The following is a 56,601-nucleotide window of genomic DNA, read 5'->3' as shown; positions in this document are numbered from 1 at the left end:
GGGGCAGCATGAAGAGGACGGTGATGACGCCGACCCAGGTCACCGCCACGATCCCGATCGGCCGGGACCAGCGGCCCAGGTGCCAGGGGCCGCGGTCGAAGGCGTCGCCCTTGCGCACCCGCAGCAGGGTGGGGATGACGTAGGCGATGTAGAGGCCGATCACCGCGATCGAGGTCACGGCGGCGTACGCGGTCTCGTTGATGAGGTACGGCAGACCGAGGACCAGGGCGCCGAGCGCGGCCAGCCACACCGCCGCGACCGGGGTGCGGGTGCGCGGGCCGACCGTGTGCCAGAGGTGCGAGAAGGGCAGCGCGCCGTCGCGGGAGAAGGCGTAGATCATGCGGCTGTTGGCGGTCACCGAGGCCATGCCGCAGAACAGTTGCGCGCCGATCACCACGAGCAGCAGCAGCTTGCCCGCCGTCGCGCCGAGCGCGTCGAGCAGGATCTGCGCGGGCGGCGCGCCGGTCGGGGAGGCCAGCTCCTTGCCGTAGTCCTGGATGGCGTAGGTGAAGCCGAGCAGCAGCACGAGACCGGCGATCCAGGAGGTCCAGATGGAACGGACGATGCCCTTGGGCCCGGCCGTGGAGGCGTCGTGGGTCTCCTCGGTCATGTGGGCGGAGGCGTCGTAGCCGGTGAAGGTGTACTGCGCCATCAGCAGGCCGAGCAGGACGACGTACGTCCCGCTGCCCCAGCCGGTGTTGTTCACGAAGTGGGTGAGGACGAAGGACGTGGAGCGGTGGTGGTCCGGTACGAAGGCCAGCGCGGCCACGATGACGGCGACCCCGAGGACGTGCCACCACACGCTGACGCTGTTGAGGAAGGCGACGATGCGCACGCCGAAGGTGTTCAGCAGGCCGTGCAGGACCAGGATCGCGGCGAAGAGCAGGACCGTGCGGCCGGGGGTGACCTCGAAGCCGAACTGGAGGTTCAGATAGGCGCCCAGGAAGGAGGCGGCGCCGAAGTCGACCCCGGCCGTCACCGCCACCTGGCCCAGCACGTTGAACCAGCCCGTGAACCAGGCCCACGCGGCGGCCGAGCGCGGCGGCGCCAGCCGGTGGGCCCAGAAGTAGAGGCCGGCGGAGGTCGGGTACGCCGAGCAGATCTCGGCCATCGACAGGCCGACGACCAGCGTCATCAGGCCCACGCCCACCCAGCCCCAGGTGATCACGGCGGGGCCGCCGGTGTTCATCCCGAAGAGGTAGAGCGTCAGGCAGCCGGACAGCACGGAGATGATCGTGAAGGAGACCGCGTAGTTGGCGAACGCCGACATGCGGCGGGCGAGGACCTGCGTGTAGCCGAGCTGGGCCAGCCGCTCCTCGTCCGACAGCCCGCCCTCCCTGTTCTCCCTGGTCACTCTGGCGTCATCTGTCATGCCCCCAGCAATTCCCTGGGCGGAGCCGTGACATGCGCCGCCCGGTGACGGAAAAGGGCCCGCACGACGGATGTCGTACGGGCCCTCCTGGTCACCGGGCGGTCACCTCACCGGGTGAGGTCACCCGGTGACCTCACCGGATGTCAGCCGTTGCGCTTCCAGCGCGGCTTGTCCTCGCGGCGGCCGAAGGAGCCGCCGCCGCGGTGGTCGTCACGGCGGCCGTAGGGGCGCTCGTGGCCGCCGGTGCGGAAGCCGGGACGGTCGCCGCCCTGGCGGTCGCGGTTGAACGGACGGTCGCTGCCGCGGTGCCCGCCGCGCTCGTCGCGCCGCGCCGGACGGTCGTCGCGGCGGAAACCGCCCCGGTCGTCACGGCGCTCGAAGGAACGGGGAGCGCGGTCACGGTTGTCGCGGTCCCGGTCGCGGTTGAAGCCGCCCCGGTCGTCGCGGCGCTCGAAGGAACGGCCACCGCGGTCACGGTCCCGGTCGAAGGAACGCTCGCCCCGGTCGTCCCGGCGGAAGCCGCCGCGGTCCCGGTTGTCGCGCTCCCGGTCGAAGCCACGGCCACCGCGGTCGTCACGGCGGTCGAAGGAACGGGGAGCGCGGTCACGGTCACGGTCCCGGTTGAAGCCGCCCCGGTCGTCACGGCGCTCGAAGGAACGGCCACCGCGATCACGGTCCCGGTCACGGTCGAAAGAACGCTCGCGGTCGAAGGAACGGTCCCGGTCGAACGAACGCCCGCCCCGGTCGTCCCGCCGCTCCCGGCGCTCGTACGACGACGAAGCCGCCGGACGCTCCTCGCGGCCGAACCGCTCGGACCGCTCGGTGCGCTCGGTCCGCTCGACGCGCTCGGTACGGTCCGCGCGGTCGACGTCCTGCGCCGCCGGCTGCTCCGGCACCGACACCTCGGCCGCCTGCTCGACGACCGCCTGCGCCTCGGTCACCGCGGCCTCCGGGTCCTCGCCGCGCTCGCGGGCGGCCCGGGCGACCAGCCGGTCGGACTCCTCGCGCAGCTCGCTCGCGCGCCGCTGCGCACGCTCCAGCTGCTTGGTCAGGTGGGCGACCTCGCGCTCGGCCTGCTCGGCCGCGTTGCCCGCGGACTCGGCCTGCACCTCGGTCATCGACCGGGCGCCGGTGATCTCGGCGACCTCCGGGTCGAAGGCCGCGCCGCCCTGGATGATGTGGCGCGAGGCGTCGACGCCCGCGTCCTCCATGAGGCGGAAGATCTGGCGGCGCTGGTGCGGCAGGGACAGGGAGACCACGGTGCCGGTGCGGCCCGCGCGGGCCGTGCGCCCCGCGCGGTGCAGGTAGTCCTTGTGGTCGCCGGCCGGGTCGACGTTCAGCACGAGGTCGATGCCGTCGACGTGGATGCCGCGCGCGGCGACGTCGGTGGCGACCAGGACGTTGACGTACCCGTCCTTGAAGTCGGCCAGGGTGCGGGTGCGGGCGCCCTGGGTCATGCCGCCGTGCAGCGCGTCCGCCTTCGCACCGGCGTCGCGCAGCTGCTCGGCCACGCGGTCGGCGCCGAGCTGGGTGCGCACGAAGATGATGGTGCGGCCCTTGCGGGAGGCGATGGCCGAGGTGACCGGCGCCTTGTCCTTGGGCTTCACGATGAGGATGTGGTGCGACATGGTCGTCACCGCGCCCTGCGCCGCGTCGACCTCGTGGCTCACCGGGTCGGTGAGGTAGCGGTCGACGAGGGTCTTGATCTCGTTCTCCATGGTGGCGGAGAAGAGCATCCGCTGGCCGCCCGCGGGGACCTGGTCGAGCAGCTCGGTGACCTCGGGCAGGAAGCCCAGGTCGGACATCTGGTCGGCCTCGTCGAGGACGGCGATCTTCACGTCCTCCAGCGAGCAGGCGCCGCGGTTGATGATGTCGCGCAGCCGGCCCGGGGTGGCGACGAGGATGTCGACGCCCTTCTCCAGGGCGTAGATCTGGTTGCCCATGGAGGTACCGCCGCAGACGACCTTCATCTTCAGGCCGACGACGTCGCCGTAGGGCTGGAGCGCGTCGGCGACCTGCATCGCCAGCTCGCGGGTCGGGGTGAGGATGACGGCGCGCGGCTTGTGCTTCTGGGTGCGGCCGCCGGCCAGGGTGGCCAGGGTCGGCAGGCCGAAGGAGAGGGTCTTGCCGGAGCCGGTGCGGCCCCGGCCCAGGATGTCCTTGCCGGCCAGGGCGTCCGGGATGGTCGCGGCCTGGATCGGGAAGGGGGTGGTCACGCCGTTCTGCGCGAGCTTGCGCACGACGCCCTCGGGCAGGCCGAGGTCGGCGAAGGTCAGCTCGGGGGCCTCGGGAGCCTCGGGGGTCTCGGGAGCCTGCGAGGTCTCGCCCTGCTGGGCGGTCTCGTGGCCTTCGAGGGTGTCCTCGGTGCTCTCGGGCACGACGACGTGATCAGTACTGGCAATGGACATGCGAATGCGAAACCTTCCGGAGTCTCGTCGGCACGCGCCCGTCAACTCCGTGTTTCGCACCACGACCGCCTCGATGCGGTCCGCCACGGCAAGGGAGAGTACGCGCCACACGGCGCGCTCTTCGGGGGCGCCGGGCAAATGGGATCAAACGATCTACCACCATACGCACCCTCCACCCCCGAAGGCAAACCGGCACCGTATCCGCAGGTCAGGCGCCCACACCAGCACGCCACTTCTCCAGCCGGTCCGACTCCGGCGCCGGCTGCTCCCAGCGCGCGGCCCGGCCCAGCTGCTCCATCTGCGTCAGCTGCGGTCCCGTCCCGTCGTGCGCCGAGGACGACGGCTCGGCCTGCGTCGGGTCCGGCGAGGCCGGGGCGGGGGGCGTGGTCACCGGCGGCGGATCGACCGGGGCGGTGGTGCGCGGCGGCACCGGCACGGCCTCCGTCGGCGTCGGCTCGCCCGCCTTCGGCGGTGTCCCCCGCTTCCCCGGCGTACCCGAGGAGCCGCTCGGCGCGGGGGACGAGGCCCCCGGCGCGGACGGCGATCCGGCGCCGCCGTCCTTGCCGCCGCGCCCGTGCTTGCCGTCGCCCGGGAGCCCGGCCCGCCCCGCCGCGCCCCCGGACACCACCGGGCCGCCGCCTGAGCCGTGGCCGCCGTCCGGCCCGGCGGAGTGCGCGGGCCGGCCGCCGCCGTCGTCGGCGGCCTCCCCCACGCTCATGCAGCCCGTGGCGGCCGTGAGGGCGGCGGCCGCGGCGACGAGACGGACGGATACGTACAAGGGGCGCACGGGAGCCACCTCCGGGAGGACGACGTCGCCGTGCCCAACTCCCCGCGCCCGCAAGAGGACACGCCGAGGACCCGGGCGGCACCCGGATCGTCAGCCGTAGCCCAGGGCGTGCAGCCGGGTGTCATCGATCCCGAAGTGGTGGGCGATCTCGTGCACCACGGTGACCTCCGTCTCCGCGACCACGTCCTCGCGCGTCTCGCACATCCGCAGCGTCGGCCCGCGGTAGACCGTGATCCGGTCGGGCAGCACCCCCGCGTACCACTCCCCGCGCTCCGTCAGCGGGGTGCCCTCGTACAGCCCGAGCAGCCCGGGGTCACCGGCGGGCGGCTCGTCCTCGACGAACACCGCGACGTTGTCCATCAGCCGCGTCAGCTCCGGCGGGATCCGGTCGAGGGCCTCGGCGACCAGTTCCTCGAACTCCTCGCGCGTCATCTCCAGCACAGCCCCATTGTCCGGCACCGGCCCCCCGGAGGCTCCCGCCGTGCGCGCGGCACCCCGCCGCGCCCCCGGGCGGAAACGGTTTTGGCGATACCCCCCGCCATCCCATATGCTTCTCACGTCCCCGACGCGCTGAGAAGCGCCCAGGCGGGCCGATAGCCCTCATCGTCTAGCGGCCTAGGACGCCGCCCTTTCAAGGCGGTAGCACGGGTTCGAATCCCGTTGGGGGCACGCAGTACGGTGTGCGACACTTACGTTCGTCGGTTCGCACAGCGCGCCACAAGGTCCTGTGGAGCAGTTTGGAGTGCTCGCCACCCTGTCAAGGTGGAGGCCGCGGGTTCAAATCCCGTCAGGACCGCTGAGGTTTCACGTGAAACCTCGTGGCTGGGTAGCTCAGTTGGTACGAGCGATCGCCTGAAAAGCGATAGGTCGCCGGTTCGACCCCGGCCCCAGCCACCACCGCCCTCACCAGGGCCCGCACCCCCTCCGGAAGCTTCCGGAGGGGGTGTTCTCGTCTCAGCCACCGGCAAATCATTCGCGCCGGATTTCACCGAGGTGAGATCCTGGATCGCGTATGTCTACGCACCCCGCCCCCGCCCTGGGCGCCCTCGCCTCCCGTCTGGCCGAGCTGTCGCTGCGCGACGCGCACCGGCTCGGACGCAGGCTCGAAGGCGCGCGCAAGATCCGTAAGCCGGAGGCCCGGGCCGCCGTCCTCGCCGAGATCGAGGCGGAGGCCGACCGGGCCGCGGAGCGCATGGCCGCCCGGCGCTCCCGTGTGCCCGCCATCGGCTACCCCGAGCAGCTGCCGGTCAGCCAGAAGAAGGACGAGATCGCGGCGGCCATCCGCGATCACCAGGTCGTCATCGTGGCCGGCGAGACCGGCTCCGGGAAGACCACGCAGATCCCCAAGATCTGCATGGAGCTGGGCCGGGGCGTGCGCGGCATGATCGGGCACACCCAGCCCCGCCGGATCGCGGCCCGCACGGTCGCCGAGCGGATCGCCGAGGAGCTGGACACCCCGCTCGGCGAGGCCGTCGGCTGGAAGGTGCGGTTCACCGACCAGGTCGACCCGGAGGCCACCTTCGTCAAGCTGATGACGGACGGCATCCTGCTCGCCGAGATCCAGACCGACCGCGAGCTGCGCGCCTACGACACGATCATCATCGACGAGGCCCACGAGCGGTCCCTGAACATCGACTTCCTGCTCGGCTACCTGGCGCAGCTGCTGCCCAAGCGGCCCGACCTCAAGGTCGTCATCACCTCGGCCACCATCGACCCCGAGCGCTTCTCCCGGCACTTCGGCGACGCCCCGATCGTCGAGGTCAGCGGGCGGACGTACCCCGTGGAGGTGCGCTACCGGCCGCTCCTGGAGGAGGACTCCGAGGACGCCGACCGGGACCAGATCACCGCGATCACCGACGCCGTCGAGGAACTGATGGGCGAGGGCTCCGGGGACATCCTGGTCTTCCTCTCCGGGGAGCGGGAGATCCGCGACACCGCGGACGCGCTCACCAAGAAGCAGTACCCCCGCGCCGGAGGCGCTGATGGGCAGAGCACAGAAGTGCTGCCGCTGTACGCGCGGCTCTCGCACGCCGAGCAGCACCGGGTCTTCCAGCCGCACACCGGCCGCCGGATCGTGCTGGCCACCAACGTCGCCGAGACGTCTCTGACCGTCCCCGGCATCAAGTACGTCATCGACCCCGGCTTCGCCCGGATCTCCCGCTACAGCCACCGCACCAAGGTGCAGCGGCTGCCCATCGAGCCGGTCTCGCAGGCCAGCGCCAACCAGCGCAAGGGCCGCTGCGGCCGTACCTCCGACGGTGTCTGTATCCGGCTCTACAGCGAGGACGACTTCCTGGCCCGGCCGGAGTTCACGGACGCGGAGATCCTGCGTACCAACCTGGCCTCCGTCATCCTCCAGATGACCGCGGCCGGCCTCGGGGACATCGAGAAGTTCCCGTTCATCGACCCGCCGGACCACCGCAACATCCGCGACGGCGTGCAACTGCTCCAGGAGCTGGGCGCGCTCGACCCCGAGCAGAAGGACCCGCGCAAGCGGCTCACCGAGACCGGCCGCAAGCTCGCCCAGCTGCCCGTGGACCCCCGGCTGGCCCGGATGGTCCTGGAGGCGGACCAGAACGGCTGCGCGCGCGAGGTCATGGTGATCGCGGCGGCGCTGTCCATCCAGGACCCCCGCGAGCGGCCCGCCGACAAGCAGACCCAGGCCGACCAGCAGCACGCCCGGTTCCGGGACGAGAGCAGCGACTTCCTCGCCTTCCTCAACCTCTGGCGCTATCTGCGCGAGCAGCAGAAGGAGCGGGGCTCCTCGTCGTTCCGGCGCATGTGCAAGCAAGAGTTCCTGAACTTCCTGCGCATCCGCGAATGGCAGGACATCTACTCCCAGCTGCGCACGGTCGCCAAGCAGATGGGCATCCGCATCGACGACGGGGATGCCCCCGGCGACCGCGTCCACATCTCCCTGCTCGCCGGCCTGCTCTCGCACATCGGCATGAAGGACGTGAAGGAGTCCAAGGACTCCGGCCAGCAGCAGGGCCGCAGGGACGGCGGCGGCCGGGGCGAGTACCTGGGCGCCCGCAACGCCAAGTTCGCGATCTTCCCCGGCTCGGCGCTGTTCAAGAAGCCGCCGCGGTTCGTGATGTCGGCGGAGCTGGTGGAGACGAGCCGGCTGTGGGCGCGGGTCAACGCGAAGATCGAGCCCGAGTGGGTCGAACCGCTGGCCGGCCATCTGCTCAAGCGCACCTACAGCGAACCGCACTGGGAGAAGGACCAGGCCGCGGTGATGGCGTACGAGAAGGTCACGCTGTACGGCGTGCCGATCGTGGCCCAGCGCAAGGTGAACTACGGGCGGGTCGACCCGGAGGTCAGCCGGGAGCTTTTCATCCGCAACGCGCTGGTCGAGGGCGACTGGCGCACGCACCACAAGTTCTTCGCCGACAACCGCCGGCTGCTCAGCGAGGTGGAGGAGCTGGAGCACCGGGCGCGGCGCCGGGACATCGTGGTCGACGACGAGACGCTGTACGACTTCTACGACCAGCGGGTGCCCGAGCACGTCGTCTCCGGCGCGCACTTCGACTCCTGGTGGAAGCGGAAGCGCACCGAGCAGCCCGACTTCCTGGACTTCGAGCGGGAGATGCTCATCCGGGAGTCGGCGGAGGCGGTCACCAAGGCCGACTACCCGGACTCCTGGCGGCAGGGCAACCTGAAATTCCGGGTGACGTACCAGTTCGAGCCGGGCGCGGACGCGGACGGCGTGACCGTGCACATCCCGCTCCAGGTGCTCAACCAGGTCACCGACGAGGGCTTCGACTGGCAGATCCCGGGACTGCGCGCGGAGGTCGTCACCGAGCTGATCCGCTCGCTGCCCAAGCCGATCCGGCGCCACTACGTGCCCGCGCCGAACTACGCCAAGGCGTTCCTGGACCGGGCGGTCCCGCTCCAGGAGCCGCTGGCCACGACCATGGCGCGCGAGCTGAAACGCATGGTCGGCGTGCCCTTCGAGGCCGAGGACTTCGACTGGTCCCGGGTCCCCGACCATCTGAAGATCACCTTCCGGATCGTCGACGAGCGGCGCCGCAAGCTCGCCGAGGACAAGGACCTCGAAGCCCTCAAGCTGAAGCTCCGGCCGAAGGCGCGCCAGGCCCTGTCCCAGGCCGCAGCGGCGACCGCCGAGCGCAGCGGCGGCGAGTCGCTGGAGCGCACCGGGCTGACCGACTGGACGATCGGCTCGCTCAGCCGGGTCTTCGAGACCCGCCGGGCCGGCCAGCCGGTCAAGGCCTACCCGGCGCTCGTCGACGACGGCCCGGCGGCGGACACGGTCTCGGTACGGCTCTTCGACAGCGAGGCCGAGCAGGCCGAGGCGATGTGGCGGGGCACCCGGCGGCTGATCCTGCGCAACATCCCGGTCAGCCCGGCCAAGTTCGCCTCCGAGAAGCTGACGAACCAGCAGAAGCTGGGGCTGTCCGCCAATCCGCACGGCTCGATCCAGGCGCTCTTCGACGACTGCGCCATGGCGGCGGCGGACCGGCTGATCGCGGACTTCGGCGGCCCGGCCTGGGACGAGGAGTCGTACCGGAAGCTGTACGACAAGGTGCGCGCCGAGATCGTGGACCTGACCGTGCGGACGGTGGGCCAGGTGCAGCAGGTGCTGGCCGCCTGGCAGGCCTGCGAGCGCCGGCTCAAGGGCGTGCGCAGCCCCGCGCTGCTGGCCAACCTGGCGGATGTGCGGCAGCAGTTGGACGCGCTGGTCAAGCCCGGTTTCGTCACCGGGGCGGGGATACGGCGGCTGCCCGACCTGATGCGCTATCTGGTCGCCGCCGACCGCCGCCTGCAGCAGATGCCGACCGGCGTCCAGCGCGACACCACGCGGATGGAGAAGGTCCAGGAGATGCGCGACGAGTACGCGTGGCTCCTGGAGCAGCTGCCGCAGGGCCGGCCGGTGCCGCAGCAGGTGCGGGACATCCGCTGGATGATCGAGGAGTTGCGGGTCAGCTACTTCGCCCACGCGCTGGGCACGGCCTACCCGGTCTCCGACAAGCGGATCGTGAAGGCGATCGACGCGGCGGTCCCGTCCCGCTCCTGAGCGCGTGACGGGACGGGCACACCAAGTGAGTTCGACCAGGCGGCCCGCCTCCTGTAGAGTCTCATCTCGCAGCGCAACGAGAGATCAAGCGCCGCGAAACCTGGTCCTGTGGAGCAGTTTGGAGTGCTCGCCACCCTGTCAAGGTGGAGGCCGCGGGTTCAAATCCCGTCAGGACCGCAGCAAGGAAGGCCCGCTTCTGGTAGCAGAAGCGGGCCTTTCTCGTACAGCCGTCCCTCCACGGTGGAGGCCGCGCCCGCGGCGGAGCCGCGATCGGACACAGCAAATCCCGTCAGGACCGCAGCAAGGAAGGCCCGCATCCGGCGACGGACGCGGGCCTTCTTCGTGTCCGGCTTCGTGTTCCCGTCGCCCTGCGCGGTCTTGACGGCGGCACTTTCCCTCGGTACCTCAGAAGCAGGGCCCCCACGGCTCGCTGGAGGTGGCGTATGGCTGCATCGGCACCGGCATCCGCATCGGCCGGGCACAGGACACGGGCGTTGCTCCGCGCCCACCTCGCGGCCGCCTCGTCGTACCGCCACCTCACCCGCCACTGTCCCGTCTGCCACCGCCTGCTGCGCCTGACGATGGACAGCGCTCCCCTGGAGGCTCCTGGCGACGTCCCTGACGCCCGCGAGACCCCCAGGACCCCCGAGGCGGCCCTGGACCCGCTGCGGGAGCCGGACCCGCTGCCGGACGCGCTGCGGGGCGAGCCCTCCTCGATGGCGTGAAGCGGCCGGGCCTGGTCCCGAACTCCCCTGCGGGCGTGGGGCGGTGGAACCGGAGACTCCTTTAGCGCACCGCGTCGGCGTGCGACAAGCGGCTCGCCGTGTGATGGGTGTCACCACGCGAGTTTTCGAAAGTTCAGTCCTTACACCCCTCCTACAAGGGGTCAATTTAATATGTGCAATTGCACTTGGTTCCCGAGGTCGCCCACCGAGGATCCGCCACCCCTCCCCAGGGTCCGACAAGGCCGCTCACAGAACCCTCGCCCGGCCCCCGCGAGGCGCACAAAAAAGATCGCGCTGGACCCGGCGGAGTCCAGCGCGATCGACGACGCACCCTGTTCACTTGCCTGAAGAGCTCTGACGGCCTGGGCGTGGACCCTGTTGGGGCAGGACCCGCGTCGCTTGGAGCTGTGGGCCGGACAGGACGGCCGATTGGGGGGTCGGTCGGTATGTCCGGTTATGGAGTTGTTCAGGCCTCGCTGCGCTGCTGCGGGATGCCCGCGAGCAGAGCGCGGACCTCGGCCTCGCGGTAACGGCGGTGCCCGCCGAGCGTGCGAATCGACGTGAGCTTGCCGGCCTTCGCCCAGCGCGTGACCGTCTTGGGGTCGACGCGGAACATGGTGGCGACCTCAGCGGGGGTCAGCAGCGGCTCGGCATCAGGGGTGCGAGCGGTCATGAGCGGCCTCCTCGGGAGAACCGAACCTTCTCGGTTCTTTCCTCTAAATTCTGCACCTTGACCCGCGTTGCCCGAAATGGCGGACGCGAGTCGAGTCGGTTATAGGACGAACGGCTTGTCCTCGGCACTACAACTACACCATCTGTCCAGCCGCGTCGGCCAAACCGATGGAATTGCCCTCCCAGGTGTTCATCAGCGACGGATGCCGATGGACCATGCCATAGCGGACAGTCACGCCACTGTGACGATCAGTCACAGGGCGATCAGGAAGTCACCAGACCCCCCAAAGCGTGCAATGCTGAGATTCCACCCGAAGCGGAGCATAGGTGGGCGGAAGGAGCCCTCCCCGGGCTCCTTGTCCTATTTTGGCATGGGGAAGGGCAACCGAGGCAAGGGTCTTGTAAGTGCAGTCCGTCACCCTTGACACAAAAGCCCGGAACGACACCTACGTCCCGTCAGTTCGGACAAGGGGGCTCTGACCGTACGCTGTTCGATACTGTTCGGGCCGTGACGCAGGTCACTTCCGGGGCGCGTCAGTTGGCCGACCGCAGGTCGCGCACCGCCCGCCAGCGCTCCAGGAGCCGTCCGTAGGCCTCCCCCGCGGCCGCCCCGTCGCCCTGGCGCAGCGCCTCGACCCCCTCGGCCACATCGGCCGCCGAATGATCGCCCTCCAGGTCACCGGCCGGCAGCACGTGCACCAGCCCCCCGTAGTCCAGTTCCACCAGCGAGCGCGGGTGGAACTCCTCCAGCCAGCGGCCCACGTCCACGACGCCGTCGATCAGCGGCCCCTCGTCGATCGCGTCGCGCAGCGTCCGCAGGGTGCGCGCCACCCGCCGCCGGGCCTGCACCATCGGCGTCCGGTAGCGCAGCGCAGGCACCTCGGCCCCGAAGTCGCCCGGGCCCCCGGCGTCCGGGCCGGCCGGCTCGGCGCCGGTGCCCTTGGCGTACTCGCGCTCCTCGTCGGAAACCAGGACGAACCAGTGCAGCGGCACCTGCCAGGTCGCCGTGCGGATCCAGGGGCGGGCGTCGGGGTTGCGGGCCAGCCAGCGCTCGTAGTCCTGCGCGGCCTGCCGCCGTACGACCGGGGGCAGCACCGCGTCCAGGACCACCGCCGGCAACTCCCCGGACAGCTCGTCCAGCGCCTGCCAGCCGCGCAGCCGGGTGCGCCAGGGGCAGACGCAGACCACCCCGTCGACGTCGAGCACGAAGGCGTCCCGGCTCTCGTGCACCGGCACCGCCACCGGCGGGACGGGCAGCAGATCGGCCAGTGAACGGCGCAGTTCGTCCTGGTAGGAGGGGCGGTCGGGACGGCGGGCGTAGCGCGCCCAGTGGCTGCGCTCAGGCTCCGCGAAGGCGGCCAGCGGCTCGTAGACGCGCAAGTAGGCCGCGTACGGGACGACCACCGAGGACACCTTGGGCACGCCTTGCTCCCTCCCCATCGGACCGGGCCCGAAACCCGCCCGGCCCGCGCCCGGACGGACGGAAAACCACTGCAAATCGTGCCACGTCCGGGCGGGAAGGTACTTCCTGGGAGGGTGATCCGGACCACTGCACCGGTGGCGGGCGGAGTCAGGGTCTACTCTCCTGCCACAGCCCCCGCCACCCGTACGGGGACGACCCACCACCCGCCGCTACTTACCCGGGAGTCACCACCGTGACCGACGTAACCGGCGCGCACGCTGACGTACTGCACACCCTGTTCCGCACGGAGCAGGGCGGCCACGAACAAGTCGTGCTCTGCCAGGACCGCGCCAGCGGCCTCAAGGCCGTCATCGCCCTCCACTCCACCGCCCTGGGCCCCGCGCTCGGCGGCACCCGCTTCTACCCGTACGCGAGCGAGCAGGAGGCCGTCGCCGACGCGCTCAACCTCGCCCGCGGCATGTCGTACAAGAACGCCCTGGCCGGGCTCGACCACGGCGGCGGCAAGGCCGTGATCATCGGCGATCCGGAGCTGGTCAAGACCGAGGAACTGCTGCTCGCCTACGGGCGGTGCGTGGCCTCGCTCGGCGGGCGCTACGTCACCGCGTGCGACGTCGGCACGTACGTGGCCGACATGGACGTGGTGGCGCGCGAGTGCCGCTGGACCACCGGCCGCTCCCCCGAGAACGGCGGCGCGGGCGACTCGTCCGTGCTGACCGCGTTCGGTGTCTACCAGGGCATGCGGGCCAGCGCCCAGCACCTGTGGGGCGACCCCGTGCTGCGCGGCCGCAAGGTGGGCGTCGCGGGGGTGGGCAAGGTGGGGCACCACCTCGTGCGGCACCTGCTGGACGAGGGCGCCGAGGTCGTGATCACGGACGTGCGGCCGGAGGCCGTGCAGCGGGTCGTCGAGGCGCACCCGTCGGTCGGCCGGGCCGCCGACACCGACGCGCTGATCCGCACCGAGGGGCTCGACATCTACGCCCCCTGCGCCCTCGGCGGCGCGCTGAACGACGTGTCGGTGCCGCTGCTCACCGCGAAGGTGGTGTGCGGCGCGGCCAACAACCAGCTCGCGCACCCGGGGGTGGAGAAGGACCTCGCCGACCGCGGGATCCTCTACGCGCCGGACTACGTGGTGAACGCCGGCGGTGTCATCCAGGTCGCCGACGAGCTGCACGGCTTCGACTTCGAGCGCTGCAAGGCGAAGGCCGCGAAGATCTTCGACACCACGCTCGCAATCTTCGCACGTGCGAAGGAAGACGGGATTCCGCCGGCCGCGGCGGCCGACCGGATCGCCGAGCAGCGGATGGCGGAGGCGCGCGCGGCGCGCACGCGGTGAGAGCCCGCGTACCGTACGGATGACCGGTACCCGCCGGAGGCCGGTTGGAGAGAACTCTCACTTCCACCGGCGGGTCGCCCTCGGATAAGTGGTTAAAATCGCCACTGACCAGCGAGGACGGGGCACCTCGCTGGTTCTGCGCACACGCGCGTCCTACGGGCGACGTACCGTATGGCCGCGGGCTCAGGTACCGTGGAAGCCCTACGGACCGGTCTCTCTGCGGAGAGCCCGTTCCGGAACATGAACGCGTGTCAGACTCTGGGGCCATCGAGCCCCGTCGTTGAGGGGGTCGAGCCATGGGGCGCGGCCGGGCCAAGGCCAAGCAGACGAAGGTCGCCCGCCAGCTGAAGTACAACAGCGGTGGGACTGACCTCTCACGCCTGGCCGAGGAGCTGGGCGCATCGACGTCGAATCCGGCGCCGCCGACGAACGGCGACCGCGACCGGTTCGAGGACGATGAGCAAGACGACGACCTGTACGCACGGTACGCCGACCTCTATGAGGACGACGACGAGGACGAGCAGGACCAATCCTCACAACACCGGCGCGGCGCCTGACGCCTGCAGCTTTTCTGCTGCTTCACGCGAATCGCAGGTTCTGCACTTCACCCGGTCCGGCGCCGCCAGCGCCGGACCGGGTTTTGTGCTGCCGTCACCGGCTCGTCACCGGCTCCTTACGCGTAGTCGCCCACCAGGGCGGCGCCCGTGGTGTGCTCGCCCCGGGCGGTGATCTCGCCGGCGGTCCAGGCCTCCACCCCGCGGTCGGCCAGCGTGGCCAGGGCCGCGTCGGTCGACTCGGCGGGCACGATCGCGATCATGCCGACGCCCATGTTGAGGGTCTTCTCCAGTTCGAGCCGCTCGACCTCGCCCGTCCGGCCGACCAGGTCGAAGACCGGGGCGGGGGTCCAGGTGGCGCGGTCCACGACGGCGTGCAGGCCGTCCGGGATCACCCGGGCCAGGTTGGCCGCGAGCCCGCCGCCGGTGACGTGGCTGAAGGCGTGCACGTCGGTGGTGCGGGTCAGCGCCAGGCAGTCCAGCGAGTAGATCCTGGTCGGCTCCAGCAGCTCCTCGCCGAGGGTGCGGCCGAACTCCTCGACATGGGCGTCCAGCGCCAGCTTCGCCTGGTTCAGCAGCACGTGCCGGACCAGGGAGTAGCCGTTGGAGTGCAGGCCGGAGGCGGCCATGGCGATCACCGTGTCGCCCTCGCGGATGCGGTCCGGGCCGAGCAGCCGGTCGGCCTCCACGACACCCGTGCCGGCGCCGGCGACGTCGAAGTCGTCCGCGCCGAGCAGCCCCGGGTGCTCGGCGGTCTCGCCGCCCACCAGGGCGCAGCCGGCCAGCACACAGCCTTCGGCGATGCCCTTGACGATCGCGGCGACCCGCTCGGGGTGCACCTTGCCGACGCAGATGTAGTCGGTCATGAACAGCGGCTCGGCGCCGCACACGACGATGTCGTCCATGACCATGGCGACCAGGTCGTGGCCGATGGTGTCGTACACGCCCAGCTGCCGGGCGATGTCGACCTTGGTGCCGACGCCGTCGGTGGCGGAGGCCAGCAGCGGCCGCTCGTAGCGCTTGAGGGCGGAGGCGTCGAAGAGGCCGGCGAAGCCGCCGATGCCGCCGAGGACCTCGGGGCGGCGCGTCTTCTTCACCCACTCCTTCATCAGTTCCACCGCGCGGTCGCCCGCCTCGATGTCGACGCCGGCAGCCGCGTAGGAAGCACCGGACGCGCCGGTGGCAGTCTCAGACATTGCCTGGGATCTTTCAGGTTGGGAATACGGGGCTGACGGGCGCCTACGGGCGCCGGATCGCGTCGGCCGCGGCCGTGGCGGCGGGGCCGGCGGCCAGCTCGGTCTCCAGCAGCTGCTTGCCGAGCAGCTCCGGGTCGGGCAGCTCCATCGGGTACTCCCCGTCGAAGCAGGCGCGGCACAGGTTCGGCTTGGCGATCGTGGTCGCCTCGATCATGCCGTCGATGGAGATGTAGGCCAGCGAGTCGGCGCCCAGCGAGGTGCCGATCTCGTCGGTGCTCATGCCGTTGGCGATCAGCTCGGCGCGGGTGGCGAAGTCGATGCCGAAGAAGCAGGGCCACTTCACCGGCGGCGAGGAGATCCGGATGTGCACCTCGGCGGCGCCGGCCTCGCGGAGCATGCGGACCAGGGCGCGCTGGGTGTTGCCGCGCACGATCGAGTCGTCGACGACGACCAGGCGCTTGCCCTTGATGACTTCCTTCAGCGGGTTCAGCTTGAGGCGGATACCGAGCTGGCGGATGGTCTGCGAGGGCTGGATGAAGGTGCGGCCGACGTAGGCGTTCTTCACCAGGCCGCTGCCGAAGGGGATGCCGGACGCCTCGGCGTAACCGATGGCGGCGGGGGTGCCGGACTCCGGGGTCGCTATCACCAGATCGGCCTCGGCGGGCGCCTCCTTGGCGAGGCGGCGGCCCATCTCGACCCGGGAGAGATAGACGTTCCGGCCGGCGATGTCGGTGTCCGGGCGGGCCAGGTAGACGTACTCGAAGACACAGCCCTTGGGCTTCGCTTCTGCGAATCGAGAGGTGCGCAGGCCGTTCTCGTCGATGGCGACGAACTCGCCCGGCTCTATCTCGCGCACATAGCTGGCGCCGCAGATGTCGAGCGCGGCGGACTCGGAGGCGACCACCCAGCCGCGCTCCAGGCGGCCGAGGACCAGCGGGCGGATGCCCTGCGGGTCGCGGGCCGCGTAGAGGGTGTGCTCGTCCATGAAGACGAGGCTGAAGGCGCCCTTGACCTGCGGGAGGACGGTGTGGGCCGCCTCCTCGATGGTCAGCGGCTTGCCGTCGGCGTCGACCTGGGCGGCCAGCAGGGCCGTGAGCAGGTCGGTGTCGTTGGTGGCCGCGACGCGGGTCGAACGGCCGTTGGTGTCCTTGGGCAGGGCGGCGACCATCTCGGCGAGCTGGGCCGTGTTGACCAGGTTGCCGTTGTGGCCGAGGGCGATCGAGCCGTGCGCGGTGGCACGGAACGTCGGCTGGGCGTTCTCCCACACGGAGGCGCCGGTGGTCGAGTAGCGGGCGTGTCCGACCGCGATGTGACCCTGGAGCGAACCGAGCGAGGTCTCGTCGAAGACCTGGGAGACGAGGCCCATGTCCTTGAAGACGAGGATCTGGGAGCCGTTGCTGACCGCGATTCCCGCGGATTCCTGGCCCCGATGCTGGAGGGCGTAGAGCCCGAAGTACGTGAGCTTTGCGACCTCTTCGCCCGGAGCCCAGACACCGAAGACGCCGCATGCGTCCTGGGGGCCTTTCTCACCGGGGAGCAGATCGTGATTGAGTCGACCGTCACCACGTGGCACGCCACCGAGTGTAGGCGAGGCCGCCCGCTGGTCCGAATTGGGGATGGGCGGCAGTTGTGGATCACTCACCCGCCCGCGTTTCGGTGCTTTTGCGGTTTGCGCAGGTCAACGCGCGTAGCGCGGAGCCGGTCGGGGCGGCGGGCCGGGTGACGGGTGCCTGGGCGGGCGTCCGGTGGGCGAACGGGAGTGAGGTGTCGCACACCGGGCGGGCGCCGCGCCCCGGCGCCGAGGGGCTCAGTCCTCGGCTCAGCCCATCAGCGGGAGCAGTTCCCCGAGGTCGGCCCGCTCCCCGCCGGCGCTCACCGCGGCGTCCGCGAGCGCCTGCCGCCAGGTGGTCCGCCCGGTGGCCAGCCGGACCCAGGTCAGCGGGTCGGTCTCGACGACGTTGGGCGGGGTGCCGCGGGTGTGCCGGGGGCCCGGCACGCACTGCACGACGGCGTACGGCGGCACCCGCACCTCGGTCGAGCCGCCGGGTGCCTTCACGGCGAGCGCGTCGGCCAGCAGGCGGGTGCAGGCGGCCAGCGCCTGGCGGTCGAACGGGATGTCCAGGCCGGGCACGGCGGCGTTCAGGTCGTCGGTGCGGACGACGAGTTCGACGGCGCGGGTGACCAGGTAGTCGGCGAGCGGCAGGGCGCCGGCGGCGGTGGCGAGCAGCCGGGTGCCGGGGTGCCGGTCGAGCTGGTCGGCCAGGTCCCGCCCGGCGTCCGCGAGCCAGGCGTCGAGGCCGGGAGGGTCCGCGGCGAGCACCCGGGTCACGTCGTCGTCGGCGGCCGCGCGGTCGGCGGCGGCCGCGGACGGCCAGTCCAGGAGGACGGCGTCCGGCCGCGCGGGCTCGGGCAGCGCGAGCAGGCGGCCCACGGCCGTGACGGCGGCGCCGGTGCGCACGACCAGTTCCCGCACACTCCGGCCACCGGACCGGGCGGGCAGCGCGTACTGCTCGGGCGTCAGGGCGCTCACGGCCGCGCGTACGGCGCCGAACTGCGCGAGGACCGCCGTACGGGTCCTGACGGGGTCGTAGGTCCGGGTGCGCTTCTTGGCCGGGGGCATGGCGGCGAGCCTATGCCTTCACGGCGGGGCCTCTCAGGCCCTTACGGATCAGGCCGCGGACCCACCGGACCGCCGCGACGTCTGCCGCCACATGCCGTAGACCGGCACGTGCCGCCGCGGGTGAAGCCCCGCGGAACGCACGAAGGTCCCGGCCGTCTTCCCGGCCGGGACCTTCGGTGCGTGGGCGGACCACTACGCCAGCAGCGCCGGGATCGTGTTCTCGTGGGCCTCGCGGAGTTCGGTCAGGGGCAGGGTGAAGGTGCCCTGGACCTCGACCGTGTCGCCGTCGACGACGCCGATGCGGGTGGCGGGCAGGCCGCGTGCCCCGCACATGTCGTTGAAGCGGACCTCCTCGGAGCGCGGGACGGCGACGATCGCGCGGCCCGCGGACTCGGAGAGCAGGAAGGTGAACGCGTCCAGGCCGTCCGGTACGACCAGCCGGGCGCCCTTGCCGCCCAGCAGCGCCGACTCCACGACCGCCTGGACCAGGCCGCCGTCCGACAGGTCGTGCGCGGAGTCGATCATGCCGTCGCGGGAGGCGGAGATCAGGATCTCGGCCAGCAGCCGCTCCCGCTCCAGGTCGACCTTGGGGGGCAGGCCGCCCAGGTGGTCGTGGACCACCTGCGACCAGGCCGAGCCGCCGAACTCCTCGCGGGTGTCCCCGAGGAGGTAGATCAGCTGGCCCTCCTCCTGGAAGGCGACCGGGGTGCGGCGGGCCACGTCGTCGATCACGCCGAGGACGGCGACGACCGGCGTCGGGTGGATGGCCGCCTCGCCGGTCTGGTTGTAGAGCGAGACGTTGCCGCCGGTCACCGGCGTGCCGAGCTGGAGGCAGCCGTCGGCGAGACCGCGTACGGCCTCCGCGAACTGCCACATGACCGCCGGGTCCTCCGGGGAGCCGAAGTTCAGGCAGTCGGAGACCGCCAGCGGCTTGGCGCCGGTGGTGGCGACATTGCGGTACGCCTCCGCGAGCGCAAGCTGCGCGCCCGTGTACGGGTCGAGCTTGGCGTAGCGGCCGTTGCCGTCCGTGGCGAGGGCGACCCCGAGGCCGGTCTCCTCGTCGACGCGGATCATGCCGGAATCCTCGGGCATGGCCAGCACGGTGTTGCCCTGCACGAAGTGGTCGTACTGCTGGGTGATCCACTTCTTGGACGCCTGGTTCGGGGACGCCACCAGCTGGAGGACCTGCTCCCTCAGCTCCTCGGCGGACTCCGGCCGGGGCAGCTTGCCGGCGTCGTCGGCCTGGAGGGCGTCCTGCCAGGAGGGACGGGCGTAGGGGCGCTCGTAGACCGGGCCCTCGTGGGCGACAGTGCGCGGGTCGACGTCGACGATCTTGCCGCCGTGCCAGTAGATCTCCAGACGGTCGCCGTCGGTCACCTCACCGATGACGGTGGCGATGACGTCCCACTTCGCGCAGATCTCCAGGAACCGGTCGACCTTCTCCGGCTCGACGACCGCGCACATGCGCTCCTGCGACTCGCTCATGAGGATCTCCTCGGGCGAGAGCGTCGAGTCGCGCAGCGGGACGTCGTCCAGGGTGACGCGCATCCCGCCGGAACCGTTGGAGGCCAGCTCGGAGGTGGCGCAGGACAGGCCGGCCGCGCCCAGGTCCTGGATGCCGACGACCAGCTTCTCGGCGAACGCCTCCAGGGTGCACTCGATGAGCAGCTTCTCCTGGAAGGGGTCGCCGACCTGGACGGCCGGGCGCTTGGAGGGCTTGGCGTCGTCGAAGGTCTCCGAGGCCAGGATCGAGGCGCCGCCGATGCCGTCGCCGCCGGTCCGGGCCCCGTACAGGACGACCTTGTTGCCGGCGCCGGACGCCTTGGCGAGGTGGATGTCCTCGTGCCGCATCACGCCGATGGCACCGGCGTTGACCAGCGGGTTGCCCTGGTAGCAGGCGTCGAAGACGACCTCGCCGCCGATGTTGGGCAGGCCCAGGCAGTTGCCGTAGCCGCCGATGCCGGCGACCACGCCGGGCAGCACCCGCTTGGTGTCGGGGTGGTCGGCCGCGCCGAAGCGCAGCGGGTCCACCACGGCGACCGGGCGGGCGCCCATCGCGATGATGTCGCGCACGATGCCGCCCACGCCGGTGGCCGCGCCCTGGTAGGGCTCGACGTACGAGGGGTGGTTGTGCGACTCCACCTTGAAGGTGACGGCGTAGCCCTGGCCGACGTCGACGACACCGGCGTTCTCGCCGATGCCGACGAGCATCGCGTCGGACTCGGGGGCCTTCTCGCCGAACTGGCGCAGATGGACCTTGGAGGACTTGTACGAGCAGTGCTCGGACCACATGACCGAGTACATGGCGAGTTCGGCGCCGGTCGGGCGGCGGCCGAGGATCTCCACGACCCGCTCGTACTCGTCCTTCTTCAGGCCCAGTTCGGCCCAGGGCAGCTCGACGTCGGGGGTCGCGGCCGCGTGCTCGACCGTGTCCAGAGGCGTCCTGCTCATGCGGTGACCAGCTTCTTGAGGATCGAGGTGAAGAACGGGAGGCCGTCGGTGCGGCCGGTGCCGATCAGCGGCTCGGTGGCGTGCTCGGGGTGCGGCATGAGGCCGACGACGTTCCCGGCCTCGTTGGTGATGCCGGCGATGTCGTTGAGCGAGCCGTTGGGGTTGCCGTCCAGGTAGCGGAAGGCGACCCGGCCCTCCGCCTCCAGCCGGTCGAGCGTGTACGCGTCGGCGACGTACCGGCCGTCCATGTTCTTCAGCGGGATGTGGATCTCCTGGCCGGCGGTGTAGTCGCCGGTCCAGGCAGTCTCGGCGTTCTCCACCCGCAGCTTCTGGTCGCGGCAGATGAAGTGGAGGTGATCGTTGCCCAGCATCGCGCCCGGCAGCAGATGGGCCTCGGTGAGGATCTGGAAGCCGTTGCAGATGCCGAGCACCGGCAGCCCGGCCTTCGCCTGCTCGATGAGCGTGTCCATCACCGGCGAGAAGCGCGCGATGGCGCCCGCCCGCAGATAGTCGCCGTAGGAGAAACCGCCGCACAGGACGACCGCGTCGACCTGGCGGAGGTCCTTCTCCTTGTGCCACAGGGCGACCGGCTCGGCGCCCGCGAGGCGGATCGCGCGCTGGGTGTCCCGGTCGTCCAGGCTGCCCGGGAAAGTGACGACGCCAATACGAGCGGTCACTTCGCGGCCCCCGCGACGACGTCATCGGACTCGACCTTGACGGTGAAGTCCTCGATCACGGTGTTGGCGAGGAAGGATTCGGCAAGATCGTGAATGCGGGCGAGCGCGGCCTCGTCGACGGGCCCGTCCACTTCCAGTTCGAATCGCTTTCCCTGACGTACGTCGGAGATGCCGTCGAAACCCAGGCGCGGCAGTGCGCGCTGCACCGCCTGGCCCTGGGGGTCGAGGATCTCCGGCTTGAGCATGACGTCGACTACGACGCGTGCCACTGGCACTCCCGGTGTGTGGTGCTGAGCAGGTTCCTTCAGACTACCCGCACAAAATTTCTACGCGGGTAGAGTAGGAGGAAAGTACGTGACGGCCGTCACCCGGCGACCGGGTGGGGGGTCTTCGAGAAAAGTTCTGGGAAAGTTCGGCGTTCCGCCCCGGAACCGGTATTGCGCCCGGGACACGCGGACAGATTTAGTCAGGGCTTCACTTCGCAATGCCCGGCACTGTACAAATGAATTGGCAACAGCCGATACTTTCCCCGATAACAGGCGAACAGTCGGCATCTCCGAACATCTCCCCATGTCATGGCGGAGCAAGCGGTCGCAGAGGTGCCGCACGAAGGGACCGATATTCGTGGCGCAGCGTGTCGTGGTCACTCTCTTTGACGACATCGACGGCTCGGAAGCGGCGGAGACGATCGCCTTCGGACTCGACGGCAGGTTCTACGAGATCGACCTGAACCAAGCCAATGCCAAGAAACTGCGGAAGGCGCTCGCGCCGTACGTGGAGGCCGGCCGCAAGCAGTCGAGGTCGGGCAAGGCGTACCGGCAGACGGAGGTCGCCCCCGATCCCTCCGCCGTCCGGGCCTGGGCGCAGGCCAACAAGATGGACGTGCCGGCCCGCGGCCGCATCCCCAAGAAGGTCTACGAGGCGTTCAGTGCCGCCCGGTGAGGGCCCGGCCCCCGGCCACCGGTGCGCCCCAGGGCCCGTCAGCGGGCCCTGGGAACAGCCGACTTGCGCAACCCCCCTGCTGATCAGCTAATGTCTGGAGCACGCCGAGGGGCGAGGCCGAAAAGCCGAGACCCACGGAGTACACGCGGGTGTAGTTCAGTAGTAGAACATCCCCCTTCCAGGGGGAAGGCGCAGTGTGCGATTCCTGTCACCCGCTCTGCACCGCCGGTCCCGACCACTCTTGTGGATCAGGTAGGCTGGTGCTCGCGCCGATCGGTGGGAGCCGGTCGGAGGCAATGCGGACGTAGCTCAGTTGGTAGAGCGCAACCTTGCCAAGGTTGAGGTCGCGAGTTCGAGCCTCGTCGTCCGCTCGGGAATAAGACCCCGGTCCATTGGACCGGGGTCTTTTCGTATGCGCCGCTTCCCCTCTCCGCGCCCAGGTCCCCCTGACATTTGTCATGACGGCCGATGACACCGCGCACTGCCGCCGGCCACCGCCCGGCCCGACGCTGGATTCATGAACAGGGACGAACACGAGCACGTGATCGAGGTCACCGACCTCCGCCGTGTCTACGGGGGCGGGTTCGAGGCCGTACGCGGGGTCACGTTTCACGTGAAACGAGGCGAGGTCTTCGCGCTGCTGGGCACCAACGGCGCCGGAAAGACCTCGACGGTCGAACTGCTGGAGGGCCTGGCCGCGCCCGCCTCGGGACGGGTACGCGTCCTGGGCCATGACCCCTACGCCGAACGTGCCACCGTACGGCCGCGTACCGGCGTGATGCTCCAGGAGGGCGGCTTCCCCTCGGAACTGACCGTGGAGGAGACCGCCCGCATGTGGGCCGGGTGCGTGAGCGGAGCACGCCCGCCGCAGGAGGCGCTGGCCCTGGTCGGCCTGGAACGGCGCACCGGCGTACGGGTGAAACAGCTGTCCGGCGGCGAACGGCGCCGTCTGGACCTGGCGCTCGCGCTGCTCGGTGACCCCGAGGTGCTGTTCCTGGACGAGCCGACGACCGGCCTGGACGCCGAAGGGCGGCGGGACACCTGGGAGTTGGTCCGGTCACTGCGCGACGGCGGGACGACCGTGCTGCTCACCACGCACTACCTGGAGGAGGCCGAGGACCTGGCCGACCGGCTCGCGATCCTGCACGAGGGACGCATCGCCGCCGCCGGCACCCCGGCCGAGGTCACCGCCGCGCAGCCGTCCCGGATCTCCTTCGAACTGCCCCACGGCCACCTGCTGGGAGACCTGCCGCCGCTCGGCACGCTCGGCGTGTGCGGACATGAGACGGACGGTGCCGTCGTGCGGCTGCACACCCGCGAGTTGCAGCGCACGGCCACGGAAGTGCTGCTGTGGGCCCGGCAGGCCGGACTCGAACTGCGCCGCCTGGACGCCAGGTCGGCCTCACTGGAGGAGGCGTTCCTCGGCATCGCGCGGGAAGCCTCCGCCGCCCGGCACGAGGAGGCCGTCGCATGAACACCGCATCCACCACCTCCACCGCCCCGGCGGCCGCGAGGCGCGCCGCCCCCACCACGCCGGTGGGCCGTATGGCCGCGCTCGCCCGCGCCGAACTCACCCTGTTCCTGCGCAGCAGGAGCACCCTGGTCGCGGCCCTGATCGTGCCGCTCGGGCTGCCGTTCAGCGTGCGCTCGGCGGCCGACGGGATGCATCTGGAGGACGCCGGGCTCACCGTCGGGCTGGTCATGCTGCCCGCCGCCATCGGCTTCTCGCTGCTGTTCGCCGTGTACTCCACGCTCGTCGGCGTGTTCGTCGCCCGGCGCGAGCAGCTCGTCCTCAAACGGCTGCGCACCGGCGAGCCGCGCGACCTGGAGATCCTCACCGGAGCGGGGCTGCCCGCCGCCGTCACCGGCCTGGTGCAGTCGCTGATCCTGGTGGCCGGCTGCACCGCCCTGCTCCACCTGTCCGCCCCGCACGCCCCTCAGCTCGCCGTCCTCGGACTGCTGCTCGGACTGGTGCTGTGCACACTGCTGGCGGCGGTCACCTCGGGCTTCACCCGGACCGTGGAGAGCGCCCAGGTCACCGCGATCCCGCTGATCATGGTCTCCATGGTGGGCTCGGGTGTCGTGTTCCCGCTGGAGCTGATGCCCGACCGCCTCGCCCGGATCTGCGCCCTGCTGCCGCTCACCCCGGTGATCACGCTGGTGCGCGGCGGCTGGACCGGCGACCTGAGCGCCGCCGAGGTGCTGCGGGCGCTGGCGGTGGCACTGGCCTGGTCGGCGGCCGCGGTGTTTGCTGTACGGCGGTGGTTCCGCTGGGAGCCCCGGCGCTGACCGCGCCGCGCCCACGACAAAGCCCGAGACAAAGCCCAAGACAGGCCCACGGCAGGCCCACGGCAGGAGGAGCGACTGTGTTCAGCGGGGTCCGGAGGTGGCAGCGGCGCGCCTGGCGCGAGCGCAGCAAGGCCGAACGGGTCGAGCTGCACAGCCTGATCACCTGGCGCGCCACGATCTGGGTGTTCGCGCTCAGCTGGCTCGAAATGCCCGTCGCCGGCGCCCTGCGCCACCGGCCGCTGCCGCTGGTCCTCGGCGGGCTGCTGCTCGTCGTGGGGCTGCTGCAGTGCGTGGTCGCCGGCCGGCTCGCCCGGCCCGCGCTCGACCACTACCTGGGCCGCGGCCCGCTGCCCGTGCGGACCCTGCGCGCCTCCTTCGTGCTGTTGGTCCTCGCGCTGGTCCTGCCGGTGGCGCTGACCCTCGTGGGCGGGCTCGCCGCCTGGACGGCACGGCTGGCGATCGGCGCCGCGCTGCTGCCGTTCGGCCTGCTGTACGGGCTGCTGGTGACGGTGTCCGTGTTCCTGCGCCGCTGCGCCGTGCTGGCGGCGGTCCTCATGGCCGTGTCCGCGCTCGCCGTCGGCACGGCCACCGACGCCGTCGTCACCGGCCTGCTGGTCGCCTTCGCCGCGGCCATGTCGCTGCTGGCCTCGCGCTGCGGCGCCTGGACCCTGTCGGTGCTGTGGGAGGCCGAACGCGCCCGCGAGGTCGAGGCCCGGCTCGCCGTCGCCGAGGAACGGCTGCGGTTCGGCCGGGACCTGCACGACGTGCTCGGCCGCAATCTCGCGGTGATCGCGCTCAAGGCCGAACTGGCGGTGCAGTTGGGCCGCCGCGGCCGGCCCGAGGCGGTGGAGCAGATGATCGAGGTGCAGCGGCTGGCCCAGGACTCGCAGCGCGAGGTGCGCGCGGTGGTCCGCGGCTACCGGGAGGCCGACCTCGGCGCGGAACTCGCCGGTGCCCAGGGTGTGCTGGAGGCGGCCGGCATCGACTGCGCCGTCAGCGGCTCGGCGGCCACGCTGCCCGTACCCGTGCAGTCCGCGCTGGGCTGGGTGGTCCGCGAGGCCGCCACGAACGTGCTGCGGCACGGCGACGCCCGGCACTGCACGGTCGCCCTGCGGGTGGCCGGCGGCCTGGCCGAGCTGACCGTGGAGAACGACGGGGCGCCCCCGCCCGGTGCCGCCGGCCGGCCCGGCAGCGGACTCGCCGGGCTGCGCGAGCGGCTGGCGGACCTCGACGGGACGTTGCGGGCCGGGCCGGTGGACGGCGACCGGTTCCGGCTGACCGCCCAGGTCCCGCTGGCGCCGGACGCACCGCCGTCCAGCACCCGGCCGCACCCCGCCCGCCCCAGCGGCGGGACCGCACCCCTGAACGAGGTCACCCCATGACGACGTCCACCGCCCCCGTACGACTGCTCCTCGCCGACGACGAGCACCTGATCCGGGGCGCGCTCGCCGCGCTGCTCTCCCTGGAGGACGACCTGCTGATCGTCGCGGAGGCGGCGAGCGGGCCGGAGGCGCTGGCCATGGCGCGGGCGCACACACCCGACGTGGCCGTCCTCGACCTGCAGATGCCGGGCGCGGACGGTGTGAAGGTCGCCACATCGCTGCGAGCCGAACTGCCCGGCTGCCGGGTGCTGATCGTGACCAGCCACGGGCGGCCCGGCCATCTCAAACGGGCCCTCGCGGCGGGCGTGCGCGGCTTTGTGCCCAAGACCGTCAGCGCCCAGCGGCTCGCCGAGATCATCCGGACCGTGCACGCCGGAAACCGCTACGTCGACCCCGAGTTGGCCGCCGACGCGATCTCCGCCGGGGACTCCCCGCTGACCGCGCGGGAGGCCGAGGTGCTGGAGCTGGCGGCGGACGGGGCGCCGGTCACGGAGATCGCCGAGCGGGCCGCGCTCTCCGCGGGGACCGTACGGAACTACCTGTCGTCGGCGGTGACGAAACTCGGTGCGGACAACCGGCATGCGGCGGTACGCCTCGCCCGCGAGCGCGGTTGGGTATAGTAGCTCTCGCGCCACGGCGCACTGCGGACGTAGCTCAGTTGGTAGAGCGCAACCTTGCCAAGGTTGAGGTCGCGAGTTCGAGCCTCGTCGTCCGCTCCAGCGAGAAGCCCCCCGGTCCTCACCGGGGGGCTTCTTCATGTCCTGTGCCCGTCCTACGACCAGCTGGTGCCGGTCAGCCGCTCGTACGCCTCCACGTACTTGGCCCGGGTCGCCTCCACCACCGGCTCGGGCAGTGGCGGCGGGGGCTGCTCACCCGTGCGGTCCCAGCCGGACTCGGCCGAGGTCAGCCAGTCACGGACGAACTGCTTGTCGTACGACGGCTGCGCGCGGCCCGGCTGCCACTGGTCGGCCGGCCAGAAGCGGGAGGAGTCCGGGGTGAGCACCTCGTCGGCGAGGACCAGCGTCTCCCCGTCGAAGCCGAACTCGAACTTGGTGTCGGCCAGGACGATCCCCCGCTCACGGGCGATGTCCCGGGCCCGGCCGTAGACGGCGAGGGTGGCCTGGCGCAGCTGGGCGGCGGTCTCGGCGCCGACCTGGCGGGCCACCTCCTCGTAGGAGACGTTCTCGTCGTGCTCGCCGACCTCGGCCTTGGTGGCCGGGGTGAAGAGGGGGGCGGGCAGCTCGGAGCCGTCGACCAGGCCCTCGGGGAGGGCGAGGCCGCAGACCGTGCGGGACGCCTTGTACTCGGCCAGGCCCGAGCCGGTGAGATAGCCGCGGGCCACGCACTCCACCGGGACCATCTTCAGCGACTTGCAGACCAGGGTGCGGCCGGCCCAGTCGGCCGGGGCGCCCTCGGGCACATCGGTGCTGAGCACGTGGTGGGGGGCGAGATCGGCGAGGCGGTCGAACCACCACAGGGAGAGCCGGGTGAGAATCCGGCCCTTGTCGGGGATCTCGGTGGGCAGCACCCAGTCGTAGGCGGACATGCGGTCGCTGGCGACCATCACGAGGTCGCCCGCCTCGTTCCGGTACAGCTCGCGCACCTTGCCGGTGTGCAGATGCACCAGACCCGGAACCTGGATCGGCTCGGGCTTTTCGACGAATCCGGACACGGTTCCTCCCCGTGGTTCTGTCCAATGCACCGATTCTCCCGTATCGGACAGGGGCGGCGGACAGCGGGGGGACGGGGTGGCGGGGGCGCGGTGCTCAGTCGCGCTTGCAGATGCGGTCCAGGAGGTTGGCGGTGGCCCGCTGGATGCGGGGGTCCACATGGCCCGGGCGGTCCAGCGCCGGGGACCAGGCGAACGTCCCGGACGCGAACACCAGCGCGCCGGACGGGGCCCGGTACAGGGACGTCTCCTGGTGGCGCGTGGCGCCCTCGCCGTCGGTGTACGGGGAGTGGGCGAGCAGGATGCGGCCTTGGTGCTCGGGCAGCGGGGTGCGCGGGAAGTAGCGGTCGGCCTCGCCCGCCACCAGGCCGTCGATCTCCTCGCCCTCCCGTGCCCCGGTCGCCTCCCACAGCCAGTGGCCGGCGTTGCGGACGATCAGCGGGTGCGGCTCGGGGACGCGGCCGGCGTACTGGATGCCGGCCAGTTGCTGCTCTGGCCGGTCGATCTCCCGCCACAGCACCGGTCGGCCGGGGCCCTTGCGTTTGCGGCAGGTCAGCAGGCGGTCGGGGACTCCGGCCGGGGACGGGCCCAGCTCCACCTGCCAGTACATGGTGTTGGCGGACAGGAAGACGAGCGAGGTGCCGTGCTCGCGGGCGAGTTCGGCGGTGCGGCGCATCGGGACCGACCAGTACTCGTCGTGACCGGGGAAGACCAGGCCCCGGTAGCGGGTGGGGTCCACGCGGCCCGCGTGCAGGTCGCTGGCGTCGGCGTAGGCGAGGTCGTAGCCGTAGCGCTCGGCCCAGCGGATGAAGTCGTAGGCGTGGCCCACGTGCAGGGGCAGGCCCGCGCCCGCGTACGGCCGGTCGAAGGAGACCGTGGTCGCCGCCTCGGCCTCGCCGAGCAGCCGGCCCTCCTCGTCCCAGGCGTGGTAGAGGCTGGCGCCGGTGTGGCCGTCCTCCGGGTAGAGGTTGTACGCCTGCCAGGTGACGTCGGGCAGCAGCAGGAGCAGGTCGGCCGGCCGGTCGTCGCGGACCGTGAACGGGATGTGCGAGCGGTAGCCGTCGGCGGTGGTCAGCACGGCGACGTACGCGCCGATGCTCCAGTACGACGGGATCTGCAGCCGCCAGGACAGCCACCAGTGGTGGCAGGAGACCGTGCGGTCGGCGGTCAGCGGCGCGGGCTGGACGATGCCGGACAGCCACGGGCTGGTGGTGATCTGGGCGGCGCCGTCGCCGCCGTAGTGGCCGATGCGGTAGACGTCGACGCCGAACTCCTGGGGCGGGTCGACGGTGATGTGGAAGTCGATCGCCTCGCCGGGGGAGACGGCCCCGGTGGAGGCGAAGCCCTTGATCTGGCGGCGCACGTCGTCGGCCGAGCGGGGACCGCCCCCGCCGGCGCGGGGGGCCGGGACGCGGCGCCCGGCGGCGGTCGCCCCGCCGGTGTCCGGCTGCGGGTCGACGTACCACGGCACGACGTGGCCGGTGTCGTCGAAGTACGTCTCGCTGCCGCGCAGCCAGGGCACGGGGCCCTGGCCGAAAGGGTCCGTCACGGCGTGTGCGAGGGCTCCCGACTCCCAGCGGCGGATGCGCTCCGATCCCATGGCTGTCCCCTCCCTCGTGCCCCCGTGCTCTGCCTGTGCGGCGGTGCGGATGTGTTCCTTCGCGGCTTGGTTCCTTCGCGGCTTGGTTCCTTCGCGGCTTCCTGTGGCGGCGGGTGGCGTATGTCGTATGCGACTGTCACGTGCTGTCGTATGCGACTGTCACGTGCGCGGCCGCTCCCAGCACATCACATACCGCACGCATGCTGTCACTACTCGTTGCGAATTGACCGAAAGTGGAAGGAGGGGGTCCGGTAGAGCCTCCTCCGGTCCGCCGACGGCCGGGGTCAGGCCAGGCGCACCGGCTTCTCCGGACGTATGCCCGCGTCGTTCAGCCAGCTCCGCAGCGGTGCCGGGTCGCCGTCCTCGACCAGGGCGAGGACCTTGGGCCCGAGGTCGGCGGCCCGCTCCCCGTTGATCAGGAGGGACGGGCCGTCGAGCCAGTCCAGTCCGGGGGCGGCTCCGGCGGTGTCCATCGCGGCGCAGCACACCATCGCGGTGACGTGGTCGGCGAGGAGGTCGCGGCCGGTGCGCGGGGGCTGGAGGGGGAACAGGGGCAGCGGGCCCTCGTCCCAGGAGAGCGGGGCGGGAGCCGTGCCCGGAGCCTGGACGGCGGCGTGGGCGGCGGCCGGCGCGGCTGCCTGTGCGGTTGGCTGCGCGGCTGTCTGCGCGGTGGCCGGGGCGTCGGCGGTCGGTGCGGCTGCCTGCTCGCGGGCCAGCTCGGCGCTGAGGCAGGCGGCGAGGGCGGCACCGCGTTCGTTGCCGAGGTCTGCGTCGCCGTCGGGGTCGGGGTATGCGTCGGTGTCGCGGTACGCGTCGGCATCTGTATCGGTATAGGGACCGGGACCGGTAGCGGGAACCGGAACGGGGGCCGGATCGGCGCCGGGCGCTTCGTCCCGGTCCGGTATCGCGACAGCGACACCGTCCGGGGTGCCTGCCGGTCTGCCGTCCGGGGCGCCGGGCCGGGTGCGGTCCGCATCGCCGGATATCACGTCGCCCAGGGAACTGGCCGCGCCGTCATGACCGGCCGTCACCGGTCTGCTCCCGTGGCCGCCGACCCCGGCGCCCGCGATGCCTGTGGTGCCTGTGGTGCCTGTGGTGCCGGCGGGGGACGACGCCGCCGGACCCTTCTTCGTCGTGGCGGAGCCGTGGTCGCCGGGCGCGAGGGTGTGCGGCGGGGAGGCCAGATGGTCCAGGACCCGGGCCAGCGTCGCGCCGTGCGCGTCGGCGGCCGGGGAGTCGGCGGAGCGGCGTACGCCCAGGGTGTCCAGGACGCGGTGCAGCCGGGCGGCCTCGGTGCGCCATTTGCGGTCCACGACCTCGTCCGGGTAGTCCTCCCAGTTCACCGGGGACCAACCCGGGCCGCGTTCGGCCGGGCCGCCGTGGAAGAGCCGCGCGGCCAGCAGGGAGACGGCCTCGTCGATCGCGCCGGGCTCCTCCAGCAGATCGCAGGCCGGCCGCTCGCCGAGCCGGGAGGCGAAACCCTCGGCGAGACGGTCCCGGCGGGACAGCTCGGTGAGGGCCGCGACGACGCCCGCGTCCAGCCGGGAGGGCCAGCGGCCCATCCGCCAGGCGGGCAGCGCGACCCGGGTCAGCAGCCGGTCCCAGCCCGCGTACGCCAGGCCCACCTGCTCCTGGGCGACGATCCGCAGCCCGTAGTCCACCGCCTGGGCCCGCGCGGCGGCGGCCGCCGCCACCCCCCGCTCCATCTGGGCCGCGTCCTCCCGGCAGCCGCGCAGCATCAGCCGGGCCACCCAGCCGACGCCCGCGCACAGCGCGTGCGACAGGAAGCGGCGGCCCGTGGTGGACGCGGCGGCCACCGCCGCGTCCAGGCCGCGGACGAAACGGCGGGCCGCGGCTATGTCCGGGTGCGCCGAGGGGCCCGTACCGGCGACGACCGGGGCGAGGACGGCCCGCAGCTCGCCCACGCGCATCCACCACAGGAACGGGGAGCCGATGACGAGCACCGGAGCCGCCGGCGCGCGGCGGGAACGGTCCGGGGGCAGGCCGCGCGGCCCCTCCGGCTCGTCGCCGCCGCCGTCACTCGCGGGCGGGCCGTGCGCCGGGTGCGTACGGTCCTCCAGCCAGCTGTCGCAGTCCGGGGTGAGCGCTATGGCGGACGGAGCGGGGACGTCGAGGCGGTCGGCGAGGTCGCGCACCAGGCGGTACAGGTCCGGGGCGGACGACTCGGGGACCGGGACCGTCGGGCTCGTCGCGGGCCGGGCCCGCGCGACGACCAGTCCGACACCCGCGGCGGCGAGCAGCACCACGACCGCCGGCGCGCCGACCGCCCACCGGGCCGCGTCCCAGCCGCGGCCCACGAGGTGGCCGGTGGAACCGCCGGCCAGCAGGACCACGGCGACGGCGGCGGGCAGCACGGCGACGGCCAGCGCCCGGCCGCGCACCCGCAGCACGGCCAGGGCACGGGAGCGCGCCGACACCGCGCCGACCTGCGTACTCGTACCCGCGCCCCTACCCGTACTGGTCACGACCGGACGTCACCCCCTCCCGACTGCGCCGACTGCCCTGAGTTGCTCACTCCCCCACTGTGGCACCCGCCACTGACATCGCAATGCCGGTGGGCCAAGTGCCGGAACGCTTGCGCCGCACCCTAGTTGGGGCCCCGGCCCACGTCAGCCGGATGGGCGATTGCTCACTCGATGGAATGGCTTTGGTCAGAGGTGGCTGACAGACAGCAAGGATCAGGCCCCGGATCGGTGTCCGGGGCCTGGGCAGGTCCGTTCCCGCGCGTCCCGCGTGCGGGCGCGCCCGCTACGCGTCCGCCGCGGCCTTCGCCGCGATGTCCGTACGGTGCTGGGAACCGTCGAGGCGGATGCGGCCGACGGCGGTGTACGCGCGCTCGCGGGCCTCGGTCAGGTCCCCGCCGGTGGCCGTCACGGACAGCACCCGGCCGCCCGCGCTCACGATCTCGTCGCCGTCCCGCCGGGTGCCGGCGTGCAGCACGTACGCGTGCGGGGCGTCCTGGGCGGCCACCTCGCCGAGGCCGGTGATCGCGTCGCCGGTGCGCGGCGTGCCCGGGTAGTTGTGCGAGGCGACGACCACGGTGACGGCGGCCTCCTCGCTCCAGCGCAGCGGCTCCAGGTGGGCGAGGGTGCCGGTGGCCGCCGCCATCAGGATGCCCGCCAGGGGGGTCCGCAGCCGGGCCAGGACCACCTGGGTCTCCGGGTCGCCGAACCGGGCGTTGAACTCGATCACCCGGACACCGCGGCCGGTGATCGCGAGACCGGCGTAGAGCAGCCCGGAGAACGGGGTGCCGCGGCGGCGCAGCTCGTCGACGGTGGGCTGCAGCACGCTGTGCAGGACCTCGTCCACCAGCGCGGGGTCGGCCCAGGGCAGCGGGGAGTAGGCGCCCATGCCGCCGGTGTTGGGGCCCTCGTCGCCGTCCAGGGCGCGCTTGAAGTCCTGGGCGGGCTGGAGCGGCAGCACCGTCACGCCGTCGGTGACGGCGAAGAGGGAGACCTCGGGACCGTCGAGGAACTCCTCGACGACCACCCGCTCGCAGGCGGCGGCGTGCGCCCGGGCCGTCTCCAGGTCGTCGGTGACGACGACGCCCTTGCCGGCGGCGAGGCCGTCGTCCTTGACGACGTACGGCGCGCCGAAGGCGTCGAATGCCTCGGCGGCCTCCTCCGCGGTCGTGCAGACGTACGACCGGGCCGTGGGGACGCCCGCCCCGGCCATCACGTCCTTGGCGAAGGCCTTGGAGCCCTCCAGCCGCGCGGCCTCCCGGGAGGGGCCGAAGGCCGGGATGCCGGCTTCGCGCACGGCGTCGGCGACCCCGGCGACCAGCGGGGCCTCCGGGCCGACGACCACGAGGTCGGCGCCCAGCTCCACGGCCAGCGCGGCGACGGCCTTGCCGTCCAGGGCGTCGACCGGGTGCAGCTCGGCGACCTCACCGATGCCGGCGTTGCCGGGCGCGCAGTGCAGCGCGCTGACGTCGGGGTCGAGGGACAGGGAACGGCACAGCGCGTGCTCGCGGGCACCGCCGCCGATGACGAGGACCTTCACGGGGGTCAGCCTAACGGCAGCGGGCGGGCACTCTTGTGCGGGCTGCCGAGCGGGCGGGCGCCACGGGGTCGTACGTTCCTCCTGGCCTCCTGGGGGGGGCGGGACGTACGGGTGCCGCCGCTCCGCTCCGTGGCTTGACCCCTCCGTTCACTCCGTCGGGTACTCGTCCACCACCGTCGCGCCCAGTTCCCGCACGATCAGGTCGTGGCCGGACAGGGCCGACTCGTTGAGGTCGGGGTCGTCGTCCTCGGGGATGTCGTCCTCGGGGGCGACGGGCGCCGGGGCGGCCGGACGGGCGGCGGCGGAGGGCCGGGCCTGCGCCGGTCCCGCGGACCGTCCCGTGGGACCCGCGCCCGGTCCGCCCGCTGCCTGCGGCGGCCGGGCCGGGGAAGCGGTGGGCGCGGGCGCCGGGGCGGCGGTCGGGGCTGCGGCCGATCGCTGCGCGGCCGGTACGCCGCCGCCGTATCCGCCGGTGCCTCCGGAGCCGTAGCCGCCACCACCGCCGTAGCCGCCGGCGGGCGAGGGCGCGGAGGCGCCGCCTCCGGTGGGGTCGACGATCGCCTCGATCTTCCACTGGACGTTGAACTGCTCGGCCAGCGCCTGCCGCAGTACGTCCTCGCTGCCGCTGCCGGAGAAGTTGTCGCGAGCGCCGGAGTTGACGAAGGCGATCTGGAGGGTGGTGCCGTCGAAGCCCGCGACCTGGGCGTTCTGGCTGAGCAGGATCCAGGTGAAGCGGCGGCGGTTCTTCACCGCCTCCAGGATGTTGGGCCACAAGGTACGCGGGTCGAGCCCGCCGGAGGCCGGGGCGGGAGGGGGAGCGGCGGGGGCGGCATGGGCGGCGGGCGCGGGCGCCGCGGCGGCCGCGGCAGGGCCCGCCGACGGGTCCGTCGGCGCGGCCGGCGGCCGGCCCCCGCCCGCGGCCGACGCCGTGGGCCAGCCGCCGGGCCGCCTGCCACCGCTGCCGGCGCCTGCCGCGGTGGGCCAGGCACCGGGCGCGGAGGCGGCGGGCGCGGACTGAGCGGGCGGGGCCGGCGGCGCGGCGGGCGCGGACGGCTGCTCCGGGGAACCGTCACCGGCCGGTGCGGCGGGTGCGGCGCCGTGACCGGCCCCCGGGCCGCCCTCGCCACCCGCACCCGGGAAGTCTCCTGATCCCGCCGCCGCCCCACCGGACCCCACCGGAGCCCCGGACCCCACCGGAGCCCCGGGCGCACCGGACGCAGCACCGGCAGACGCACCGGAGGCACTGGTAGCCCCCGAACCACCGGAGGCCGGGGCACCAGAAGCACCGGACGCACCCGCCGGAACACCGGGAACACCGGGAACACTGGACGCACCCGCCGAACCAGGCGCCGCCCCCGGCCCCCGCACCGCCGCCCGCGCCGCCGCGGGGCCGCCGCCGGGCGGCACCGGCTGGGGCTGCGACTGCGACTGCGACTGCGGCTGCGCGGGAGCCCCGCCACCGGCTGCCGCCGGGTGTGCCTCGGGTCCGGGCACGTATCCCATCGCGGGGGTCCCGGCCCCCGTGCTGAAGCTCACGCCGCGCTCGATGCGGTCGAGGCGGGCCATCACGGACCGCTCGTCGCCGTACGCGGCGGGCAGCAGGACGCGGGCGCAGATGAGTTCGAGCTGGAGGCGGGGCGAGGTGGCGCCGCGCATCTCGGTCAGGCCCTCGTTGACGAGGTCGGCGGCGCGGCTCAGCTCGGCGGCGCCGAAGGAACGGGCCTGGGCCTGCATCCGCTCGATGACGTCGGCGGGGGCGTCGATGAGCCCCTTCTCGGCCGCGTCCGGCACGGCGGCCAGGATCACGAGGTCCCGCAGCCGCTCCAGCAGGTCCGCCACGAAGCGCCGGGGGTCGTTGCCGCCCTCGATGATGCGGTCGACGACCTCGAAGGCGCCGGAGCCGTCCCCGGAGGAGAACGCCTCGACGACGGAGTCGAGCAGCGAGCCGTCGGTGTAGCCGAGGAGCGAGGTGGCCATGGCGTAGGTCACGCCGTCCTCGCCCGCGCCGGCGAGGAGCTGGTCCATGACGGACATGGAGTCACGCACGGAGCCGGCGCCGGCCCGCACCACCAGCGGGAGCACGCCGTGTGCGACGGGGATGTCCTCGCGCCCGCACACCTCGCCGAGGTACTCCCGCAGGGTGCCCGGCGGAACCAGCCGGAAGGGGTAGTGATGGGTCCGCGAACGGATCGTCCCGATGACCTTCTCGGGCTCGGTGGTCGCGAAGATGAACTTCAGATGCTCCGGCGGCTCCTCGACCACCTTGAGCAGCGCGTTGAAGCCGGCCGACGTGACCATGTGGGCCTCGTCGATGATGTAGATCTTGTACCGGCTGCGGGCGGGCCCGAAGAACGCCTTCTCGCGCAGGTCACGGGCGTCGTCCACGCCACCGTGGGACGCGGCGTCGATCTCGATGACGTCGATGGAGCCCGGGCCGTTGCGCGCCAGGTCGCGACACGAGTCGCACTCACCGCAGGGGGTGGGCGTCGGTCCGTTCTCGCAGTTCAGGCAGCGGGCGAGGATCCGCGCGCTGGTCGTCTTGCCGCATCCGCGCGGACCACTGAACAGGTACGCGTGATTGACCCGGTTGTTCCGCAGCGCCTGCTGCAGCGGGTCGGTGACATGCTCCTGCCCGATGACCTCGGCGAAGGACTCCGGGCGGTAGCGGCGGTACAGCGCGAGAGACGACACGCATACGAGGTTATAGGCGCCCACTGACAACCGGACCGGCCCACGAACGAGAGCGCCCCCCACGCACCCGCCAGAGCCGACCTACCCTTGCTGCCTTCCGGCCCTGGGGGAGTTCAGTCAGATAGCGCCGCGTGAGGGGCTGCGCAAAGAGTACCTGATCCAGGCCCCCGGGAACGAGTTCGCGAGCACTCCCTCGCGTCATGTAATGTCTCCAGCGGAGGATTCGCCTAGAGGCCTAGGGCGCACGCTTGGAAAGCGTGTTGGGGGCAACCCCTCACGAGTTCGAATCTCGTATCCTCCGCCGGCTGAAGGCCCGGACCGTTGCGACGGTCCGGGCCTTCGTCATATTCCGGGAAGTCTTTGTCTCGGTCTTTGTCATGCCCCTTGCCGTGGTCCTTGCCGTGGCGCCGGGCCCCGTCACGGTCCGCAGACGTTCGCCGTGAGGCACATCACGGGGGCGCGCCGCGGTGCCACAGTCCCCTGGCCGGTCGTCCTACCGCCTCTGCGCCCGCGACGCCGGGCACCGAGCCGTCCCCTACGTACACGCGCCCGACGTTCTGCTCGTCGCCGGGTCCGGCCGGCACGGCTTCACCTACCGCGTGACCAACGTGTCCAAGGTCAAGGTGATGGAGACGGACGTCAGCCTCGACCTCGGCACCGCCGACCGAAGCTCGACGACATCGCCCAACTGGACGTCACGGTCCTCTCCCCCGGCAGCACGCCCGGCAAGGTGAAGGACTCCGAGGGCGAGCCCGGCAAGGCGGGCGCCGGAGGCGCGGGTGCCGTGTTCGTCGTACGCCGCCGCAGGGGTGGGTCCGCTTCCTGGCCGGTCGGTTCTCAGAGGGCAGGGACCACTTGTCACCGGGCGTACGCCAGGGAGCCGGACCGTGCGTCGCGGTCCGGCTCCTCTTCAGCGTCCTTCACCGACCATCACTGATATGCGCCGATCTTCAGCGACTTCTCCGGCTCACCGGGGCGGCGCCGTGGTCGCCGGTGCCGGGGGCGTCGTCACGGGCGCCGGCTCCTCGGCGGCCGGGTCGGGCGGTGTCGGCCGGTGCAGGCGGTGGCGGGGGAAGGGGCGGCGGGGCGGGCGGGTCAGGGTGATCTGGCGTACGAGTTGCTGGAAGCAGGCCAGGGAGGCCAGGCCCGGCAGGGCGGCCGCCGACACGTCGATGACCGTCTTGGGCGCCTGGATGACGCACAGCAGCATCGCGATCGAGGAGAAGAGCAGCACCACGCACCAGGAGTGGACGGCGCGCCGCTGGTGCAGGGCCGCGCGCAGTACCGACAGCGACGCCACCAGCCAGGGGCCGTACACCAGCAGCGGCCACCAGGACGCGACGCTGCCCTGAATCCGGGCCACCGCCACGATGCGCAGCGGGTCGTAGGCGACCATCCCGCCGAAGAAGCTCACCGAGGAGGCCGTCACCGCGGCCAGCGCGGCGATCAGATGACTCGCGGCGCGGATTCCGTTCGGCCGCTTTCGTTCCCGTACTTTCCGGTGGCCCCGGGCGGCGTCCCGCAGAGGGGGGAGTTCCGCCGTGATTTCCTGGAGTTTTTCCAAGGAGGTGTTCGGGGTGTTCGAGGTGTTCGGGTTTTCGTCGGGTGGCTCGGGTGTGGGTGCCGTCGCGCTTTCGACGGGAGGAATTGTTTCCGGGTCCTCGGGGTGCCGGGTGGCCGGGAATTCGGTGAATTCCGTCCGCTGCTGCTCCACCATGGCGTCCTGGAGCATGAAGGCCAGTTCCTCGGCGGGGTCCCATGCCGAGTCCGGCGGGATCAGGGGGCCGGAGAAGAACTGGGTCGGGGCCCGGTGCCGGCCGGTGCCGGGGACGGACCCTTCGAAGGGGTCCTGGGCCGGCTGGAGATAATCGGCGGAATAGCCCGCGCGTCGGTCGATACGCTCGTCATACATGGCGGGCCCGGCTATTCGGACCGGGCGAACACGGACCGGCCGCCCGCGCCGACCCAACGGCGGGCCAGGTCGGCTTCGAGGGCGCTCATCTCGTCCAGGAAATCCCGCAGCAGTTCCTCGGTCACCTGACGGGGGACCGGGGGACCGCCTCTGGTCAGGGTGCCCTTGGCCACTTCCGTACTCGCGTCCTCGCGCTCGCGGCCCACGAGCAGACCCAAGTACCCTTCCCTGGATGCCTTAGTCATGTCCCACCTAACGCCACCCGTCTTCCCCAGATGCGCGGCAAACGGGTGAAGGAATTCCCCGTTCGGGTCTGTATTGTGCGATCGGATGCATCATCCGTTCAGCCGACGAGATGGGCGTCGGGCGACGAATCCTCGGGGAGAGCGTCACCCGCGAGCGGACGGGTGTTGTTCTGCAGCACCATGTCCATGTGCCGGCGGCGGCGCAATTCCTCGGCGTCGACCCGCCAGAGTCTGCACTGATAGGGCGGGAGGAGAATCGATCCCACAGTGCAGGCCGATGCGGACGCGATCAGCATCCAAAGGGTGATATTCCACATGTTCTTCTCCGTGGCCCGGCGGTGCGACACACGAATAACTCGACGGAATATGCAAGGTCACGGAACTGAAACAAAAGGTCCCCGAGTGGCCCAACCGGATGACTTGTGACTTGCATTCCATCCCACGGGGCAACCGCCCGTCATGGGCGAGATCCTGGTCGGTGCGTGTTCGTGGACGGACCCCCTGCTGGTGCGCAGCGGGTGGTACCCGGTGGGGTCGCGGGACGCGGAGGGGCGGCTGCGGCACTACGCCGCCCTGCTGCCGGTCGTCGAGGTCGACTCGACGTACTACGGCCTTCCCAGCGCGCGCAACAGCCGGCTCTGGGTGGAGCGGACACCGGACGGGTTCGTCTTCGACGTGAAGGCGTTCTCGCTGCTCACCGGGCATCCGGCCCGGTCTGCCGCGCTGCCGGAGGAACTGCGCGGCGATCCCCGCGATCCCGGGCTGCTGGACGCGGTGTGGGAACGCTTCGCCGAGGGGATCGAGCCCCTGCGCCGCGGCGGACGGCTGGGCGGTGTGCTGTTCCAGTTCCCGCCCTGGTTCCGGCCGGGCGCCCGCGCCGAGGCGTTCCTCGCCGACTGCGCCGAGCGCGCCACCGCGGCCAAGTGGCCCGTCTCGGTGGAGTTCCGCCACCCCGCGTGGTGGCGGGAGGGACAGGCCGCCGCGACGGCCGCGCTGCTGCGCCGGTACGACTTCGCCGCCGTCGCCGTGGACATGGCGCAGCAACTGCCCTCCTCCATACCGCCGGTCACCGCGGTCACCTCGCCCCGGCTGTCCGTCGTCCGGTTCCACGGGCGCAGCACGGCATGGGGGACCGGGAGCAAGGAGGACCGGTTCCGGTACGACTACGCCGACGCGGAACTCGCCGAGTGGGTACCGCGGTTGCGCGCGCTGGCCGGGCGGGCCGCGCGGGTGCACGTGCTGTTCAACAACTGCTGCGGCGCCGCGGCGGTCGGCGCCGCCGAGCGGATGCGCGCGCTGCTCGACGGGGGGTCCTCCTCTTCCCAGGGCTCCCAGGGCTCCTCCGGTCGCCTGGGGCAGCGCCCGTAGCGGCTGCTGGGGCAGTACCCGTAATGGCTCCTAGGGCAGCACCCGTAGGGGCTTCGTCGCGCTCGCCTGGTCGAGGTCCGACACCCGTACGGTCACCTTCGCGGTCCAGGTGCCGGGCATCGGGAGGGTGAGGGAGTCGGTCCCCCAGTAGCCGCCCCGGTCGGTGAGCCGGGCGTCGAGCGGGCCGATCCCCCGGTCCGGCAGGGTCAGGGCCAGGCGGAGTCCGGGGACGGTGGACAGGCCGCCGTCGGGGCCGAACACCACAGCCTCCACCGCGTTCTGGCCGACGCGTCCCGGTTCCAGGGTGATCTGCACGCTGCCCCGGCCGCCCGGCGCGCCGGTGTCGAACGGGACGGTCGTGACGGCGGCGCCCGGCACCCCCGCCGCGGGCGCCGCCTGGGACCCTTCGGCGACGGCCCGGCCCGGCGCGGTGCCGGTCAGCACCGTGGTCACCACCAGGACCACGACGCCCACGGCGGCCTCGGTGAGGACGGAGCGGCGCAGTCCACGGTGGCGGGGGTCGGGGGCGGGCGGCCGGGGGGCCTGCGGCGCGGCCGCCGACTCCGGCTCTGCCACTGCCTCCGCTTCCGGCTCTGCCTCTGTCTCCGCTTCCGGCTCTGCCTCTGCCTCCGCGTCGGGCTCGGACCTGGCCTCGGGTGGCGCCGGTGGTGGTGCGGGGCGTGGGGGGCCGCCGACCGGGGCCGGGGTCCGTGCGCGGAGCGTCCGCGCGGGGGTCACCGGCCGGACGGTCACCGTCGTCGCCGTGTCCGTCCCCTCCGTCGCGAGGAGTCGTGCCGTCCAGTGCCGTGAGCGTCCCGCGGCGGCCAGCAGCAGTGCCACCGCGGCCAGTTTGGCCAGGAGCAGCCTGCCGTACGCGGTGTCGGTGAGCCCGGCCCAGGAGCCGAGGCCGCGCCAGGACTGGTAGGTGCCGGTGATCACGAGGACGGTGACGGCGAGGAAGGCGATCCGCGAGAAGCGGGCCACCGTCGCCGCCGGGGCCGGTGCCGCCCGCCGCAGTGTCGACAGCAACGCCGTCAGGCCGCCCAGCCACACCGCCATCGCGAGCAGGTGCAGGACCGAGGACGTCATCGCGAGCGGGACCTGGAGGCCGGCCGCGGCGTGGTCGGACGCGGCCCAGGTCAGAGCCAGGGCGAGGGCCAGCGCGGCGGCCGTGGCCAGGACTGCGGGGGAGGGACGGTCCGCGCCGGGCTCGCCGGCTTCCGGTCGGTCCTGGTGGCCCGGTCGGTCCTGGTGGCCCGGGTGGTCCCGGTGGTCCTGGTGGTCCCGGTGGTCCCGGTGGTCCCGGTGGTCCCGGTGGTCCCGGTGGTCCCGGTGGTTCGGGTGGCCCGGGTGGTCCCGGTGGTCCGGGAGGTCCGGTCGGTGCTGGTGGTTCGGGTGGTCCCGGTGGTCCGGGAGGTCCGGGAGGTCCGGTCGGTGCTGGTGGTTCGGGTGGTCCAGGTGGCCCAAGGGGTCCGCCAGGCCGCGCCGGGAGAGGCGTAGGACGTGGGTGAGGAAGGCGGCGACCGGTGCGAGCAGGGCCAGCCGGGTCAGCAGGGCCAGGCCCGGGCGGCCGGTCAGGGTGTGGGCGAGTGCGGCGCGGGAGAGGGCCGTCGCCGGGCCCGTGCCCGCCTCGTAGGGTGCGCGCAGCACCAGCAGGACGGCCGTGGCCGCCAGCAGGCCCCACCAGCCCGCGGCCAGCGGGCCGCGCGGCGGGCCCGCGCCGTGCGGTGGACGGCACAGCAGGACGAACGCCGCCGTGCCGATGAGCAGGGCGGCGGCGCCGTACGCGGCGTAGCGGGCGAGCGCGTACAGGGCGGCGGTCACCGGGTCCTCGGTCGGGCCGGTGCCGGGGACGGCCGGTGCGGCGGTCGGTCGTCCCACGGAGAAGGTGAGGGCGCCGGAGACCGGGTGGCCGTCCGCGGACACCACCCGCCACGCCACGGTGAACGTGCCCCGGCCCGCCCCGGCCGGGAACGCGACGCGGGCCGTGTCCGCGCGGCCGGGCGCGTGAGCGGCCTCGCCCGTGCGCAGGCGGCGGCCGTCGGGGCCGAACAGGCGCAACGAGCCGTCGAGCAGCGCGACGGACTCCGTGAAGGTCAGCGTGACCGTGCGAGGGGCCGCCGTGAGGACGCTCCCGTCGGCGGGGTCGGTGGCCCGCAGGGCGGCGTGCGCCGAGGCGGGTCCGGCGCCGCCGAGGAGCGCGAGCACCAGCAGCGCGCCCAGCAGCACCGGCCGCGGCAGCAGCCCTCGGCGCCCCTCGCGTCCCGCGCACCACCGCCCTCGGGTCACGTCGCTCCTCCGCCTCGGCACTCGCCTCACCGGCCCACCGGCCCACCGGCCCACGGATACACGTACGGACGCAGGCGGCGCGGCGCTCACCCGAGAGGGAATCCGGGTGCGAGCGCGGCCGTCAGGAGGCGTGCGGGAAGGCCGTCTCGCGTGGGAGGAAGGCCAGGCGGGCGTGTTTCTGGGGCAGGTAGACGTCGGGGAGGTCGATCTCGGGCAGGACGACGGCCGGTCCCTGTTGGAAGCCCTCCCGCAGGAAGCGGGCCAGGGCCTTGGTGTTGCGCGCGTCGGGGTCGACCACGACCCGTCGCCGGTCCATGCCCAGCAGGACGTACGTCAGCAGGGCGCGCAGCAGCGCCGAAGTCCAGCCGGGCCGCCGGCCGCCGGGTCCTGGCGGGGCGAGCAGCAGGTGGAGGCCGATGTCGCCGGGGCGGACCGGGTAGCAGGCGCTCACCCGGTCGGCCTCCGGCTCGTACGTCTGGAGCAGCGCGGCCGGGGAGCCGTCCCTGAGCACCAGGAAGGCGTGGTGGGTGGTGAGCGTAGCCAGGTGGGCGTAGACCTCGGCGACCTGGCGTTCCGTCAGCCCGGTCATGCCCCAGAAGGCGGCGCGTTCCTCGCTCACCCAGCGGTGGACCGTGGCGGCGTCGGCGTACGGGTCGAGCGGCAGGACGCGGACGGTGCCGTAGCCGTCGACGGTCTGCTCGTGGACGGCTTCGCGCGCGGCAGCGGACGTGCGGGCGGCGGCGTGCGGGGTGGCGGGCATCAGAGGTCGGTCTCCTTCTCCAGAAGGTCCCAGTCGGTGACGACCGGGGCGAGGGTGCCCGCGGTCCACAGGGGCAGCTGGTCGCGGTGGTGGGGCGCGCCGGGGACGCCGTCCGCGCCGAACGGCACCACCCAGCGGCTGTCCTCCCTGCGGGCCAGGTCCCAGACGTAGCGCGCCACGGAACCGCGGGCGGCGCGGTCGGTCAGCCCGGGTACGGAGGAGGTGCACAGCACGCAGTCGTGGTCGCCGGACAGGGCGGGTTCGTCGTCCGCCCGTTCCTGCGGCGTGCCGGTCGCGGGCAGGGCCCGCCAGGGGGCGAGGCGGTGCCGGGTGCCCCAGGGCGCGGCCGGGCGGCCGGCCGCCTCCTCCAGGGCGGCGCGCACGAGCGCCGGGCGGTCGATGCCGTACAGGTCCCGCGCGGCGAGGAGGTGTTCCAGGGCGTGGCCGATGCGCGGGACGAGGGCGAGCCAGGGCCCGAACACCTCCGGGTAGGCGGGCGGTTCGGCGAGCGGGGCGAACACCGGGTGGGCGGCGAGGCGGTGGACGACGGCCGTGCGCAGGGCCGCGTACGCGCCCGCGTCCACGCTGTCCGCGTCCATCCGGCGGTCCCAGCGCAGCAGGCGGTCGCGCAGGGCGGCCGCCTCCCCGGTCAGGCCGTCCAGGGCGGCCACCCGGTCCAGCAGCGGCGCGGCGGAGGCGAGGTGGGTGTCCCGGTGGACGGCGGGCATGTCGGCGGCGGACCAGGCGGCGCGTTCGGCGAGGAGGGCGCGGATGCGGTCGGCGCGGTGCGGCGGGGCGAACTCGACGCCGAGCGGGGCGGAGGGGCCGCGCTGGTTGGCCATCACCGCGACGCCGTCGGTCAGTCCGGCGCGGGGCGGCTCGTGCCAGCCCTGCCAGGCGTGGCCGGGCTCCCAGGCGGGCACCGGACGCACCCGGTTGGCCGGGGCGCGCAGCGGGACCCGGCCCGCGACCCGGTGCAGGGTGCCGCCCTCGGTGTCGGCGGCCAGCACGACGTTCACCGGCTCGGCCCAGGCGTCGAACGCGCGGTCGACGTCGGCGACCCGGCGGGCGCGCAGCAGCGGCAGCAGGGCGCCGAAGCCGAGGTCGTCGGTGACCCGGGGCGGGCAGCGGAGGCTGAGCGCCACCGGGATGCCGGGGGCGTCGGCGTCGGGGGTGCTTGGGGCGCCGGGGGTGCCTTGGGGGCCATGAGTGCCATGAGTGCCATGAGTGCCGTGGGCGGCACGCGCATCGGGGACGTCACGGACAGCACGGGCGTCACGGGCAGCATGAGTGTCACGTACGTCATGAGTGTCACGTACGTCATGAGTGCCACGTACGTCATGAGTGCCACGTACGCCCTGGATCTCCGGCCCGGGGCCGGAGTCGGGGACGCCGTCCAGTCCCTCCGGGCCGCCCGCGATCACCGGGCCCCGGTCGGTCTCGATGATCTCGATCTCGGCGGGTTCCTCGCCCGCGACCTCGATGGTCTCCGTGTGCCGGGTGGCGCGCCGCCAGGTCCCGTCGGGGCCGAGCGCCTCGACGCCGGCGCCGGTCCTGCGCAGCCGCTCCCGGTAGAGGTCCTGGTAGTCGGCCATGGCGTTGGTGATGGCCCAGGCGACCGTGCCGGTGTGGCCGAAGTGGGCGATGCCGGGGACTCCGGGGACGGCGAGGCCGACGACGTCGAACTCCGGGCAGGCCAGGCGGATCTGCTGGTAGACGCCGGGGTCCTCGACGAAGCGGTGCGGGTCGCCGGCGAGCAGGGCGTGCCCGGTGACCGTGCGCGCACCGCCGATCAGCCAGCCGTTGCTGCCGGAGGTGCCGGGGCCGTCGGTGGCGAACAGGGCGACGGCCCCGGGTCCGAGACGGCGTACGGCCTGCTCGCGCCAGAGCTTGGCCGGGAAGCCGGCGAAGAGGATGTGCGCGCCGAGCCAGATCCCGAACGGGTGCCAGGGCTCCCAGCGGCCGGGGGCGAGTCCGGTCCGGGTGAACTCGGGGGCGCGCGCGGCGCCCTGCGCGAGGGAGTCGTTGACGCCTTCGGTGTACGCCCGCACCCAGGCCGCCGTCTCCGGGTCCCGGCGCTCCAGGGCCGTGAAGCAGCGGCGGGCGGTGTCGTCGAGGCGGGCGCGCCGGGCGAAGACGTCCCAGGCGAGGACGGTGGGCCCGAGGAAGGACGCCGAGGTGCCCTGCGACCGGTGCCGTTCGACCTCCAGCTGCCAGGCGCGGTCCAGGGCGGTGACCCGGCCCTGGGCGCGGGCGAGTTCGAGGACGTCGCCGGTCCGCAGGTGCGGCACGCCCCAGGGGTCGCGGTAGGTCTCGGCGGTCACAGTCCCACCCTCCTTGTTTAGGTAAGGCTAACCTTACTTCCCGCTCGTCGCGCAACCCGCCCGGCCGCGTCGGCTGCGTGCCGCCGCCCCGCGGGCGATCATCGGGGCCACGGGGGTCCCCCCTGCCCCTAAAGAGCTTGGGGGAGGATCCAGGAGCTGTGCCACTACCTCGTCGAGCACGACGAAGGCGATCCCGAGGCGGTCTGGCGGGCAGCGGGCAGCGGGCAGCGGGCAGCGGGCAGCGGGCAGCGGGCAGGAACTGCTGCGGCGGCTGGAGGAGCTGCCCGGGTTCGGCAAGCCGAAGGCACAGATCTTCCTCTCTTCCTCGCGCTGCTCGGCAAGCAGCTCGGCGTACGCCCCGAGGGGTGGCGGCAGGCCGCCGGGGCGTACGGCGAACCGGAGTCCTTCCGGTCCGTCGCCGACATCACCGGACCCGAGTCCCCGACCAAGGTGCGGGCGCACAAGCAGGAGATGAAGGCCGCGGCCAAGACAGACAAGACAGACAAGACAGACAGGGCGAACAAGTCGGCCAAGTCCGGCGGGGCCGCCGAGCCCACCGGAGCCGCCGAGCCCTCCGAATCCGCCGGGGAGTGAGGCTCCCTCCGGGAGAGGTGACCGGGGCCGCGCCTGTGCCGGTCAGCCGAACGGCCCTCGGCGGTGGCGGCCCGCGCGCGTCCGATCCCAGCATGGACCATGACCGAGCCACCGAGCAGCGGCCCAGGCGGGCCGGGGTACGACGACCACCATGTCCACGGCGCCCGCGACCCACGGGCCCCGCACACGCCCCAGCCACCGCCACCGCGATCCGACCGGGACCCGTACGGCACGGCCCACGAGCCGCCGCTGGAAGGGCCCCTGCACTTCCTCTCCCGGGCCGCCTGGCAGGCCGTCCTCGCCACCGGTGCCGCCGCCCTGGTCCTGGGCGTCCTCGTGCTGCTCTGGCCGGGCGCCTCGCTGCTGGCCGCGGGCATCCTCTTCGGTGTCTACCTCGTGGTCAGCGGCGTGCTCCAGCTGGTGTCCGCCTTCGGCACGCACAAGGCCACCTCGCTGCGGGTGCTGGCCTTCGTGAGCGGGGCCCTGTCCATCGTGCTGGGCCTGTTCTGCTTCCGCGGCGCCATGCAGTCGATCCTGCTGCTCGCGCTGTGGATCGGCATCGGCTGGCTGATCCGCGGGATCACGCAGACGATCGCCGCGATCCACGACCGCACGGCACCCGCGCGCGGCTGGCAGATCTTCCTCGGCGTCCTCACCTTCATCGCCGGGATCGTCCTGATCGACTCACCGCTGACCTCGGTCGCCGTGCTCACCCTGATCGGCGGCTGGTGGCTGGTCGTGGTCGGCGTCATGGAGATCGTCACCGCCTTCCGCATCCGCGGGCACGCCCGGCAGGTGCCGCGCACGGTGTGAGGGACGGGGGCGGCCGATCGCCCGTCGCGCAGCCGGGCGCCGTTGCGCGGACGGCGCCCGGCTCCTCCCCGGCGCCCGGCGCAGCACCGCCGCCCCGCCCACCGCCGTACGCCCGCCGCCGTACGCAGTGGGCCGGCTCACCGCCATCTGCGGGCCGTGCCGAAGAGGGACCGGGTGATCTCCTTGCCGAGCTGGGTGCCCGCGGACCGGGCCAGGGCACGGAACACCCCGCTGCCGACGACCTGTTCGACGATCGAGGGCTCCGCCCGGGCCTCCCGTACCTCACGGGTCTCCCGTACCTCCCGTACCTCCCGTTCCTCCCGCTCGGCCGTCAGCTTCTCGTACGCCGACTCGCGGTCCACAGCCTGTGCATAACGGCCGTACAAGGGCGACCCCTGCACCGCGTGGTCCAGCAACGCGCCGTCGGCAGGGCCCATCAGGGAGTCGGGGGCCCGCAGGCGGGTGGCCGCGACCGGGGTGGGGGCGCCGCTCTCGCCGAGCACCCTCACCACCGCCTCCCCGATGCCGAGTCCGGTCAGGACCTCCCCCAGGTCGTACGCCGAGTCCGGGAAGGCCCGTACCGTGGCCCGCAGTGCCTTACTGGTCGTCGGGAGTGAAGGCGACCCGGGCCCGCGCCTGCGGCGGGCAGTGGCCGTCCCACAGGAGGGCACCCAGAACGAGGGCGGGCCCGGCGAAGGCGTACGCGGAGGCGATCCGCCGGGCCTCGGGCGCGAGGGCCGGGCCGTCCGCCGGGCCCCCGGACGCGGTCCCGCTCCCGCTTCCGCTCTCGCTCGTCTCCAGCCCCTGTTCTCCAGCCCCCGTTCAGCCACTGTTCCCGATTCGCCCGGGTTTGCCACAGCAATTCCAGCGTCGCACTGCGGTGCCGAGGCTGCGCCCGGAACCTCTGGGCCGGTAGGCTTTCCGTGTGATCTTCAAGCGCATCGGAAACGGCCGGCCGTACCCCGACCACGGCCGGGAAAGCACCCGGCAGTGGGCGGACGTCGCGCCGCGCCCGGTCCGCCTCGATCAGCTCGTCACCACCAAGCAGCAGCTCGATCTGGAGACCCTGCTCGCGGAGGACTCGACCTTCTACGGCGACCTCTTCGCGCACGTCGTGAAGTGGCAGGGCGACCTGTACCTGGAGGACGGGCTGCACCGGGCGGTACGCGCGGCGCTGCAGCAGCGCCAGGTGCTGCACGCACGCGTGCTCGAACTGGACTGAGCCTTTCGGGTTCTGCTGGGCCCCGTCTGATGATCATCCGATAGGAATCACCTGCGGGGCGCACTACGCTGCGCCCATGAGCATGCTGACTCCCCCCGGCATGGGCGGGAAGTACCGGATCACCGGGAACCGATACCCGCGGATGCGCAGGCCCCGGCGGCACGCCCGGCTCGTGCTCGCGGTCGCCGCCTCCGTCGTGGCGCTCGGGGTGATCGGCTGGGGAACGCTGCAGCTCATCGACGTCTTCACCGGCGGCAAGAAGGCGAGCGTGGCCGGCGCCGGGACGCACTGCGCGGCCGGCACGGCGGTCAGGTCGGGCCCCGCCCCGGCCGCCACCGGCCGCGCGCTGCCCGAGCCGGGCACGATCACCGTCAACGTCCTCAACGCCACGCCCCGCGGCGGACTCGCCAAGCAGACCGCCGACGAACTGAAGAAGCGCGGCTTCCGCATCGGCCAGGTGGGCAACGCGCCCAAGGAGTACGACAAGAAGGTCAAGGGCGCCGGGCTGCTCCTCGGCCCCGCCGCCGCCCTCGACACCTCGCTGCCGGTGCTCGCCACGCAGCTCCCGGGCGCCGAGCACCGCACGGACACCCGCAAGGGCGCCGACGTGGACCTGATCATCGGCGACGGCTTCAAGCAACTGGCCACCCAGCCGGCCGCCACGAAGGCACTGGCCGCGCTGAAGACACCCCGGCCGACAGCGCCGGCGCCGGGGAAGGGCTGCTGAGCGCGGTCCTCGCGGAGCGGGGATCAGGCCGCTCGCCCGGTCACCCGTACGTTCACGTTCTTCCCCCTGGGCGTCAGGAGGGCGTACCGCACGTCCGGTGGGCCTACGGGCGGCCGGAGTTCCGCGGCGGCCGGCGCGGCCGGTACGGACGGTACGGCCGCCGCGGAACTACTCCGCCGCCCCGTACATCCGGTCCCCCGCGTCGCCGAGACCCGGGACGATGTAGCCGTGCTCGTCGAGGCGTTCGTCGACCGAGGCCGTCACGACGGTCACCGGGGCGCCCGCCAGGTCGCGTTCCATCACGGCCACGCCCTCGGGGGCGGCCAGCAGCACCACCGCGGTCACGTCGTCGGCGCCGCGCCGGATCAGCTCCTGGATCGCGGCGACCAGCGTGCCGCCGGTGGCGAGCATCGGGTCCAGGACGTACACCTGACGGCCGGAGAGGTCCTCCGGCATGCGCGTGGCGTACGTCGAGGCCTGCAGCGTCTCCTCGTTGCGGATCATGCCCAGGAAGCCCACCTCGGCGGTCGGCAGCAGGCGCACCATGCCGTCCAGCATGCCGAGCCCGGCCCGCAGGATCGGCACCACCAGCGGCCGCGGCCGGGCGAGCTTGACGCCGGTGGTCTGGGCGACCGGCGTGTGGATGTCGACCTGCTCGGTGCGCACGTCCCGGGTCGCCTCGTAGGCGAGCAGGGTGACCAGCTCGTCGGCGAGCCGGCGGAAGGTGGCGGAGTCGGTGCGGCGGTCGCGCAGCGTGGTGAGCTTGTGAGCGACCAGGGGGTGGTCGACGACATGGAGACGCATGCGTCAACAGTAACCGGGCGCCGTACGCCCCCGCCCGCCCGCCACCTGCCCCCCGTCCGCGCCTCCCGTACCCGCCGCCGCCGGCACCGCCGTGGCATCAAACCCGCCGGCCGGGGGAAGGCGGGAGGGACGGACTGGGGTGGTGAACCGATGCCTGACCGGCAGAACCGCAACGACCCGTCGCCGCGCCGCCGGCCGCGGACGGCGGACACGCGCGAGCCCATGAGGACCCCGCGCGAGCCCATAGGGACCGCGGCGGCGCCCGTGCGGGACGCGGAGCCCGCGGACGCCGGTACCGAGCGCCGCCGGCGCCGCGCCCAGTTCCTGCGCGACCTCGCCGAGGCCCGCGAACTGCGCGACCGGGTCCAGCCCCGCCGTGCCAAGGCCGCCCGGCTGCGGCACGCGATGCGCATGCGCACCTTCCGCTGGTAGCGGCCGGCAGCACCGGGGCGGGTTCCGGCGGTCGCGCGAACCGCCCGCCGGTCCCGCCCGGGCCCCGCCCCGGACCCGCCCGGCGGAGGGCCACCGCGCGAAAGCGGAGGGCCACCGCGCGAAACCCGTGCCGACGTTCCGAGGCGGCCGTGCGTGGCCGCCGGGCAAAGCCGCGTACGATCCGCAGGTGGTGGCAACGAGTGCGCTGGTGGCTCCTTTACCGACGTGCGGCGAAACAGCCGGACACAGGGAGCCGAAGACATCCCCAGAACGCCTTGTTTCTGCCACGATTCCGAGTGGGTGGGGCTCGGAGCCCAGCTCTTCCCGCCCTGAACCTCCGCCGGGGGGACCCCCAACCGGCACGCCTATGACCAGTGGGAGAGTCACGGTGTACTTCGCCGCACTGCTCGCGCGCACCGAAGACGGGTGGGAAGCGAGCGACACGGAGCTCGACGATGTGGAGACGCTGTCCGACCTTGCCGACCTGGCCCGGGAGAGCGCGTCCGAGGACGACACCGTGCTCGTCCTCATCGAGCAGGAGGACGCGTGGTTCGGTGTCGTCCGCGTGGACGGCGAGGACGACCCTCGCATCTACGTCTCGGACGCCGCCGCGGCCGCGCGCAGTTCGTACGGCGAGATCCTGCTCACCGACGAACTGCTCGGCCGGGAGCCCGGTGACGACGGCCCCGACCTGGACTCCCTCGACCTCGACGGCACGGAGGACGGCGAGCCCTCCTCGGCCGGGGACGACGGGGACGACGGGGACGAGGCCGGTTCCGCCGACGCCATCACGCACAGCCCGCTGGGCGACGGCGAGATCCTCGACGACCTGGGCGTCAGCGAGAAGGAGCTGCGCGCCCTGGACGCGGACGACGCGCTGAACGCCATCGCCGAGGCCCTGGGCGCCTCGGAGGTCCTGGAGACCGTCCGCTGACCCCGCCCGACGGCACGCGACACCCGCACGACGACAAGCGTCACCCGCCCGACGGCACGCGGCACCCGGCCGGTCCCTGCGGACCGGCCGGTCCGGCCGACCCGGTGCGGGACCGCTGGCGGGACGCGATGCGGCTCGCCCTGGAGCAGGCCGGCGGGGCCGTCCGGGGCGGGGACGTCCCGGTCGGCGCGGTCGTGCTGGCCGCCGACGGCAGCACCGTGCTCGCCGCCGCGCACAACGAACGCGAGGCCACCGGCGACCCGACCGCCCACGCGGAGGTCCTCGCCATCCGGCGGGCCGCCGAACGGACCGGGCGGTGGCGGCTGTCCGGCTGCACCCTGGTCGTCACCCTGGAGCCGTGCACGATGTGCGCGGGGGCGATCGTGCTCTCCCGGCTGGACCGGGTGGTCTACGGCGCCCGGGACGAGAAGGCGGGCGCCGCCGGGTCGCTCTGGGACGTCGTACGGGACCGGCGGCTCAACCACCGGCCCGAGGTGATCGAAGGCGTGCTGGCCGGGGAGTGCGCCGGGGTCCTCACCGAGTTCTTCCGCACCCGCTGACCCGTCGCCCGCGGCCGGGAAACGGATTTCGGACCACGGCCCCCGGTGTTGTAAGGTCTCCCTCGGTAGCGTGTCCGAGCGGCCGAAGGAGCTCGCCTCGAAAGCGAGTGTGGCGCAAGTCACCGAGGGTTCAAATCCCTCCGCTACCGCCGATGAAGGGCCCCGTCCGGTGGACGGGGCCCTTCGTGCGATCATCGTGAGCCGCGGCAGGGCAACCAGCGTCAGGGGGAGACCGCGATGGCGATGAACGCCAAGAAGCTCGTCGTCTACGTGCTCGTGGTCTTCGTGCTGTACCTCATCATCACCGACCCGGCCAAGGCCGCCGACTACGTCCAGATAGGGTTCGAGGGCATATCGAACGCTGCCAAGGCCATCGGCGACTTCATGACGTGGGCGGCCAACGGAGGTAAGTGATGATCCGCCACCTGGTCCTCTTCAAGCTCAACGAAGGCGTCGGCCGCGACGACCCGCGTGTCGAGGAGGGCGTACGGGCCTTCCGCGCCCTCGGCGGCCAGATCGACGAGCTGCGCTTCTGGGAGTGCGGCTGGAACATCAGCGACCGGCCCATCGCCCACGACTACGCGATCAACTCGGCGGTCGAGGACACCGACGCCCTCAAGCGCTACCTGGAGCACCCGGCCCACCAGGCGGGCGTGGCACTGTGGCGCGAGTTCGCCACCTGGGTGATCGCGGACTACGAGTTCTAGAACCCTCCGTCCGCGTCAGGACGCACGGTCGCACGGTCGGCCCCGCACCGGAACGGTGCGGGGCCTTCTCATGCTCTATGCCCAAATTCATCCCTCAACACGTGCATATGCGGTGCTTGAACACTTAGCGCATGTCTTGTGATGCTATGACCGCTTTTGACGGATGAGTGGATCGACGAAGAGGTGGCGTTGACCGTGTCGGCCAGTACTGCGCCGCCCCAGGAGGAAGCTCCCGCCCCGGCCCCGGCCCCGGCCGCCGCCCCTGCCCCCGCCCAGACCCCCGAGAAGCGCCGTGGCGCCGACACCCGGGCCCTCACCCAGGTGCTCTTCACCCAGCTGAAGGGGCTCGAACCGGGCAGCCCGGAACACGCCCGCGTGCGCGGGGCGCTCATCGAGGCGAACCTCCCCCTCGTACGGTACGCGGCCGCCCGCTTCCGCTCCCGCAACGAGCCCATGGAGGACGTCGTCCAGGTCGGCACGATCGGGCTCATCAACGCCATCGACCGCTTCGACCCGGACCGGGGCGTCCAGTTCCCGACCTTCGCGATGCCCACGGTCGTCGGCGAGATCAAGCGCTACTTCCGCGACAACGTCCGCACCGTCCACGTCCCGCGCCGGCTGCACGAGCTGTGGGTGCAGGTCAACAGCGCCACCGAGGACCTGACGACCGCCTTCGGCCGGTCCCCCTCGACCGCCGAGATCGCCGAGCGGCTGCGCATCACCGAGGACGAGGTGCTGTCCTGCATCGAGGCCGGGCGGTCGTACCACGCGACCTCGCTGGAGGCGGCCCAGGAGGGCGACGGGCTGCCCGGGCTGCTCGACCGGCTCGGCTACGAGGACCCGGCCCTCGACGGCGTCGAGCACCGCGATCTGGTCCGCCATCTCCTCGTCCAGCTCCCCGAACGCGAGCAGAGAATCCTGCTGCTGCGCTACTACAGCAATCTCACCCAGTCGCAGATCAGTGCGGAACTCGGGGTCTCCCAGATGCATGTCTCGCGACTACTCGCGCGTAGCTTCCAGCGGCTGCGATCCGCAAACAGGATCGAGGCGTAACCGTCCCGAGCGAATCGCTCACCAGCACGTATTCCGGCCCGTGCGGCCCGAAAGACCGTCAGACCCCTTTCCGCCAGGGCTGATTCACGAATCCGATGTCGACTTGTCACTACAGCGTGTTGCCGACATGTGACATTCTGCGGGAAGCGCGTTTGCCGTGGCTTCGGCTCCGGTATTCAGGTGAAGGCTGAGCTCTCCTCGTCAGAGGGCCGGCCACGACCGTCCCGCGACCCAGAGGGGGTGGCATGTCCGCAGAACAGGGCAGCTCCGAGGTGTTGACGCTCATCAAGGGCGAGGCGCCTTCCCCGGCGCTCGAACCGATCGACGCCCTCGACGACGTGACGGCCCTTCCGGCCGTCGCGGCTCCGCCCACGGCGTTCGAGACCCCGACGTTCGAGGCCCCGGAAGTCATCGACACCCGCACGCTGTCCCGCTCCCTGTTCCTGCGGCTCGCCGTGCTCGACGAGGACAGCCCCGAGCGTGCGTACGTCCGGGACACCCTGATCGAGCTGAACCTCCCCCTGGTCCGCTACGCGGCCGCCCGCTTCCGCTCGCGCAACGAGCCGATGGAGGACATCGTCCAGGTCGGCACCATCGGCCTGATCAAGGCGATCGACCGCTTCGACTGCGAACGCGGCGTGGAGTTCCCGACCTTCGCGATGCCGACGGTGGTCGGCGAGATCAAGCGCTTCTTCCGCGACACCTCGTGGTCGGTCCGGGTGCCCCGGCGGCTCCAGGAGCTGCGGCTGGCGCTGACCAAGGCCAGCGACGAGCTGTCGCAGAAGCTGGACCGGTCCCCGACCGTGGGCGAACTGGCCGCCGTGCTCGGGGTGTCCGAGGAGGACGTCGTCGACGGCCTCGCGGTCGGCAACGCGTACACCGCCTCCTCGCTCGACTCGCCGGCCCCCGAGGACGACGGCGGCGAGGGCTCCCTGGCGGACCGCCTCGGCTACGAGGACACGGCGCTGGAGGGCGTGGAGTACCGGGAGTCGCTCAAGCCCCTGCTGGCCAAGCTGCCGCCCCGGGAGCGGCGGATCATCATGCTGCGCTTCTTCGCCAACATGACGCAGTCGCAGATCGGCGAGGAGGTGGGCATCTCGCAGATGCACGTCTCCCGGCTGCTGACCCGGACCCTGGCCCAGCTGCGGGACGGGCTCATCTCCGACTGAACCGGACCGGGCCGGGCGGGACTGAACCGGACCGGACCGGACCTCCCGACCTCCGGGCGGGCCATGACTCATCGGCCGCCGACGCGCCGTGCAGGCGTGTCGGCGGCCGTCGTGTGTCGCGGTCCGGCGGCCGTCGTGCGTCGCGTCCCGGCGGGCGGACCTACTTGAGCGCGAGCCAGGCGATGGCCGCGACGACGACCACGGCGACGACGACGCCGACGATCAGGCCGATGCGCGGGCCGGAGGACGTCTGCTGCTGCTGAGCCTGCTGCGGGGCCGCCTCGTCGACGAACGCGCGGAACATCTGGGTGCTGCCGGCGGGGTCGTAGTTGCCCTGGGGGCCCTGGGTGTTAGCCATGGGCCGAGACCCTAGCGAAGAGGCGGGCCGCTGCCCAAGTGGGGGGCCGGTTTGTCCGGTTGGCCGTGCGGAATCCCGTCGGCCACCCGCCCGTGGCGGTCGCACGTGTGTCCACCTCCGCCACCTGCGGATTTACGTCTGCAATACTTGCCTTTGCCAAGTTTTTGCCCTGCCGCCCCCCTGTTTGTTTGCCTGTAGCAACCAACCGTATGTATGGTTGCCCCAAGCAACGATTACGGGAGATGCGATGGCCGAGCAGGCGCAGTACGAGGAGCTGGCACGCCAGCTCAGCGCCGTCGGTGCCGTGAAACGGGACCTGGGCCGGATCCTGCCGGCCGACTGCCCGGCCGGCTCCGCCGCCGTGCTGACCCTGCTCGGCCGCCACGGTGACATGCGCATGAGCAAGCTCGCCGAGCTGCTCGCGGTGGACATCTCCGTCACCAGCCGGCACGTGGCGCACGTCGCCGCGCGCGGCTGGATCGACCGGCTGCCGGACCCGGCGGACAAGCGCTCGCGCATCCTGCGCCTGACGCCCGCGGGCCTCGACCGGCTCGACGACCTCTCCCGGCGCAGCTCGCGGCTGCTCGCCGAACGGCTGAGCGACTGGAGCGACGACGAGGTCGGCCAGCTGATCCGGCTGATGACCCGGCTGCGCGACAGCTTCGGCGACTGCCGGTCCGCTCCGGTCCGCGCCCCCGCACCCGCACCCGCACCCGTAGTCCACGAGACCACCCGTACACCCGCAAGCACCTAAGCAAAGGAAGCCCATGGCAACGACCACACCAGCCGGTGTACGGGCTCACGCCAAGCACGGGGGCGCGTCCCCGGACGGCGCTCCGATGACGCACCGGCAGATCATGGAGGCCCTCTCCGGGCTGCTGCTCGGCATGTTCGTGGCGATCCTGTCGTCCACGATCGTCTCCAACGCGCTGCCGCACATCATCGGCGACCTGGGCGGCGGCCAGTCCGCCTACACCTGGGTCGTCACCGCCGCCCTGCTGTCGATGACCGCGGCCACTCCCCTGTGGGGCAAGCTCGCCGACCTGTACAGCAAGAAGGCGCTCGTCCAGATAGCCCTGATCATCTACGTCGTGGCGTCGATGGCGGCCGGTCTCTCGCAGAACCCCGGCATGCTGATCGTCTGCCGCGTGGTGCAGGGCGTCGGCGTCGGCGGCCTGTCCGCCCTGGCGCAGATCGTCATGGCCGCGATGATCTCCCCGCGTGAGCGCGGGCGTTACTCCGGCTACCTCGGCGCCACCTTCGCCGTCGCCACCGTCGGCGGCCCGCTGCTCGGCGGTGTCATCACCGACACCTCGTGGCTGGGCTGGCGCTGGTGCTTCTACGTCGGCGTGCCGTTCGCGATCATCGCGCTGATCGTCCTGCAGAAGACCCTGCACCTGCCCGTCGTGAAGCGGGACGTGAAGGTCGACTGGGGCGGCGCCACCCTGATCGCCGCGGCCGTCTCGCTGCTGCTGATCTGGGTCACCTTCGCCGGTGACAAGTACGACTGGCTGTCCTGGCAGACCGCGCTCATGGTCGGCGGCTCGATCGTCCTCGGCCTGCTGTTCGCGCTGGTCGAGGCGAAGGCCGCCGAGCCGATCATCCCGCTGCGGCTGTTCCGCAACCGCACGATCACGCTGGCCTCGCTGGCCTCGCTGTTCGTCGGTGTCGCGATGTTCACCGGCACGGTCTTCTTCAGCCAGTTCTTCCAGCTGGCCCGGGGCAGGACCCCGACCATGTCGGGTGTCATGACGATCCCGATGATCGGCGGCCTGTTCATCTCCTCGACCGTCTCCGGCCAGTTCATCACCCGTACCGGCCGCTGGAAGGCGTGGCTGGTCAGCGGTGGCGTCCTGGTGACGGCCGGTCTCGGCCTGCTGGGCACCATCCGGTACGACACGGCGTACTGGCAGATGGCGATCTTCATGGCGCTGCTGGGCCTCGGCATCGGCATGATGATGCAGAACCTCGTGCTGTGCACGCAGAACCAGGTCGACCCGAGCGACCTCGGCTCGGCCAGCTCCACGGTCACCTTCTTCCGTTCCCTCGGCGGCGCGGTGGGCGTCTCCGCGCTCGGCGCGGTGCTGGCCCGCCGGATCACCGACTACGTCCAGGACGGCCTGGCCGGCCTCGACCCGAAGTACCAGGCCGCCATGGGCGCTTCCGGCTCCAGCGGCACCATCCCGGACCTCGCCAAGCTCCCGGCCCCGCTGCGCACGGTCGTGGAGAGCGCCTACGGGCACGGCATCGCCGACGTCTTCCTGATCGCCGGCTGCCTGGCGGCGGTCGCCTTCGTGATCACGCTGTTCATCAAGGAGGTGCCGCTGCGCACCCGGGGCGGCCTCGCGCAGGCGGCCGAGGGCGAGCAGGCACCGATCGACCCGGCCGCGGCTCCGGTGGTGGCGGAGGCGCAGGAGCGGCAGCCGTTGGCCGGCGCGGTGGCGGCTGATCAGTTCGCGGCTCCGGCCGCGGTGGGGC

General features: G+C 72.6%; 48 protein-coding genes, 9 tRNA genes, 1 other RNA gene and 2 pseudogenes (1 of these 60 only partly in view). 33 read left to right on the top strand and 27 right to left on the bottom strand.

From position 1 onward, the window contains the following. The 4 genes from ABZ858_RS33830 to ABZ858_RS33815 form a co-directional block, all read right to left on the bottom strand. On the bottom strand, positions 1-1,372 hold the 5' portion of the coding sequence (locus ABZ858_RS33830; protein WP_361387580.1) for an amino acid permease. It extends 185 nt beyond the left edge of the window; 1,372 of the gene's 1,557 nt are visible here — the first part of the coding sequence; its start codon is at positions 1,370-1,372; its stop codon lies beyond the left edge, outside the window. Between the two features lie 143 nt (positions 1,373-1,515). After that, on the bottom strand, positions 1,516-3,780 hold the full coding sequence (locus ABZ858_RS33825) for a DEAD/DEAH box helicase (protein ID WP_361387577.1): 2,265 nt from the start codon (positions 3,778-3,780) through the stop codon (positions 1,516-1,518). A 208-nt stretch (positions 3,781-3,988) separates the two neighbouring features. Then, positions 3,989-4,567, bottom strand: a complete 579-nt coding sequence (locus ABZ858_RS33820) for a hypothetical protein (RefSeq protein WP_361387574.1) — start codon at positions 4,565-4,567, stop codon at positions 3,989-3,991. Positions 4,568-4,657: 90 nt separating this feature from the next. Further along, positions 4,658-5,008 (bottom strand): metallopeptidase family protein, encoded by a 351-nt coding sequence (locus tag ABZ858_RS33815; RefSeq protein WP_361387571.1) that lies wholly within the window; start codon positions 5,006-5,008, stop codon positions 4,658-4,660. 155 nt (positions 5,009-5,163) lie between these two features. On the opposite strand from ABZ858_RS33815, the gene ABZ858_RS33810 reads away from it, so the two are divergent. The 6 genes from ABZ858_RS33810 to ABZ858_RS33785 all read left to right on the top strand — a co-directional run bounded on the left by ABZ858_RS33810 (position 5,164) and on the right by ABZ858_RS33785 (position 10,330). Continuing rightward, positions 5,164-5,236: transfer RNA gene (locus tag ABZ858_RS33810), tRNA-Glu, on the top strand. A gap of 52 nt (positions 5,237-5,288) precedes the next feature. Then, positions 5,289-5,363 (top strand) — tRNA-Asp (locus tag ABZ858_RS33805). 24 nt (positions 5,364-5,387) lie between these two features. Beyond that, positions 5,388-5,464, top strand: a tRNA-Phe gene (locus tag ABZ858_RS33800). A 115-nt stretch (positions 5,465-5,579) separates the two neighbouring features. Then, complete coding sequence (gene hrpA / locus ABZ858_RS33795) at positions 5,580-9,605, top strand: ATP-dependent RNA helicase HrpA (RefSeq protein ID WP_361387568.1); 4,026 nt, start codon at positions 5,580-5,582, stop codon at positions 9,603-9,605. A gap of 102 nt (positions 9,606-9,707) precedes the next feature. Further along, positions 9,708-9,782 (top strand) — tRNA-Asp (locus tag ABZ858_RS33790). A gap of 266 nt (positions 9,783-10,048) precedes the next feature. Beyond that, positions 10,049-10,330, top strand: coding sequence for a DUF6274 family protein (locus ABZ858_RS33785; RefSeq protein WP_361387565.1), 282 nt, complete (start codon positions 10,049-10,051; stop codon positions 10,328-10,330). Between the two features lie 466 nt (positions 10,331-10,796). On the opposite strand, the gene bldC is transcribed toward ABZ858_RS33785, so the two are convergent. After that, positions 10,797-11,003, bottom strand: coding sequence for a developmental transcriptional regulator BldC (gene bldC, locus ABZ858_RS33780; RefSeq protein WP_003949541.1), 207 nt, complete (start codon positions 11,001-11,003; stop codon positions 10,797-10,799). A gap of 533 nt (positions 11,004-11,536) precedes the next feature. Next, positions 11,537-12,424 carry a hypothetical protein gene (locus ABZ858_RS33775; RefSeq protein ID WP_361387562.1) on the bottom strand — a complete coding sequence of 296 codons (888 nt, stop codon included), beginning with the start codon at positions 12,422-12,424 and terminating at the stop codon, positions 11,537-11,539. 233 nt (positions 12,425-12,657) lie between these two features. On the opposite strand from ABZ858_RS33775, the gene ABZ858_RS33770 reads away from it, so the two are divergent. Together ABZ858_RS33770 and ABZ858_RS33765 are read left to right on the top strand one after the other, a co-directional pair. Continuing rightward, a complete protein-coding gene (locus ABZ858_RS33770) occupies positions 12,658-13,758 on the top strand; it encodes a Glu/Leu/Phe/Val dehydrogenase dimerization domain-containing protein (RefSeq protein ID WP_361387559.1) in 1,101 nt (366 codons plus the stop codon). Positions 13,759-14,054: 296 nt separating this feature from the next. Further along, complete coding sequence (locus tag ABZ858_RS33765) at positions 14,055-14,315, top strand: DUF3073 domain-containing protein (protein ID WP_361387556.1); 261 nt, start codon at positions 14,055-14,057, stop codon at positions 14,313-14,315. Between the two features lie 116 nt (positions 14,316-14,431). On the opposite strand, the gene purM is transcribed toward ABZ858_RS33765, so the two are convergent. From purM to purS, 6 genes are all read right to left on the bottom strand, one after another. After that, on the bottom strand, positions 14,432-15,508 hold the full coding sequence (gene purM, locus ABZ858_RS33760; RefSeq protein ID WP_361387553.1) for a phosphoribosylformylglycinamidine cyclo-ligase: 1,077 nt from the start codon (positions 15,506-15,508) through the stop codon (positions 14,432-14,434). A 43-nt stretch (positions 15,509-15,551) separates the two neighbouring features. After that, positions 15,552-17,081, bottom strand: a complete 1,530-nt coding sequence (purF, locus tag ABZ858_RS33755) for an amidophosphoribosyltransferase (RefSeq protein ID WP_361387550.1) — start codon at positions 17,079-17,081, stop codon at positions 15,552-15,554. Between the two features lie 246 nt (positions 17,082-17,327). Next, on the bottom strand, positions 17,328-18,128 hold the full coding sequence (locus ABZ858_RS33750) for a sterol carrier family protein (RefSeq protein WP_361387547.1): 801 nt from the start codon (positions 18,126-18,128) through the stop codon (positions 17,328-17,330). A 192-nt stretch (positions 18,129-18,320) separates the two neighbouring features. Further along, entirely contained in the window at positions 18,321-20,579 is a 2,259-nt protein-coding gene (gene purL / locus ABZ858_RS33745) for a phosphoribosylformylglycinamidine synthase subunit PurL (RefSeq protein ID WP_361387544.1), read from the bottom strand. After that, entirely contained in the window at positions 20,576-21,256 is a 681-nt protein-coding gene (purQ, locus tag ABZ858_RS33740) for a phosphoribosylformylglycinamidine synthase subunit PurQ (RefSeq protein ID WP_361387541.1), read from the bottom strand. Before purQ ends, purL begins: the two co-directional genes overlap by 4 nt. After that, positions 21,253-21,525 carry a phosphoribosylformylglycinamidine synthase subunit PurS gene (gene purS, locus ABZ858_RS33735; RefSeq protein WP_018566380.1) on the bottom strand — a complete coding sequence of 91 codons (273 nt, stop codon included), beginning with the start codon at positions 21,523-21,525 and terminating at the stop codon, positions 21,253-21,255. Before purS ends, purQ begins: the two co-directional genes overlap by 4 nt. A gap of 355 nt (positions 21,526-21,880) precedes the next feature. On the opposite strand from purS, the gene ABZ858_RS33730 reads away from it, so the two are divergent. The 8 genes from ABZ858_RS33730 (at position 21,881) to ABZ858_RS33695 (ending at position 26,588) form a co-directional block, all read left to right on the top strand. After that, a complete protein-coding gene (locus ABZ858_RS33730; RefSeq protein WP_361387538.1) occupies positions 21,881-22,198 on the top strand; it encodes an Lsr2 family protein in 318 nt (105 codons plus the stop codon). Positions 22,199-22,343: 145 nt separating this feature from the next. Continuing rightward, positions 22,344-22,415, top strand: a tRNA-Gly gene (locus tag ABZ858_RS33725). Positions 22,416-22,496: 81 nt separating this feature from the next. Beyond that, positions 22,497-22,569, top strand: a tRNA-Gly gene (locus tag ABZ858_RS33720). 146 nt (positions 22,570-22,715) lie between these two features. Then, positions 22,716-23,672 carry an ABC transporter ATP-binding protein gene (locus tag ABZ858_RS33715; RefSeq protein WP_361387536.1) on the top strand — a complete coding sequence of 319 codons (957 nt, stop codon included), beginning with the start codon at positions 22,716-22,718 and terminating at the stop codon, positions 23,670-23,672. Further along, positions 23,669-24,487, top strand: coding sequence for an ABC transporter permease (locus ABZ858_RS33710; RefSeq protein WP_361387534.1), 819 nt, complete (start codon positions 23,669-23,671; stop codon positions 24,485-24,487). The genes ABZ858_RS33715 and ABZ858_RS33710 overlap by 4 nt, the downstream gene beginning before the upstream one ends. Before the next feature lie 77 nt (positions 24,488-24,564). Further along, entirely contained in the window at positions 24,565-25,869 is a 1,305-nt protein-coding gene (locus ABZ858_RS33705; protein ID WP_361387531.1) for a histidine kinase, read from the top strand. Next, on the top strand, positions 25,866-26,489 hold the full coding sequence (locus tag ABZ858_RS33700) for a response regulator transcription factor (RefSeq protein ID WP_361387528.1): 624 nt from the start codon (positions 25,866-25,868) through the stop codon (positions 26,487-26,489). Before ABZ858_RS33705 ends, ABZ858_RS33700 begins: the two co-directional genes overlap by 4 nt. A gap of 23 nt (positions 26,490-26,512) precedes the next feature. After that, positions 26,513-26,588 (top strand) — tRNA-Gly (locus ABZ858_RS33695). 53 nt (positions 26,589-26,641) lie between these two features. Here ABZ858_RS33695 and ABZ858_RS33690 read toward each other — a convergent pair. The 6 genes from ABZ858_RS33690 to ffs all read right to left on the bottom strand — a co-directional run bounded on the left by ABZ858_RS33690 (position 26,642) and on the right by ffs (position 35,996). Further along, on the bottom strand, positions 26,642-27,541 hold the full coding sequence (locus ABZ858_RS33690; RefSeq protein WP_361387525.1) for a phosphoribosylaminoimidazolesuccinocarboxamide synthase: 900 nt from the start codon (positions 27,539-27,541) through the stop codon (positions 26,642-26,644). A 94-nt stretch (positions 27,542-27,635) separates the two neighbouring features. Next, complete coding sequence (locus ABZ858_RS33685; protein ID WP_361387522.1) at positions 27,636-29,138, bottom strand: N,N-dimethylformamidase beta subunit family domain-containing protein; 1,503 nt, start codon at positions 29,136-29,138, stop codon at positions 27,636-27,638. Positions 29,139-29,422: 284 nt separating this feature from the next. Continuing rightward, complete coding sequence (locus ABZ858_RS33680; protein ID WP_361387519.1) at positions 29,423-31,624, bottom strand: hypothetical protein; 2,202 nt, start codon at positions 31,622-31,624, stop codon at positions 29,423-29,425. Positions 31,625-31,907: 283 nt separating this feature from the next. After that, positions 31,908-33,161: a phosphoribosylamine--glycine ligase gene (purD, locus tag ABZ858_RS33675; protein WP_361387516.1), complete on the bottom strand. Its 1,254-nt coding sequence runs from the start codon at positions 33,159-33,161 to the stop codon at positions 31,908-31,910. 147 nt (positions 33,162-33,308) lie between these two features. Next, the gene (locus ABZ858_RS33670; protein WP_361387513.1) at positions 33,309-35,852 is read right to left on the bottom strand and encodes a DNA polymerase III subunit gamma and tau; all 2,544 of its coding nucleotides are present in this window, start codon (positions 35,850-35,852) and stop codon (positions 33,309-33,311) included. Between the two features lie 45 nt (positions 35,853-35,897). Then, positions 35,898-35,996, bottom strand: an RNA gene (gene ffs / locus ABZ858_RS33665) — signal recognition particle sRNA small type. Positions 35,997-36,068: 72 nt separating this feature from the next. Between ffs and ABZ858_RS33660 the strand changes: the two genes are divergently transcribed. Beyond that, positions 36,069-36,153 (top strand) — tRNA-Ser (locus ABZ858_RS33660). A 166-nt stretch (positions 36,154-36,319) separates the two neighbouring features. Next, a complete protein-coding gene (locus ABZ858_RS33655) occupies positions 36,320-36,586 on the top strand; it encodes a hypothetical protein (RefSeq protein ID WP_361387510.1) in 267 nt (88 codons plus the stop codon). Between the two features lie 233 nt (positions 36,587-36,819). On the opposite strand, the gene ABZ858_RS33650 is transcribed toward ABZ858_RS33655, so the two are convergent. From ABZ858_RS33650 to ABZ858_RS33640, 3 genes are all read right to left on the bottom strand, one after another. Then, entirely contained in the window at positions 36,820-37,764 is a 945-nt protein-coding gene (locus ABZ858_RS33650) for a hypothetical protein (protein WP_361387507.1), read from the bottom strand. 11 nt (positions 37,765-37,775) lie between these two features. Continuing rightward, complete coding sequence (locus ABZ858_RS33645) at positions 37,776-37,982, bottom strand: hypothetical protein (RefSeq protein WP_361387504.1); 207 nt, start codon at positions 37,980-37,982, stop codon at positions 37,776-37,778. Positions 37,983-38,107: 125 nt separating this feature from the next. Continuing rightward, positions 38,108-38,305, bottom strand: a complete 198-nt coding sequence (locus tag ABZ858_RS33640; protein WP_361387501.1) for a hypothetical protein — start codon at positions 38,303-38,305, stop codon at positions 38,108-38,110. A 163-nt stretch (positions 38,306-38,468) separates the two neighbouring features. On the opposite strand from ABZ858_RS33640, the gene ABZ858_RS33635 reads away from it, so the two are divergent. After that, a complete protein-coding gene (locus tag ABZ858_RS33635; protein ID WP_361387498.1) occupies positions 38,469-39,377 on the top strand; it encodes a DUF72 domain-containing protein in 909 nt (302 codons plus the stop codon). A gap of 30 nt (positions 39,378-39,407) precedes the next feature. Here the strand turns inward: ABZ858_RS33635 and ABZ858_RS33630 are convergent, their stop codons facing one another. The 3 genes from ABZ858_RS33630 to ABZ858_RS33620 form a co-directional block, all read right to left on the bottom strand. Then, complete coding sequence (locus ABZ858_RS33630; protein WP_361387495.1) at positions 39,408-41,666, bottom strand: copper resistance protein CopC; 2,259 nt, start codon at positions 41,664-41,666, stop codon at positions 39,408-39,410. Between the two features lie 121 nt (positions 41,667-41,787). Continuing rightward, complete coding sequence (locus ABZ858_RS33625) at positions 41,788-42,426, bottom strand: GNAT family N-acetyltransferase (protein ID WP_361387492.1); 639 nt, start codon at positions 42,424-42,426, stop codon at positions 41,788-41,790. Further along, complete coding sequence (locus ABZ858_RS33620) at positions 42,426-44,750, bottom strand: penicillin acylase family protein (RefSeq protein WP_361387489.1); 2,325 nt, start codon at positions 44,748-44,750, stop codon at positions 42,426-42,428. The genes ABZ858_RS33625 and ABZ858_RS33620 overlap by 1 nt, the downstream gene beginning before the upstream one ends. 144 nt (positions 44,751-44,894) lie before the next feature. Here ABZ858_RS33620 and ABZ858_RS33615 point away from each other — a divergent pair. Then, positions 44,895-45,344: pseudogene (locus tag ABZ858_RS33615) on the top strand (HhH-GPD-type base excision DNA repair protein); the annotation flags it as partial. Between the two features lie 99 nt (positions 45,345-45,443). Next, entirely contained in the window at positions 45,444-46,157 is a 714-nt protein-coding gene (locus ABZ858_RS33610; RefSeq protein ID WP_361387486.1) for an HdeD family acid-resistance protein, read from the top strand. Between the two features lie 137 nt (positions 46,158-46,294). Here ABZ858_RS33610 and ABZ858_RS33605 read toward each other — a convergent pair. Next, positions 46,295-46,778: pseudogene (locus ABZ858_RS33605) on the bottom strand (helicase HerA-like domain-containing protein); the annotation flags it as partial. A 304-nt stretch (positions 46,779-47,082) separates the two neighbouring features. Between ABZ858_RS33605 and ABZ858_RS33600 the strand changes: the two are divergent. Together ABZ858_RS33600 and ABZ858_RS33595 are read left to right on the top strand one after the other, a co-directional pair. Further along, the gene (locus ABZ858_RS33600; RefSeq protein ID WP_004943146.1) at positions 47,083-47,379 is read left to right on the top strand and encodes a type II toxin-antitoxin system VapB family antitoxin; all 297 of its coding nucleotides are present in this window, start codon (positions 47,083-47,085) and stop codon (positions 47,377-47,379) included. 100 nt (positions 47,380-47,479) lie between these two features. Beyond that, on the top strand, positions 47,480-48,106 hold the full coding sequence (locus ABZ858_RS33595) for a LytR C-terminal domain-containing protein (protein ID WP_361387643.1): 627 nt from the start codon (positions 47,480-47,482) through the stop codon (positions 48,104-48,106). Positions 48,107-48,274: 168 nt separating this feature from the next. Here the strand turns inward: ABZ858_RS33595 and upp are convergent, their stop codons facing one another. Beyond that, complete coding sequence (gene upp / locus ABZ858_RS33590) at positions 48,275-48,910, bottom strand: uracil phosphoribosyltransferase (protein WP_361387483.1); 636 nt, start codon at positions 48,908-48,910, stop codon at positions 48,275-48,277. Positions 48,911-49,132: 222 nt separating this feature from the next. On the opposite strand from upp, the gene ABZ858_RS33585 reads away from it, so the two are divergent. The 8 genes from ABZ858_RS33585 (at position 49,133) to ABZ858_RS33550 (ending at position 53,765) form a co-directional block, all read left to right on the top strand. Then, a complete protein-coding gene (locus ABZ858_RS33585) occupies positions 49,133-49,342 on the top strand; it encodes a hypothetical protein (RefSeq protein ID WP_361387640.1) in 210 nt (69 codons plus the stop codon). Between the two features lie 388 nt (positions 49,343-49,730). Beyond that, positions 49,731-50,276, top strand: a complete 546-nt coding sequence (locus tag ABZ858_RS33580) for a hypothetical protein (protein ID WP_361387637.1) — start codon at positions 49,731-49,733, stop codon at positions 50,274-50,276. A 128-nt stretch (positions 50,277-50,404) separates the two neighbouring features. Then, the gene (tadA, locus tag ABZ858_RS33575) at positions 50,405-50,836 is read left to right on the top strand and encodes a tRNA adenosine(34) deaminase TadA (protein WP_361387634.1); all 432 of its coding nucleotides are present in this window, start codon (positions 50,405-50,407) and stop codon (positions 50,834-50,836) included. A gap of 64 nt (positions 50,837-50,900) precedes the next feature. Then, a tRNA-Ser gene (locus ABZ858_RS33570) sits at positions 50,901-50,985 on the top strand. Between the two features lie 88 nt (positions 50,986-51,073). After that, positions 51,074-51,250: a hypothetical protein gene (locus ABZ858_RS33565; protein WP_361387480.1), complete on the top strand. Its 177-nt coding sequence runs from the start codon at positions 51,074-51,076 to the stop codon at positions 51,248-51,250. Further along, positions 51,250-51,543 (top strand): Dabb family protein, encoded by a 294-nt coding sequence (locus ABZ858_RS33560; protein WP_361387477.1) that lies wholly within the window; start codon positions 51,250-51,252, stop codon positions 51,541-51,543. The genes ABZ858_RS33565 and ABZ858_RS33560 overlap by 1 nt, the downstream gene beginning before the upstream one ends. A gap of 189 nt (positions 51,544-51,732) precedes the next feature. After that, positions 51,733-52,596, top strand: coding sequence for an RNA polymerase sigma factor SigF (locus ABZ858_RS33555; protein ID WP_361387631.1), 864 nt, complete (start codon positions 51,733-51,735; stop codon positions 52,594-52,596). 245 nt (positions 52,597-52,841) lie between these two features. Next, on the top strand, positions 52,842-53,765 hold the full coding sequence (locus ABZ858_RS33550) for an RNA polymerase sigma factor SigF (protein WP_361387474.1): 924 nt from the start codon (positions 52,842-52,844) through the stop codon (positions 53,763-53,765). Positions 53,766-53,925: 160 nt separating this feature from the next. On the opposite strand, the gene ABZ858_RS33545 is transcribed toward ABZ858_RS33550, so the two are convergent. Then, entirely contained in the window at positions 53,926-54,123 is a 198-nt protein-coding gene (locus tag ABZ858_RS33545) for a hypothetical protein (RefSeq protein ID WP_361387472.1), read from the bottom strand. A 247-nt stretch (positions 54,124-54,370) separates the two neighbouring features. Between ABZ858_RS33545 and ABZ858_RS33540 the strand changes: the two genes are divergently transcribed. Together ABZ858_RS33540 and ABZ858_RS33535 are read left to right on the top strand one after the other, a co-directional pair. Beyond that, positions 54,371-54,877: a MarR family transcriptional regulator gene (locus ABZ858_RS33540; RefSeq protein WP_361387470.1), complete on the top strand. Its 507-nt coding sequence runs from the start codon at positions 54,371-54,373 to the stop codon at positions 54,875-54,877. Positions 54,878-54,890: 13 nt separating this feature from the next. Then, the coding region (locus ABZ858_RS33535) for an MDR family MFS transporter (protein ID WP_361387467.1) at positions 54,891-56,601 on the top strand (1,711 nt) is incomplete at its 3' end.

Source organism: Streptomyces sp. NPDC047017 (assembly GCF_040644175.1).
GTDB lineage: Bacteria > Actinomycetota > Actinomycetes > Streptomycetales > Streptomycetaceae > Streptomyces.
The sequence above is the reverse complement of the archived record's forward strand: the minus strand, read 5'-3'. Positions and strand labels throughout refer to the sequence as shown.

What these genes read in the sequence shown, in the direction of transcription:
- ABZ858_RS33765 (WP_361387556.1), top strand. Translation starts at nt 14,055, where the DNA reads ATGGGGCGCGGCCGGGCCAAGGCCAAGCAGACGAAGGTCGCCCGCCAG.
- ABZ858_RS33625 (WP_361387492.1), bottom strand. Translation starts at nt 42,426, where the DNA reads ATGCCCGCCACCCCGCACGCCGCCGCCCGCACGTCCGCTGCCGCGCGC.
- ABZ858_RS33715 (WP_361387536.1), top strand. Translation starts at nt 22,716, where the DNA reads ATGAACAGGGACGAACACGAGCACGTGATCGAGGTCACCGACCTCCGC.
- ABZ858_RS33610 (WP_361387486.1), top strand. Translation starts at nt 45,444, where the DNA reads ATGACCGAGCCACCGAGCAGCGGCCCAGGCGGGCCGGGGTACGACGAC.
- bldC (WP_003949541.1), bottom strand. Translation starts at nt 11,003, where the DNA reads ATGACCGCTCGCACCCCTGATGCCGAGCCGCTGCTGACCCCCGCTGAG.
- ABZ858_RS33700 (WP_361387528.1), top strand. Translation starts at nt 25,866, where the DNA reads ATGACGACGTCCACCGCCCCCGTACGACTGCTCCTCGCCGACGACGAG.
- purL (WP_361387544.1), bottom strand. Translation starts at nt 20,579, where the DNA reads ATGAGCAGGACGCCTCTGGACACGGTCGAGCACGCGGCCGCGACCCCC.
- ABZ858_RS33710 (WP_361387534.1), top strand. Translation starts at nt 23,669, where the DNA reads ATGAACACCGCATCCACCACCTCCACCGCCCCGGCGGCCGCGAGGCGC.
- ABZ858_RS33785 (WP_361387565.1), top strand. Translation starts at nt 10,049, where the DNA reads ATGGCTGCATCGGCACCGGCATCCGCATCGGCCGGGCACAGGACACGG.
- ABZ858_RS33640 (WP_361387501.1), bottom strand. Translation starts at nt 38,305, where the DNA reads ATGCTGATCGCGTCCGCATCGGCCTGCACTGTGGGATCGATTCTCCTC.
- upp (WP_361387483.1), bottom strand. Translation starts at nt 48,910, where the DNA reads ATGCGTCTCCATGTCGTCGACCACCCCCTGGTCGCTCACAAGCTCACC.
- ABZ858_RS33750 (WP_361387547.1), bottom strand. Translation starts at nt 18,128, where the DNA reads ATGCCCCCGGCCAAGAAGCGCACCCGGACCTACGACCCCGTCAGGACC.
- ABZ858_RS33585 (WP_361387640.1), top strand. Translation starts at nt 49,133, where the DNA reads ATGAGGACCCCGCGCGAGCCCATAGGGACCGCGGCGGCGCCCGTGCGG.
- ABZ858_RS33550 (WP_361387474.1), top strand. Translation starts at nt 52,842, where the DNA reads ATGTCCGCAGAACAGGGCAGCTCCGAGGTGTTGACGCTCATCAAGGGC.
- ABZ858_RS33825 (WP_361387577.1), bottom strand. Translation starts at nt 3,780, where the DNA reads ATGTCCATTGCCAGTACTGATCACGTCGTCGTGCCCGAGAGCACCGAG.
- ABZ858_RS33595 (WP_361387643.1), top strand. Translation starts at nt 47,480, where the DNA reads ATGGGCGGGAAGTACCGGATCACCGGGAACCGATACCCGCGGATGCGC.
- ABZ858_RS33545 (WP_361387472.1), bottom strand. Translation starts at nt 54,123, where the DNA reads ATGGCTAACACCCAGGGCCCCCAGGGCAACTACGACCCCGCCGGCAGC.
- ABZ858_RS33540 (WP_361387470.1), top strand. Translation starts at nt 54,371, where the DNA reads ATGGCCGAGCAGGCGCAGTACGAGGAGCTGGCACGCCAGCTCAGCGCC.
- ABZ858_RS33560 (WP_361387477.1), top strand. Translation starts at nt 51,250, where the DNA reads ATGATCCGCCACCTGGTCCTCTTCAAGCTCAACGAAGGCGTCGGCCGC.
- tadA (WP_361387634.1), top strand. Translation starts at nt 50,405, where the DNA reads ATGCGGCTCGCCCTGGAGCAGGCCGGCGGGGCCGTCCGGGGCGGGGAC.
- ABZ858_RS33565 (WP_361387480.1), top strand. Translation starts at nt 51,074, where the DNA reads ATGGCGATGAACGCCAAGAAGCTCGTCGTCTACGTGCTCGTGGTCTTC.
- ABZ858_RS33635 (WP_361387498.1), top strand. Translation starts at nt 38,469, where the DNA reads ATGGGCGAGATCCTGGTCGGTGCGTGTTCGTGGACGGACCCCCTGCTG.
- ABZ858_RS33685 (WP_361387522.1), bottom strand. Translation starts at nt 29,138, where the DNA reads ATGGGATCGGAGCGCATCCGCCGCTGGGAGTCGGGAGCCCTCGCACAC.
- purM (WP_361387553.1), bottom strand. Translation starts at nt 15,508, where the DNA reads ATGTCTGAGACTGCCACCGGCGCGTCCGGTGCTTCCTACGCGGCTGCC.
- ABZ858_RS33650 (WP_361387507.1), bottom strand. Translation starts at nt 37,764, where the DNA reads ATGTATGACGAGCGTATCGACCGACGCGCGGGCTATTCCGCCGATTAT.
- hrpA (WP_361387568.1), top strand. Translation starts at nt 5,580, where the DNA reads ATGTCTACGCACCCCGCCCCCGCCCTGGGCGCCCTCGCCTCCCGTCTG.